Source organism: Streptomyces sp. NPDC127117 (assembly GCF_042677325.1).
In the GTDB taxonomy this organism is placed as follows: Bacteria; Actinomycetota; Actinomycetes; order Streptomycetales; family Streptomycetaceae; genus Streptomyces.
In genome coordinates this window covers 1-43,190 of the sequence record NZ_JBHXTM010000061.1, presented here as the reverse complement: position 1 = coordinate 43,190, position 43,190 = coordinate 1, and the positions used below count along the sequence as shown (strand labels likewise).

Here is a 43,190-nt window from a genome sequence, read left to right as displayed (position 1 = left end):
GGGTGTTGTTGATGTGTTGGGGGTTTTTTTTTGTGCTTGTTTTTTTGTTGGGTTTGCGGGGTGGGGGGGCGGGCCCCCGGGGGGGCCCCGGGGCCACACCGGTGGGGCCATTCGGCGCTGACCGTGGCGACGTGCGACGATGTGCGGCATGTCGCAGCAGCCCCCCGATCGGAGTACCGCCTCACCTCCCGCGCGTCCCGACGCGTCCATGTCGCTGCTGACCACTGTGATGGACCACAGCCTGGACGACGGATACGCCGAGGCGTCGGCGCGTCGCAAGGCCGACGGAAGCGCGGGCCTGCCCCGTACGCTCAAGTCCAAGCTCGGTTTCGCCGCATGTCTGGTGCTGGCCGCTCTCGTCGTCACGCTCGGGGCCGCGGAGGCACGTGTCTCGGCGCCGGTCCTCGCCAAGGAGCGCCAGGAGCTGATCGATCGCATCGACGACGAGACCGCGGCGGCCGACAGCCTTGAGGCGCAGGTGGACAAGCTCCGGGGCGACGTGGGCAGGCGCCAGCGCAAGGCGCTGGAGAAACACGGTGGGGACCAGGGGGAGCGGGTGGCACTGCTCGCCGGGGCGACCCCGGTCGAGGGGCCCGGCGTGAAGCTCGTCATCGACGACGCCAAGGACACCGACCAGGGCGGGGGCGGGCCGAGGGAGAGCAGCGGGTTCTCCGATACCGGACGCGTCCGCGACCGGGACCTCCAGCGCGTCGTCAACGGGCTGTGGCAGTCCGGCGCCGAGGCGATCGCGATCAATGGGCAGCGTCTTACGGCCCTGTCGGCGATCCGCGCGGCGGGCGACGCCATACTGGTCGACAACAGGCCGCTCGTCCCGCCGTACACGGTGTTGGCGGTGGGGAACGGGAAACAACTCGGCACCGCGTTCCAGGACAGTGCCGACGGCCAGTATCTTCAGGCGCTCAAGGACACCTTCGACATCCGGACGAGCTTGTCCGTGCAGCAGAAGCTGAGTCTTCCGGTCGCGCCGAGCCTGATCGTACGTACAGCAGAGCCTTATAAGGCCGCAGACACCGGCAGTGGTGCGGCAGACACAGGGAAGGGCACATCGTGATCGCCGTACTGGGCCTCGTCGTGGGAGTCGTGGTCGGACTGTTGGTCCGGCCCGAGGTGCCGGCGGTGGTCGAGCCCTATCTCCCGATCGCCGTCGTGGCCGCTCTCGACGCAGTCTTCGGTGGACTGCGCGCCATGCTCGACGGAATCTTTGTCGACAAGGTGTTCGTCGTGTCGTTCCTTTCGAACGTCGTGGTGGCCGCGCTGATCGTGTTCCTGGGCGACAAGCTGGGCGTGGGGGCGCAGCTGTCCACCGGTGTGGTGGTCGTGCTCGGGATCCGGATCTTCTCCAACGCCGCGGCCATCCGCCGGCACGTCTTCCGGGCCTGACGCCGATGAGCAACGAAGAACTTCCCGACGGGACAGAGCACGCCGGAGAACGGGCGGCAGGCTCCACCACGGAGCTCACCGGCCGTCAGCGGCTGGTCGCCGGACTCTGGCCGCCACGGGTGACGCGGGCTCAGCTCATCGTCGCGGTACTGCTGTTCGTACTCGGTCTCGGACTGGCCATCCAGGTGCGGTCCAACAGCGACAACAGCGCGCTGCGGGGCGCCCGCCAGGAGGACCTGGTGCGGATCCTCGACGAGCTGGACGACCGGACCCAGCGGCTGGAGGACGAGAAGCAACGGCTGGACGCTCAGCGCACGGAGCTGGAGAACAGCTCGGACCAGGCTGAGGAGGCGCGTAAGCAGACGGTGGAGAAGGAACGGCAACTCGGCGTTCTCGCGGGCACCGTGGCCGCCCACGGGCCCGGGATCACGCTCACTGTCAATGACCCCGGTGACGGGGTGAAGGCGGACATGCTGCTCGACGCGCTCCAGGAGCTGCGGGCGGCGGGCGCCGAGGCGATCGAGGTCAACGGGGTGCGTGTGGTGGCCAATACGTACTTCTCCGGTGATGGCGGCAACGTCAGGGTTGACGGCCGTAAGATCACCGCGCCGTACGTCTTCGAGGTGATCGGCAAGCCCCAGGATCTGGAGCCGGCGCTGAACATCCCCGGCGGCGTGGTGCAGACGTTGGAGAAGGAGCAGGCCACCGTGCAGGTCCAGCAGGCCGACGACATCGTCGTTGACGCCTTGCGACCGGCGAAGCAGCCTGACTACGCTCGGTCGTCGTCCCCGTGATGCGGCGCCGCGGAAGGGGCGGAGGAGACGGGCGCAAGGTTGCGGGGGGTCGCCGCATCGTATTGGTGGTGCGTGGTGGAAACTGTCGAGTGGATACGGACGTTGTGAGGATGTCCGGGTCGGCAGGTGTGTTCATTCAGGGTTCGTCCTGCCCCACGGGCGGGTCTATTTCGGTCAAGGGGAAGCGCCCGTGAAGTTGTTTGGGAAGTTGTTCGGCAAGAGCGCTCGCGACGAGGCCGCCCGCCATCGCGCGCCGCGCCATGGCCAGGCAGAGGAGCAGGGCACGGAGCGCCCGCTCTTCCGTGATCAGGTGTCGGGTACGGGCAGTGACAATTCGGGAGCATCCGGCGCGTCGTCTGTTGACCCTGCCGGTCCCGGCCGCATAGGTTTCGGAGAATCGTCGACCTCAAGTTCGGGTGGAGAGTTCGCCCCCAGGCAGGAGGGTTCGTCCATGCCGGTCTGTACGAGGTGCGGGCATCGCAATGCCGAGGCCAGTCGTTTCTGCTCCAACTGCGGCGCGCCGCTGAGGGGCGGGATTCCCGAGCGTGCCTCGGAGACGACCTCGACCATCTCCATCTCCGGCCTTGAGGCATACGAGGCGGAGGCCACCGGGCAGACGGCGGTGCCGTCCCTCTCGCCCGAGGCCCAGGCGGCTGTCGATGCCCTTCCGCTCGGCTCGGCGCTCCTGGTGGTGCGTCGTGGTCCGAATTCGGGCAGTCGCTTCCTGCTGGACAGCGAGCTGACCACGGCCGGCCGTCACCCGCAGAGCGACATCTTCCTCGACGACGTGACGGTGTCGCGGCGGCACGTGGAGTTCCGCAGGAGCCCCGACGGCAGCTTCACGGTCGGGGACGTGGGCAGCCTGAACGGCACCTACGTCAACCGTGAGCGCATCGACTCCGTCGCCCTGTCCAACGGCGACGAAGTGCAGATCGGCAAGTACCGGCTGGTCTTCTACGCGAGCCAGCGCGGAATCTGACCCGTCAGGGAAGGTCCATGCTGAGAACACCGACGGGCGGTGCCGTGGCCGGCACCGCCCCCGCCGACGACCGCCCGATGAGCATCGGCACGGTGCTCCTGCGGCTGCGGGAGGAGTTCCCCGAGGTCACGATCTCCAAGATTCGCTTCCTGGAGGCCGAAGGGCTCGTCGAGCCGCAGCGGACCCCTTCCGGCTATCGCAAGTTCCGCGGCGCCGATGTGGAGCGGCTGGCGCAGGTGCTGCGTATGCAGCGGGATCACTACCTCCCGCTGAAGGTCATCCGTGAGCATCTGGATGCCCTCGCCCGCGGTGAACAGGCCGCCCTGCCTTCCGGGGGCGGCCCGAGGGACCTCACCGACGGCGTCTGGGACGCGGAGCCCGGACGGGCCACCGCGGCCCGGATCGGCCGCGCCGAGCTGCTGGCGGCCGCCGAGGTCACCGAGAGCGACCTCGATGAGTGGGAGTCGTACGGCCTGGTGGTTCCGACCGCCGAGGGCGGTTACGACGCCGAGATGGTCACCGTGGCCAAGCTTGTGGCGGATCTGGGCAGGTTCGGTCTGGAGCCGCGTCACCTGCGTGCCATGCGAGCGGCTGCGGATCGCGAGGTCGGGCTCATCGAGCAGGTGGTCGCACCCTTGCGGCGGCACCGGAATCCGCAGACCAGGGCCCATGCGGAGGCCACGACGAAAGAGCTCGCGGAGCTGTCGGTGAGGCTTCATTCGGCCCTTGTCCAGAGCGCCCTGCACGTCCGGCTCCACTGATCGCGCCGGTGCCCGACTACCCAAACCTGCCGGGCACGTCCTAGGGTTGCTGTGTGAACGAGCTCGACGTTGTGGGTGTCCGGGTGGAAATGCCCTCCAACCAACCGATCGTGCTCCTGCGTGAAGTGGGAGGCGACCGGTACCTCCCCATTTGGATCGGTCCTGGTGAGGCGACCGCGATCGCCTTCGCCCAGCAGGGCATGGCTCCGGCCAGGCCGCTGACCCATGATCTCTTCAAGGATGTGCTCGAGGCCGTCGGCCAGGAGCTCACCGAGGTCCGCATCACGGATCTGCGCGAAGGGGTCTTCTACGCGGAGCTGGTCTTCGCCAGCGGGGTCGAGGTGAGCGCGCGGCCGTCCGACGCCATAGCGCTCGCATTGCGCACCGGAACGCCGATCTACGGCAGTGACGGGGTGCTCGACGACGCCGGCATCGCCATCCCGGACGAGCAGGAGGATGAGGTGGAGAAATTCCGAGAGTTTCTCGATCAGATCTCCCCGGAGGATTTCGGCACCAACAGTCAATGACCGTTCTTCGGGGTCGCCGCCAGCGCATCCGGCAAGCCTTTCCCGCTCAGGAGACACGGGAAACCACCCTCAGGGTGATTATCACTCGGCGTGCCGAGTGTGGCGATCGTTGACGCACCCCGAGTGACTGCCTACCTTCGAGATGGCAGGTCAAGGACGGAGGTCGGCGTGAGAAGCAGCGGCGACGGTACGGCAGCGGGTGGGCCGTATCCGCAGCAGGGGAGTACAGCCGACCACACCATCATGCAACCGGTTCAACCGGCGGCGGTGGCGGGGGACGAAGTGGCATCGGCCAACGACATCGGCTACCGCGGGCCGACCGCCTGCGCGGCTGCCGGGATCACCTACCGGCAGCTCGACTACTGGGCGCGTACGGGCCTTGTGGAGCCGAGTGTGCGTCCGGCGTACGGCTCCGGGACACAGCGGCTCTACAGCTTCCGGGACGTCGTCCTGCTGAAGATCGTGAAGCGTTTCCTGGACACCGGTGTGGCGCTCCAGAACATCCGCACCACGGTCCAGCATCTGCGGGCCCGCGGCTTCCAGGACCTTGAGCGGATGACGCTGATGAGCGACGGGGCGACGGTCTACGAGTGCTCCTCGCCCGACGAGGTCGTCAGCCTGCTCCAGGGCGGCCAGGGGGTCTTCGGCATCGCGGTGGGTGTGGTGTGGCAGGACGTCGACGTGGCCCTCTCGCAGCTGCACGGCGAGCGCGTCGACACCGGCGAGACCCTCATCGGGAACAACCCCACCGATGAGCTGGCGCGGCGGCGCAATCGCGCCGGCTGACGCGGCCGACGGTTCGGGCGCGGCGATTGTCAGTGCCGTAGGGCAGCATCGATTGATGTGAGAGCCGCGCCCACCATCCTGCATCTGGACATGGATGCCTTCTACGCCTCTGCGGAGCAGGCGGCGAAGCCCAGCCTGCGCGGCAAGCCGGTGGTGGTGGGCGGGCTCGGCCCGCGCGGAGTGGTCGCCACCGCTTCGTACGAGGCGCGTCGCTTCGGGGTGCACTCCGCGATGCCCACGGCGCAGGCGCGGCGGCTGGCGCCCAACGCGGCCTATCTGGTGCCGCGCTTCCAGCTGTACAGGACCGTGAGCGACCAGGTGATGGAGCTGCTGGCACGGCTCTCCCCGCTGGTGGAGCCCCTCAGCCTGGACGAGGCCTTCGTGGATCTGGAGGCCGGGGGGACGGCCGATGACACGGCTTCGGCGCTGGAGATCGGTGAGCAGCTGCGTACGGCCATCAAGGTGGTCACCGGGCTCACCGGATCGGTCGGGCTCGCCGGTTCCAAGATGCTGGCCAAGATCGCCTCGGAGGAGGCGAAGCCGAACGGCCTGCTGCTCATAGAGCCGGGCACGGAGCGGGAGCTGCTGGCGCCCATGTCGGTGCGGATCCTCCCCGGTGTCGGGCCGGCGACGGCGGATCATCTGCGCCGTGCCGGAATGACGACGGTCGACGACCTGGTCGAGGCGGGTGAGGACGAGCTGGTACGGCTGCTGGGGAAGGCGCACGGCGGTTCGCTGCACCGGATGGCGTTCGGGTACGACGACCGGCCGGTGGTCGCGGAGCGGGACGCCAAGTCGGTGTCGGTCGAGGACACCTTCGACGCCGACCTCCATGACCGGGTGCGGATCAGGACGGAGGTCGAGCGGCTGGCCGACCGGTGCGTACAGCGGCTGCGGGGCGCGGGGCGGTCCGGGCGCACCGTTGTGCTGAAGGTGCGTCGGTACGACTTCTCGACGCTCACGAGGTCCGAGACGCTCCGTGGGCCCACGGACGACCCCGCGGTGGTCCGTGAGGCCTCCGCACGGCTCCTGGAGGCCGTGGACACCACCGGGGGCGTCCGGCTCCTCGGAGTGGGCGTGACGGGGCTTGCCGACTACACGCAGGAGGACCTCTTCGCCCAGGCCGCCGGTGAGCGCACCGCGGCCGAGGAAGCAGCCAGGGAATCAGCCGAGGAGCCGGCAGCGGGGACGGCAGCGGCTGGGGACGCGGCGGCCGAGCCGCCGGGCGATCCCCGGGCGGAGGTCCCGGAGACCGCCGAGCAGCGCGCGGCCCGCCGCTGGCCCGCCGGACACGACGTACACCATGAGGCATACGGCCACGGCTGGGTGCAGGGCAGCGGCGTCGGACGGGTGACCGTGCGGTTCGAGGAGCCCTGGTCACCGCCCGGCCGGGTGCGTACGTTCCGGATCGACGACCCGGAACTCCGGCCCGCCGACCCGCTGCCCCTGGTACGCGACCCGGTGGACTACTCGTCCTGGCCGGCCAGCCTGCCGAAGTCCCTGTCCGGGCCGGTCTCCTCGGGCGCGAAGTCCAGACCGTAGTGCCGGTAGAGCTGGAGCTCCTGCTCCGGCGAGAGATGGCGGCCGACACCGAAGTCCGGCGCGTCCTTGATCAGGGCACGGTCGAAGGGGATGCGGAGCGTGTCCTCCACGAATTCGCTGGGTTCCAGCGGGACGAACGCGTCCCGGCTGAAGAGTCCGGTACGTACGGCCGCCCACTCGGGCACACCGGTCGCGTCGTCGAGATACACCTCGTCCACGGTTCCGATCTTGGTGCCCTTGCGGTCGAACGCCTTGCGGCCGATCAGGCTGCGCGGATCGATGTCGGTCTGCACGGTCCCTCCCACTGGTCGCGGCTACTCCACAAGCACTACAAAAAGCCAGATCCGGGTGGTTGGCCACTCGAGAAATCAGCCACGAACCCCGCTGGTAGGCTGGTCATGGCTGCTGACCCCGTGCGGGAGAGTCCTCCGGAGCTGATCCGAAGGCGCCGAAGGAGCAAATCCTCCCCGGAATCTCTCAGGCCCCCGTACCGCACGGACGAGGTCACTCTGGAAAGCAGGACGGGTTTCGTGCGGCCGAGTGCCGGTGCGAGTCCCTTCCTCACCGACGGTGAAAGCCGGTACGCCGCAAGGTGCGCCGGTGAAGCTCTCAGGTTGAGATGACAGAGGGGGAGGCCGTTCGGGCACCCGCGCCGTGGTGCCCCTCGCAGGTCGTGACAGACCAGGAGGCCTCCACCATGACCCCCCGTCGCACTCCGCTCTCCCAGCTGGAGCAGGGCATTCCGTTCGAGCAGCGCCACATCGGACCCGATGCCGAGGCGCAGTCGAAGATGCTCGCCCAGGTCGGTTACGGCTCACTGGACGAACTCACCGCGGCCGCGGTGCCCGATGTCATCAAGAGCACGGAGGCGCTCGGGCTGCCGACCGCGCGCACCGAGGCCGAGGTCCTCGCCGAGCTCCGCGAGCTCGCGGACCGCAACCAGGTGCTGGCCCCGATGATCGGGCTCGGCTATTACGGCACCTTCACCCCGCCGGTGATCCTGCGCAACGTCATGGAGAACCCTGCCTGGTACACGGCCTACACGCCGTACCAGCCGGAGATCTCGCAGGGCCGGCTGGAGGCGCTGCTCAACTTCCAGACGATGGTCGCCGAGCTGACCGGGCTGCCGACCTCCGGCGCCTCGCTGCTCGACGAGGGCACCGCGGCCGCCGAGGCGATGGCGCTCTCCCGGCGCGTCGGCAAGGTGAAGGACGGGGTCTTCCTGGTCGACGCCGACGCCCTGCCGCAGACGATCGCGGTCATCGAGACCCGCGCCGAGCCGACCGGTGTCGAGGTGGTCGTCGCCGACCTGTCCGAGGGCATCCCGGCGGGGATCGCCGAGCGCGGTGTCTTCGGCGTGCTGGTGCAGTACCCGGGCGCCTCCGGAGCCGTCCGGGACATCAAGCCCGTCATCGAGCGGGCCCACGAGCTGGGTGCGATCGTCACGGTCGCCGCCGACCTGCTCGCCCTGACCCTGCTCACCTCGCCCGGTGACCTGGGCGCGGACATCGCGGTCGGCACCACGCAGCGCTTCGGCGTGCCGATGGGCTTCGGCGGACCGCACGCCGGGTTCATGGCCGTACGCGAGAAGTTCGCCCGCAGCCTTCCCGGCCGCCTCGTCGGTGTCTCCGTCGACGCGGACGGCAACAAGGCCTACCGGCTGGCCCTGCAGACCCGCGAGCAGCACATCCGCCGCGAGAAGGCCACCAGCAACATCTGTACCGCCCAGGTGCTGCTCGCCGTCATGGCCGGAATGTACGCGGTGTACCACGGCCCGGACGGGCTGCGGACGATCGCCCGGCGCACCCACCGCTACGCGGCGATCCTGGCCGAGGGCCTGCGCGCCGCCGGGGTCGACGTCGTGACCGGCGCCTTCTTCGACACCGTCACCGTGCGCGTCCCGGGCAAGGCCGCCGAGACCGTCGCCGCCGCCCGCGAGCGCGGGGTCAACCTGCGGCTCGTCGACGCCGACCTGGTCTCCGTCGCCTGCGACGAGACCACCACCCGTACCCAGATCGCCGCCGTCTGGGCCGCCTTCGGTGCCGACGGAGACATAGAGGCGCTGGACGCCACCGTCGCCGACACGCTGCACGAGGGGCTGCTGCGCACTGACGAGATCCTGACCCACCCGGTCTTCCACCAGCACCGCTCCGAGACCGCGATGCTGCGCTACCTGCGCAAGCTCGCCGACCGCGACTACGCGCTGGACCGCGGCATGATCCCGCTCGGCTCCTGCACCATGAAGCTGAACGCGACCACGGAGATGGAGTCGATCACCTGGCCCGAGTTCGGCGCGCTGCACCCCTTCGCGCCGGCCGATCAGGCGCAGGGCTTCCTCACCCTCATCCGCGAGCTGGAGGAGCGCCTCGCCGAGGTCACCGGGTACGACGCGGTCTCCATCCAGCCGAACGCGGGCTCGCAGGGCGAATTCGCCGGTCTCCTGGCCGTACGCGCGTACCACCGGGCCAACGGTGACGAGCAGCGCACCGTCTGCCTCATCCCGTCCTCCGCGCACGGCACCAACGCGGCCAGCGCCGTCATGGCCGGCATGAAGGTCGTCGTGGTCAAGACCGCCGACGACGGCGAGGTGGACATCGAGGACCTCCGCGCCAAGATCGAGAAGCACCGCGACGAGCTCGCCGTGCTCATGATCACGTACCCGTCGACGCACGGAGTGTTCGAGGAGCACGTCGCCGACATCTGCGCCGAGGTGCACGACGCCGGCGGTCAGGTGTACGTCGACGGAGCCAACCTCAACGCGCTGGTGGGCCTCGCCAAGCCGGGCCGGTTCGGCGGCGACGTCTCGCACCTGAACCTGCACAAGACCTTCTGCATCCCGCACGGCGGCGGCGGCCCCGGCGTCGGCCCGGTCGGTGTGCGCGCGCACCTCGCGCCGTACCTGCCCAACCACCCGCTGCAGCCCGCAGCCGGCCCCGAGACCGGTGTCGGACCGATCTCGGCCGCTCCGTGGGGCTCGGCCGGCATTCTCCCGATCTCCTGGGCGTACGTACGTCTGATGGGTGGCGAGGGCCTCAAGCGCGCGACGCAGGTCGCCGTGCTCGCCGCCAACTACATCGCCAAGCGTCTGGAGCCGCACTACCCGATCCTGTACAACGGCCCGGCCGGTCTGGTCGCGCACGAGTGCATCGTGGACCTGCGGCCGATCTCCAAGGCCACCGGCGTCAGCGTCGACGACATCGCCAAGCGTCTGATCGACTACGGCTTCCACTCGCCGACCATGTCGTTCCCGGTCGCCGGGACGCTGATGATCGAGCCGACCGAGAGCGAGAACCTCGCTGAGCTCGACCGGTTCTGCGACACGATGATCGCCATTCGCGGCGAGGTCGAGAAGGTGGCCTCCGGCGAGTGGAGCGCGGACGACAACCCGCTGCACAACGCTCCGCACACCGCCGCGATGCTGGGCGGGGAGTGGAAGCACGAGTACAGCCGTGAGGTGGCGGTCTTCCCGGCCGGCGTCTCGGCCGCCGACAAGTACTGGCCGCCGGTGCGCCGGATCGACGGCGCCTTCGGTGACCGCAACCTCGTCTGCTCCTGCCCGCCGCTGGACGAGTACGTCGACTGAGCCATGAGTGCGGGGGAGTGACGCGGACATGCGTCGGGGCCGGTTCGGAGATTTCTCCGGGCCGGCCCCAGCTCGTACCGGCCGTGGTCAGGCGGCCTTCATCGCCCGGTCGGTTCTCACGGGCCGGTGCGGTGCGATGATCCGGCCGTCCGGGAGCAGCTCGCCGGTGTCCTCGAAGAGCAGGACCCCGTTGCACAGCAGGCTCCAGCCCTGTTCCGGGTGGTGGGCCGTCAGACGGGCGGCTTCCCGGTCGGCTGAGTCGGCGGTCGGGCATGGTGGCTGGTGCTGGCACATGGCTGGGTTCTTTCGCTGCGTTGTAGTGAATGTCCTGCGGCTGGATGAGGTGTTCATGGCCGCCCCCCGTATCGATCGGTCCGGTCCCAGTGTTGCCCCACGGGCGTCAATCCGCAGGGATTTCGCAGCAGCACTTGTCTTTACCCGGAGGACGCATCACCCGCGCGGACGGTTCACCGCAATTGCACTGTCACTTCGGGTGGTTCGGGGTGGCCGGACCGGGCTAGTCCGGACGGGCATCGAAGTGCGCCCCCCCCAGCACTGTGCCCCGCCACCAGGGACGGTGACGGGGCACGGCGTTCTCGTACGGAGTACAGCGATCTCGTACGGGGGTGTGGTTCTCAGGCCGGTGATCCGAGCAGGGGACCGGGGCCGGGGGTGATGCGCAGCGTCATCACACGGAGCAGATCGGCGACCCGGTGCGGACGATGCGCCGCGATGCCCGGTGGGGCGGGGGCCAGCGGAACCAGGAGATCGGCCGGGGCGAGCGCACCGCCGGCGGCGTCGGCCTCGGCGTCGGCGTGCAGCCACAGTGCGAGCATGTAGAGCTCCGGGATGGACAGCAGCCGTGGCTGATAGTGCGTGGTGACCGTCTCGGCCTGGCGCAGGGCGAGTTCGGTCGAGGCGATGTAGGGGCCCTCGAAGAAGTGCGAGAAGGCCCAGCCGTCCGGAGTGAGCATGGTGTCCGCCGCGGCGACGGGCTGCTCCGCGTTGCGGATCAGGAACCGCCACGCGGCGAGCCGGGTGGCGGGAGCGAGCCCGCCCGGCCCGATCCGGTCCAGTACATGGACGGGGAGCGGGAGTTCGGGGCTCAGCGGTCCCTCGGCGGATCGGAGAGCTGGGGTGCGGGCCTCGCGGACTGCGGTGGGTGAGCCGAGTGCCGCGAGAACGCTGCGGAGAGCGGGCGCGGGAGCCGGGGGAACATGCAGCGGCATAGTGGGTCGCCTCTCACTTCGGAGACACGGTGGTGCGTGGGCGGGTGCAGACGGCGCTGTCGGCATGCGGGGCCAGAGGAGGCCGGTGACTGGGCCGGTGCGTCAACTCTCTGCCTCGTCCGCGGAGTTTATACGACACGTGTTCACGCGGTGATTCCACTAGCCGTCGCAGCTATTGCCGACAAGGCGGTATCGAGACTTTATTATGCGGAGAATCTGCTGATTTTGCGTCAGCGGCGCAGCCGCCGCCTGGGATTTTTCCCCGGCCGCGGACGGCCGAAACGCGACGGTGTATTCACCATGTGCCCGGATGGGAAACCCGTGCTGCGTCATGCCCATGGAATGTGCCTCGGGCGGGCGCACTCAGATTACTGGGTCCGTGGCGTTCACGGGAGCGTTATGGATCACCCGGCCTGGGCATTATCGATCGTGACGCGAGCGGCCTGGGCCGCGGGCCGCGACTTGAGGGAGGGACGCTCCGATGGGGGAGAAGGTCGTGGCGGGCGCCTTTGACCTGTCCGATCGGCAGGGGTACCGGAGGAAGCTCCACCAGTGCCTGGAGGGGCTGGAGCGGCTGCTGGCGGAGCGGAGGTTCGACCGGCCGCGCAACCTCATGGGCGTGGAGATCGAGCTGAATCTCGCGGGCGCCGACGGCATGCCGAAGATGATGAATGGGGAGGTCCTCCCGCGCATCGCGAGCCGTGATTTCCAGATGGAACTCGGGATGTTCAATTTGGAAGTGAACATAGTTCCACACCGGCTGGACGGGCGAGTTTTCGACCAGTTGGCCGAAGAGCTCAGGACCGGGCTCGGATATGCCCACCGGAAGGCGGGCGAGGTGGCTGCCGGGATCATGATGATCGGTATTCTGCCCACCCTGCGCCGCGAGGACCTCGTCGCGGCGAACCTCTCGGACGCGGACCGCTACACCCTGCTCAACGATCAAATCGTGGCCGCCCGGGGCGAGGATTTCTCCCTCGATATCCAGGGCGTGGAGCGACTGGTGTCCACCTCCGCCTCGATCACTCCCGAGGCCGCCTGCACCTCGGTGCAGCTCCATCTTCAGGTGACACCGGCGCGGTTCGCCGCCGTGTGGAACGCGGCCCAGGCCGTCGCCGGGGTCCAGATCGCGCTGGGCGCCAACTCGCCGTTCCTGTTCGGCCGGGAGCTGTGGCGGGAGTCGCGGCCGCCGCTCTTCCAGCAGGCCACCGACACCCGCCCGCCCGAACTCCAGAACCAGGGAGTGCGGCCGAGGACCTGGTTCGGTGAGCGGTGGATCGGCTCGGCGTACGAGCTCTTCGAGGAGAACCTGCGCTACTTCCCGCCGCTGCTCCCGATCTGCGACGAGGAGGAGCCGCTGCGGGTTCTGGACGAGGGCGGTGTGCCGCGGCTGCAGGAACTGGTGCTCCACAACGGCACGGTCTACCGCTGGAACCGGCCCGTGTACGGGCTGGCCGACGGCGTACCCCATCTGCGGGTGGAGAACCGGGTCCTGCCCGCCGGACCCACGGTCACCGACCTGATCGCCAACGCGGCGCTGTACTACGGGCTCGTACGGGCGCTGGCGGAGGAGTCCCGTCCGGTGTGGACCCGGCTGCCGTTCGCCGCGGCGGCGGAGAACTTCGACACCGCGTGCCGACTGGGTATCGACGCGGAGCTGATCTGGCCACGCCCCGGCCGTGCGGGCGGGCTAACCCGGGTGCCCGCCGTCAAGCTCGTACGGGACGAGCTGCTGCCGCTGGCCGCGGCGGGACTCGATGCCTGGAACATCGAGCCCGCGGACCGCGACCGATACCTCGGGGTCATCGAGGAGCGCTGCAAGCGACGGGTGAACGGGGCGTCCTGGCAGGCCGACACCTACCACCGAGCACGCGAGGCCGGGCTCGACCGGCACGAGGCACTGGCCGCGACGACCCGGCGCTACGCCGAGCTGATGCACAGCGGGGAGCCGGTGCACAGCTGGCCGCTGGGAGCGCCTCCCAAGCCGTGAGGCCGGGGCGGGGGCGTCGCCCCGGGTCGGGGTTGGGCCAGGGGCCGAGTCGGGTTCGGGGTTGGGCCGGGGGCGTCGCCCCGGTTCGGGGTTCGGCCGGGGTCGGAGTCGGGTTCGGGGTTCGGCTCGGGACCCGGGCCCGGGCCCGGACCCGGGGGCGAGCCGTGTTCGGGCTTCGGACCGGCCGTGTCCGGGGGCTACTCCTGTACGGCGTGGCTGCTCTGGCCGGCCGTCATGATCGCCTGCAGGATCACCACCTGGATCTCGGCCGGGTCGATGACCTGGTAGCCACCGCCGCCGGTCACCTTCGCTATCTCGTTGACCTCCTCGCGGTCGGCCTCGGGACCGACCGCGATGGCGAGTATCGGCACCGGACGCTCCGGATCGGCGATCCGCTTCAGTTCCGCGATCAGGGCACTGCGGGAGATGGAGAGGCTGTCCTGGTTCGATCCGTCGGTGAGGATCACGACCGCGTTGAACTTGCCCTTCACATAGGTCGCCTGGGCGTCCTTGTAGGCGGCCAGCATGGTGTCGTAGAGACCGGTCGCGCCGCCCGGTACGGGCTTCAGAGCCGCGAAGGCCGCGGAGAGCTTCTCGCGGTGGGTGCCGCCGCCCTTCGCCGGATCGCCCAGCCGGGCGGCAGGCATCAGCTTGCGGTAGTCCTTGTCGCCGTCGAGCGTGGTGGCGAACTCCCAGAGCCCGATCTCGTCGTTCGGGGTGAACTGGTTGAGGGCCTGGATCAGGGACGCCTTGGTGACGTCCATCCGGGACTGATTGCGCCCCGGGACGATCGTGGCCATGGACCCCGAGGCGTCGACGACCGTGGTCAGCCGGGCGCTCTGCACCGTGATCGTCCACATGCCGAGGGTCTGCTGGAGCGCCTCGGCGGTCGGTGCGGCGGCGGCGGTGGCGTACGGCTGGGGCTTCTTGCCACCCGCCGCAGCGACCACCGACTCACCGGCCGTGCCGTCCACGTTCCTGAAGCCGTGCTTCTCCAGCGTGGCCTGCGAAGCGGGCTCGTCCAGCAGTGTCATGAACCGCAGTGCCGCGCGACTCTCGGGCGTGCTCATGCTGGTCTCGTCGACCAGTGTGTACGGGTAGTTGAGAAGCGGCGTGCCGTCCTCGGGATAGAACAGGTCGAGCTTTCCGTCGCCCGTCGACTCCGCGTTGTGGGCGAACGCGGCCTGTTCGGAGAGGAGCACTGCCTGGTTGTGCTCCGGGTTGCCCTGTTCGGCGCCCGAATCGCCCTGCGCCAGCGTCTCCAGCACCTGGGTGTCACCGTCCGACATGCGCTGCGCGAGCAGCTTGGCGGTCGCCGCGACCCTGGTGTCGCTGTCCCCGCCCTGCTTCTCGGAGGACGCGCCGATGCCGGCGAGCGCCAGCAGGCCGGTGGCGCTGCGCGCCGGGTCCGCCGAGCCGAGGCGCACCTTGTCCGACTCCATGGCCGCGGCCGTCAACTCCGCCCAGGAGTACTTCTTCTTCGGCCAGCCGAGGCTCTTGGCCGCGGACGGCACCATGGCCAGGGTCACGGGGGAGGACGCGATGGAGTCGCCCGGGGTGATCGGGACGCCGTCACCGGAGCCCTTGGCCCGGTCGAGCCAGAGGTCGGAATCGGGCAGCCAGACCTGGAAGTCCGGAGAACGGGTGCTGCTGGAGAGGGTTTCGGCGACCTTGTACGAGTCGCGGGAGACCACCTTCACGTACAGACAGCGACCGTCGGACCGCACCTCGTCCTTGCGCGCCTGGTCGGCGATGGCGCGAACGGCGGGGGCGATGTCCGGGGAGGTCATCACGGACAGACGTACGGCCGAGTCCTCGCAGCTCTTCGAGAACGACAGCAGGCCGCCCTGCACCGCTACGGCCGTTCCCGCCGCCACGGCGAGAACGAGCATGGTCGCGATCGCGACGGTACGCCGACGGCGCGGCGGCGATCCGTCCCCGCTTCCGTCTCCGGCGTAGTCGTCGGGCAAGCTGTGACGTCCCATGTCGGTGGTGCCCCTCCTTGAGGATGAACAAGGAAAAGGGGGACCACACCATCGGCAATGGTGGTTGTCCCCCGGCCTGTCGCGCATGATCTTCGTACCTGCATTCGAGACCCTAGCCGAGGGGGAGCAGGATGGGGCGTGAATGCACAACTCAAGGCAGGTGTACAGGTGGAGGCGGGGCTTATGGCTGATTCTTACCCCCAAGAGGCATTGTCGCGACGGATCCTGCGGTCCGAAACGGTCCTCGTGCTGGCTCTCTCGTTGGGTGCCAGCGGGGTGTCTGCCCTGATCAGTTTTGTCGGATCACTGACGAAACCAGGGGGATTGAAGGATCAGGCGGCGACGCTCAACAGCTCGTACGCCCCGGGGCGCCCATGGCTGGATCTCGCCTGGCAACTCTTCGGTATCACCACGGCCCTGGTGCCGGTCGCCCTGGTCGCGCATCTGCTGATCAGGGAAGGCACCGGCCTGCGGGCCATCGGCTTCGACCGCACCAGGCCGTGGCCGGACCTCGGCCGGGGCACATTGGTCGCGGCGGGCATCGGCAGCGCCGGCCTGGCCTTCTACCTGGTGGCGAGGGCCGCCGGATTCAATCTGACCGTGGTCCCGGAGTCACTGCCCGATGTGTGGTGGAAATACCCGGTGCTGATCCTGTCCGCGATCCAGAACTCCGTGGTGGAGGAAGTGATCGTTGTCGGTTATCTGCTGCGCAGACTGGGGCAGTTGGGGTGGACGCCGCTGGCGGCGCTCGCCGCCAGTTGGGTGCTGCGCGGCTCGTACCACCTGTACCAGGGGATCGGCGGATTCATCGGGAACATGGTGATGGGCGTCGTCTTTGTACTGCTGTACCGGCGTTGGGGACGGGTCGGGCCGCTGGTCGCGGCGCACGCGCTGCTGGATATCGGGGCGTTCGTCGGGTATGCGCTGCTGGCGGGGAAGGTGGACTGGCTGCCCACGCCGTGAGGGCCCCGGGCGCGGGGCAGGGGAGAGGGAGGGGAATATGGGGAGTGTTGGAGTGCTTCGTCCGCATGCCTCCCCCTCGCATCCTTGTCCGAGACGTCAGAGCGACGTGAGCAGTTCGCCGTCGATGACCGTCACGGCGTCGCCGGTCAGCAGCGTACGGTCGCCGCGCAGCGAGGTCCGTACCAGGCCGGAACGGGCGGAGGCCTGCAGTCCGGTCAGTTCGTCACGGCCGAGGCGGGCCGACCAGAAGGGCGCCAGCGCGGTGTGGGCGCTTCCGGTCACCGGGTCCTCGTCGATCCCGACGCGCGGGAAGAAGCCGCGCGAGACGAAGTCGTAGCCGCCGGCCGGGTCCTCCGCGGCCGCCGTGACGATGACGCCCCGCCGGGAGACGTCGGCCAGCCTGGCGATATCGGGGGTCAGCCCCCGTACGGTCGCCTCGTCGGACAGTTCGACGAGCAGATCGCCGATGTGCGGGCCGGTGTCCTGGACGGAGAGCGGCTCCGCGCCCAGCGCGGCGGCCAGCCCGGCCGGGGTGGCCTCGGGCGTCAGCGGGGACGTGGGGAAGTCGAGGGTGATCGCGCCGTCCGGGCGGGCGGTCGCGGTGAGGATCCCGCACCGGGCCGCGAAGCGCACGGTGCCGGTCGCCGTCCCGGTGGTGTGCAGGACGTGTGCGGTGGCGAGGGTGGCATGCCCGCACATGTCGACCTCGGTGGTCGGGGTGAACCAGCGAAGCGCCCAGTCGGCCTCGCCGCCCGGGGGCAGCGGGTGGGCGAAGGCGGTCTCGGAGAGGTTCACTTCCATGGCGATCCGCTGGAGGCGATCGTCGTCCGCGAAGGTGCCGGAATCCAGGATCAGGACTCCCGCCGGGTTGCCGGTGAAGGGGCGGTCGGTGAACGTGTCGACGATTCGAATCCTCATGACGCGACCATATGCAGGGCGCGGAGCCGTACGCCAAGGCCAATTCCGTGTCGTTGGACCTCTGCGCCGCTGGCCGGAACACCGGTCCGGAGTCGCGCGTCCCCGTCGACGTCCCGGACGATATCGGCGTACCCCGCATACGAGTCCGTGCGCGGTTCGGGGATGGCCGGCGGGTGCTGGTGAGGTGGTACGCGGGCGACCGCGCCGAGGTGCTTGCCCGAGCTCGCGGCACCTCACTACCGTGCCGATGTGGATCTCTTCTCACGCTCCTGGACGGCGTTGCGCGCGGCGGTCGCCGAACTGCCGGAGGAGGACTTCGCGCGACCGTCCGGCTGCGCCGGCTGGTTGGTGCGGGACCTGGTGTGTCATCTGGTCATCGATGCCCAGGACGTCCTGATCACCCTCGTGACGCCCGCCGAGGCGGAAGCGACCCGCGACGCACTGACCTACTGGAACGTCTCGGCAACGCCGCCGACCGGCGACGACCCGCTGGATGCGCTGATCGTCCGGCTGGCCGCCGCGTACGAGGAGCCCCGCCTGCTCAAGTTCCACCTCGACGACGTCGGCGCCGCCGCAGGCCGCGCTGCCGTACTCGCCGATCCGGGGCTCCGGGTCGGCACCCGTGATGTGATCCTCACCGCGGGCGACTACCTCGGCGCGTACGTCCTGGAGTGGACGCTGCACCACCTCGACCTCGTCGCCCACGTTCCGGGCGCGGCCGGACCGCCCGCGGAGGGGCTCGCCCGGTCGCGCGAGATGCTGGAGGGGATCGCCGGGGCGGAGTTCCCCGCGTCGTTCTCCGACACGGACGCGTTGCTGGTCGGGACGGGACGGCGTTCCCCGACCGACTCGGAGAACGCGGAACTGGGCGAGCGGACCGCGAAGTTCCCGCTCTTCCTCGGCTGATGGGCTCGACGGCCGAATCACATGTCCCCGGCCGGACCGAAACCTCCGGGCCTTGAACGCTCCGGCCGCCGCAGGGCGGCCGAGGGGCAGGTCGAGCGGTACGTCGATGGCATGGCGGCCCCTGGACCGGATCCGGGAAGCCCCCTGTCTCCAATGCGCTACCCGGCGGTGATCTGCGGGCCCGTCCGCAGCATGGGGGAGCGGCATGGGCACCGTACCGGGATTCGCTCCCGTCACCGAGCACGAGAAAACCCGAGCCGCGCTGCGTGCTGTGGTCCCGCGACTGGTTCGGCTGCTGCGCGGCGTACCCGATCCGAATGCGTCCCGCGGTGTGCCGCTGTGGACGGTGGGCGATGTCGGCGCGCATCTCGCGGCCGTGTATCTCGCGTACTGCTCCGTCGTCACCGCAGAGGAGTCGGTGGAGCATTCCGTGGAGTGGGATTCGGTCCTGCCGCAGAGGGACGCGACGTTCACCGAACGGATCGCGGCCATGAACGCCAAGTCCATCGAACTCCTCGGCGGCGACGTACACATCCGTGCCGGTGACGTCATCGCCGAGCGCGGCGAGATGTTCCTGCGGGCCACCGAGGGCCTCGACCCGGACACCCCCGTCCCCGCGCCCTGGTACGGGCAGGGGCGACGATCACGTTGGCGACGGTGACCGGTCCGATGCTCAGCGAGAGCCTGGTGCACGGCCTGGACATCGCGCGTGGCACCGAGCATTTGTGGCCGACAGGCCCGGACGAGGCGCGCCCGGTGCTCGGACAGTCGATGCCGACCATGATGGCGCCGGCTCCGGACACGGCCGAGGCGCAAGGCGTCAGCATCGCGTTCGACCTGAGGATCAAGGGCGGTCCGCGGCCGGCGGCCGTCGTCGAGGACGGGACGATGACGGTGACCCGCGATGCCCCGCCGCGCGCGTACGACTGCACGATCACGGCGGCGCCGACCACGTTCCTGCTGGTCTCGTTCCGGCGCACGCGATCTGGAAGGCGATCGCACGCGGCCACCCGCGGGTCGGCGGCCGTCGGCCGTGGCTCGCCATGCGGCTCGGCGGACTCGTCGCCAGTCCCTGACTTGATCGCCGGCCCCCGACCCGAGGATGAGTCCGCTCCGTGGGACTTCGTCGGCAAGATCGTCATGCCGTTGAGTACGGGTGCCGGCTCGGCCCGTGCGGTGGGCCGCGCCTGGATGATTCGGCGGACGGCCGGTGTGCCGCGGAACCCTGTCGCAGAACGGCGGATCTCCGCGGCAGCCATCTGCCCCGTCGACAGCCCATGAGGCGCGCTCGGCCACGCGTCGGACGTGACGTTCGCGGGCCGCGATGCCGGCTGCGCTCTCCGGATCGTCGGTGCCGTACCCCCATGCCTCCAGCGCGCCCAGGACGCGGTTCCGGATGTGGCGGTCAGTGCTGGTGGCCAGTAGACGGCGGGCGTGGCCGAGCAGTTGCCCGCGGTGCCGGGGGAGGGCGGGGTGCTCCGAGAGGGTTATGGCGGCGACCAGGGCCGCGTTGCGTACGCCCTCGTTGTCGTGGCCGAGGAGAGCGGCGGACGGCGGAGAACATCGCCGGGCGTAGGTCCCGGAACGCGCGCATCTCCCCGTACTCCTGGAGAAAGTCCGCGCCGCAATGGCGTTCTCCCATGGCGACGCACTCGTCGTCGGCGTCGTAGGCGGTGCTGCCGAGCCAGTCGAGCAGCTTCACGAGAGTCGGGTGACTCGGTGGCACGGTGGTGGCGTCGTGGCCGAAGTTGCCCGCGGAGATGGCCGGGTGGCCGAGGACGGAGGCGACGTAGAGCGCTACGGGGACGGTGGCTTCGTAGATGGTGTTCTGGTGGGTCACTTCCCTCAGCGCGTCCGAGGCGGCGGCTTCCCTGACGGCCGGGTCGGGGGCGAGGAGCCGCTCCAGGGCCGCCGGCAGGGACTCGCCCGTACCGCGCACGGTGGCGAGCGACGCCCAATCCGTTCCGTCCAGGACCATTTGATGGTGGGGCAGTCCGTCGGGGCGAGGATCGTCTGTCTGCCCGGGGCTTTCGGGCACAGGCGGAGGCCACAGCGGCGTCGAACGGGCATTGGGCGTGGTGTCATCCGTGGAGCAGGACGCGCTTTCGCGGGAGATCGAACCGGCCGCGGTCGAATATCTGACGCTTGATCATCTCCATGCGATTCGTGTGCCGGGCAGGCCGGAGAAAAGGGCGCCGGTGCCCTCTTCCGGGCGGCTAGTGCTCTGACCACGCAGGTTCGCCGGGTTGGGCGTCCGAGCGGTTGGATGAGCGGTGACGTCCGATCCGACCGCTGGAGGCGCGGTTGCCGAGCCCGTCCGTGTGCGCAGACTGACCGACCAGGAGGGGCAGAAGCTGCAGCAGATCGTGCGCCGGGGCAGCACCAATTCGGTGCGTTACCGGCACGCGATGATGTTGCTGGCCTCGGCTGGCGGGAACCGGGTGCCGGTGATCGCGAAGTTGGTGCAGGCCGACGAGGACACGGTCCGGGACGTGATCCACCGGTTCAACGAGATCGGTCTGGCCTGCTTGGACCCTCGGTGGGCGGGAGGCCGTCCCCGCCTGCTCAGTCCTGGCGACGAGGTCTTCGTCGTCCAGACGGCCACCACCCGACCGACCAAGCTCGGGCAGCCCTTCCCCCGCTGGTCCATCCGCAAACTCGCCGCCTACCTGCGCCGGGTACACGGCCGCGTGATCCGGATCGGCCGCGAGGCGTTACGATGCCTGCTCACCTGCCGCGGCGTCACCTTCCAGCGCACCAGGACCTGGAAGGAATCCCCCGATCCCGAGCGCGAGGCCAAGCTTGACCGGATCGAGCACGTGCTGGAGTACTTCCCGGACCGGGTGTTTGCGTTCGACGAGTTCGGCCCGCTCGGCATCCGCCCCGCCGCCGGAGCCGGCTGGGCCCGCGCCCGCCATCCCGAACGTCATCCCGCGACCTACCACCGCACCCACGGCGTCCGGTACTTCCACGGCTGCTACTCCGTCGGTGACGACACCCTGTGGGGCGTCAACCGCAGAAAGAAGGGTGCCGCGAACACCCTGGCCGCCCTGAAGTCGATCCGCGCGGCCCGCCCGGACGGCGCCCCGATCTACGTCATCCTGGACAACCTCTCCGCTCACAAGGGCGAGACCATCCGGCGCTGGGCGAAGAAGAACCGGGTCGAGCTGTGCTTCACCCCGACCTACGCCTCCTGGGCCAACCCGATCGAGGCCCACTTCGGACCATTGCGGCAGATCACCATCGCCAACTCCCACCACCGCAACCACACCGTCCAGACTCGCATCCTGCACGCCTACCTGCGGTGGCGCAACGCGAACACCCGCCACCCCGACGTCCTGGCCGCCCAACGACGCGAACGCGCTCGCGTCCGCAGCGAGAAAGGCATCCGCTGGGGTGGACGTCCCGCCGTCGTGTGACTGATCAGTCCGGCAAGGTCGGGTCGGTCAGTTGCACGGGCCAATCTCTTTCTGACCGTAGAGGGCAGCGGCCTCTCCCGTGATCAAGGCCCAGTAGCGGTCCCCGAACGACCAGTGCCACCACTCCGTGGGGTAGTTCACCAGCCCCACAGCCGTGAGCGCAGTGCCCAGCAGCTTCCGGTTGGCGCGGGCCTCCTCGCTGATGTTGGCGGCATGGGTGTAGCAGGCGCCCTCGCTCTCTTCCGGGTCCGCGTTCATGCGCGTGCCCAGGTCCAGTTCGTGCCCGTTGGCGTCGGCCAGAGTGAGGTCGACAGCTGCGCCAGCGCTGTGCGGAGCGATGTCGGGTGGTGACACATACCGGCTCGCTGCCGAGTGGACCTGCTCGGTGGACCAATCGAGGTGGGCGGCTCGCAGCTGTTCGGCGTACTCCTCGAAGTACTCCCGCTGAAGAGAAGGAGGCCGGTACCCCTCAACGAACAGCAGCCGCAAGCCCTGCGGAAGCAATGTCTGGGCCTTGACCAGCCGTTCCAGCACGCCTTCCCGCAGGTACGCGAAGGCGTCTGCCGGGTCCTGCTCGCGCGTGTCGACCAACAGCGAATGGCCTCGGCGGACGTCCATAAGACGTTCACCGCACTCAGCAACAGGTATGGCAGCGATCTTCGGGTCCGACATCAACACGATCTCAGTCATGACGCGATCATCCCGCATGACTCACCCCGGCGAACCTCCCCGGTCACAGCACTAGAAGACGCCGGCGCGCATGTGCTGCGTGAGGTTTTCGAGGATGTCGCGCAGCCACGCGCTGCGGACGGCCGGTAGCCGGGCGAGAGTGTGCCGGAACGTTTCCGGGTCGGCCCGGAATGCGTGACGGGGGCGCGGTATGGGCGGGTCGTCACGGAGGACGTCCCCCGGCATGACTCCCGAGGCGGGGACGGGTGGGTACGGCTCGGGGAACGCCAGCCACAGCCACACCCCGAACGGCAGCGGCACCAGATGCACGGAGGCGGCCGGGCCGGCCGGATCGGCTGGGGCTGCCCAGGTTTCCCCCGTCTGCGGATGGATCGGTACGAGGAGGATGTCGGCGTCCGCGCCGACAGCAGGGCGCTCCGGTCCGGCCAGAACGGCGCGTCGTGCGTGCGGGCCCGCGGGGAGCAGGGCGTCGAGGGCGCGTTGGAAGACCTCTCCGGTCAGGCCGTTCGGGACGGTCACCGGTCGGCCTTCCGAGGCCACCAGCAGATGGGCGAGTGCCTGGCCGGCCGCCGCTTCCCACTGCGGGCTCCATGACCACCAGTGGTTCGGCCCCAGCCGCGCCCCCCACCGGGCGATCGGCTCGAACGGGGGCGTGCTGCTCCCCTCCGCCATCAGCTCCTCCCACGAGAGCGGTACGGCGTCGGCGTCGGCGCCGTCGACGGGGCAGCGACGCACGGCGTTCGGGGCGAGCCACACCGCTTGCCAGAGCGAGCAGTCGTCGATCCTGCTCGCAACGGGCAGGCCGCATGCCTCGCAGGCCATGTTGGGGCCGTCCGCCGCGTCGAGGCCGCAGCAGTATCCGCCGCTTCGCTCCAGGATCAGCAGGGTGCCCCGGATGTCTCCGGGTGCGATGACGATCGCGCCGGGCGCGCTGTCGGACAGGGCATGGACCGGCGCGTAGATGCCGCGGGCCGCCGCCTCGTCCGGTTCGATGTCCGCCCACCGCCGCCACGGCGGCCCCCACGGCTCCGGGTCCACGGCGAATGTGCCCGACTCCATGAGTACCGGGAGCTGAGTCCCGTTCCCGTACTTCTGATGGGCGTGGACGGGAAGGGCGACCTCGGACAACCGGGTGGTCAGCCTGGCGCCGCACCCCGCGCAAGCGAATACGAACAAATGTCCTCCGTTGGGAAACAGAGGCATCGTCGCAGCTCGGCGGCTACCGGCCAACGTATTTACTGCCTGCCGCTTTACTGTTTGTTGCGGGGCCGGGGCGCCGCCACGACGCGGAGTATCAGCTCCAGCGCGAACGGATGCCGGTTGTTGAAGCGGATCGCATCTGTCCGATCACCTTCTCGGAGTTGATCCGGTTCGCCCGGGACGGGATCGATAGAGTGCCGCAATGCTGCATACGACGATGCCGCTCCATCTTGAGACCGCCAGGCTGACGATGCGTCCGTGGACGATGTCCGATGCCGACGACCATCGCGCGCTCGCTGCCGAGCGAGGCGATGGAATGTTGTCGATCGAGGCCAACCGGCGAGTGATCGAGGCCCAGCTCTCCTCGCCGGCGAGGACGGGGCTCGCTCTGTTGGTCATCAACCGTCGTGATGTGGGTGACTTCATCGGGTATTGCGGACTCACCGTCGGGCGGGTTTCCGTCGAAGAGCCCGAGATCGCCTACGAGTTGTTTCGGCGAGTGCACGGGCAGGGCTATGCGACCGAGGCGGCCTCCGCCGTGATCGACGCCGCGATCGCGACCGGTCGGCAGCGGCTCTGGGCGACCGTGCGTTCCTGGAATGCGCCGTCGTTCCGCGTACTCGAAAAGCTGGGTTTCGAGCGTGATCACGTCTCAACGGATGACCGTGGCGAACTGGTCTGGCTCACGCGCTCCTTGGAGTGAGTACGCGCTGCCGATGGCGGTGGAGGAGAAGACCGTTGTCCGGATCGGGACTCTGTGGCGTTCGCCGCTTCGACGCTGATCGCGCAGAGTCGATTCCCGGGTCGACAGCTCGCTTCGACCGGACGACCGGAGCCCTGTGGACGGATGCGCCGGTGCCCCGGGCGCGTTGGCTCCGGGAGCAACTGGCCCGGGTTCCTGTGTCGTTCGCTCCGCCGGGCGGTGTGAACGTGCTGGTCTCCCCGGGGTCCGGGTTGTGCTCAGCCGGCTGGGTCGGGGTGGTGGTTCCGAAGGCCTTGTTGCCGTGCAGCCTGGCACGCGACGGCGACGGCGACGGCAGGGGCGGGGGCCGTGGTGTGAGCGGATCGGTTGAATTCAGCGCAGCACGGGCTCAAGGTCCGGACTTTTCATGGTGTTGGCGCCGGAGATGCCCACTGGGATCGGCAGCCGTTGCGGTCGCCGACCGCATGGATCTTCGGTCCGAGCTTGCCGCGATCGGTCGGATCGGGGCGGTCGGCGGCCCCCAAGACCGCACGGTTCGGGGCGGTCGGCGCCCCCCAGGACCGCACGGATGCTGGCCGAGTCGATCGCGCAGCGCAACCGGTCCAGCTGTCCGTCTGCGCCACGCAGGCCGAGCACCACGCGGTGCAGCTCGGCCCGCCCCCGGGCGGGACCAGGCCGTGAAGCGCCGATGCACCGTCTGCCGGGAGGTGCCGAAGACCGGTGGGAACTGCCGCCAGGTGCACTCTGTCTCAGCAACGTGAATGACCGCCGCGGCTGCTGACCGATCGTCGGCACTCTGTCGACCCCGCCCCGGGGTTGCGCCGGAGGCGTGTTCGCAACGTTACTGAACGATCTCCCGCGGGACGGGTGTGGCCTGGTGGTAGTACATCTGCCACGTTGTGGCCGCCCCCTGCTTGCGCCAGAGCGAACTCCGCCGTGCCCGGTCTCCATCCAGCGTGGTCTCGTAGGTGAGGTGCACCAGCCCGGGTGCCAGCAGGACACCGGTGATCTTTGAGGGCTCGTAGCACGGACCGCGTTCTGTCGCTCCGTCCAGCTCGGGCAGCGCGGCAAGCATCTCGTCATAGGTCCACCGCCGCCCCGAAGCGCCGACCTCCACGAAGTCCGGGTCCAGTAGCTGCAGGGCAAGCGAGCGTGACTTGCGCACGCTGGGGTCCATGAGGCGCAGCTCGCCTGCGATCGCTTCGCGTACCTCATCCATCTCTCGGCTCATGCAGGCATTTTGGCCCGGGTGGCCAGGCCCATCGCAACCGAAATTCCAGGCGCAGAGCGCAGCCCGGCTTCCGGGCCGGCTGGCCGCCACTCATCGGGACGACCCCTTAGCGACCGTCGAGCCAGCGGCGTGCCGCCAGGCTCAGGGGCGGCTCGTCCGGCTCGTCCATCGTTCCCTCCGCCACCGCCTCGGCCCATCGTCGTAGGACCCGCGAACGGTGCGGCGCTGTCAGTACGGAGGTGCTGATGTCGTGCTCCCACGTCGTCGCGAAGCACAGGACGTTCCCGTCGAGCGAGAGCATGCGGAACTCGGGGCGGCAGGGTGCGCTGCCGAGCGGGCCGGCGGCGCCCTCGCCCATGATGTCCCACTCGCTCTGCAACTCGACGCAGAACCACTGGGAGGGGCCGTTCTCCTCGGGCCGGAGCGCGAGCAGGAACCGGCGGTCGGTCTCGGAGAAGAGCCCTCCCTCGACCGAGAGCCGGTACCAGTCGGCGTTGGCTTTTTCGAGCAGCTGCGGTTCGAGAACGTCGAGCATGGCCTCGACACGCCCTTCCTCCGGAGGGCAGCTCGCCGCCTGGCCGGTGACGATGGGCGGAATGAGTCCGTCGGGCTCGGTCCACCCCTCCACGATTCGCAGGCCCGCCGCGGTGAGAGACTTCATGATCTCTATCATGCCGTCCCCGCGGACCTGCGAACATGTGGTCCGCCTCGGTCATGGGCAACGGGGGCGACGCCCTCTCCGCCCGTCTCTCCGGCTTCCAGGCCCGCTGCTGCCTCATGACTCGGACGGGTGTGCTGAAAGAACCCGGCATGACGTACCGATTCACTGCCCGAGCCCGTCGGAACCGAGATCGCTTGACGGTTGCTTCTCGCACTCGGCCCTGACTCACTGGACGCTGTCAGCACGTCCGGTTCCGGGAAGTCCGCGCCCGGTCACCGGTCCGCCCGGCCCCGCACCGACGAGCCCACGTCCGGTGGTGCGGGCGAGAGCCTGGCCGGCTCACGCCGTCGTTTCAGTTCGATGACGAGGCGGGACCGGCTGGGTGAGGGGCCGTACGTTGTATCGGCATGAGACCACGAATCGCCGTGATCGGCAGCGGCCCCGCCGGCCTTGCCTTCGCCCGCGTCCTGCACCGTCATGGCCACCCCGTCACCGTCCTCGAACGCGATCCCGCCCGCGACGCCCGTCCCGCGGGCGGCACGCTGGACCTGCACGAGGGGCTGGGCCAACTGGCGCTGGAGAAGGCGGGGGTGCTGGCGGATTTCCAGGCGCTGTCCCGTCCCGAGGGGCAGGCCATGCGCATCCTGGACACGGACGGGACCGTCCTCCGCGACTGGCAACCTCGTCCCGGTGACCGGGCCAATCCCGAGATCGACCGCGGGCAACTCCGTGACCTGTTGCTCGGGCCTCTGGACGTTCAGTGGGGGCGGCGCGTGACGGAGGTGGTGCCGGAGAGCCGGGATGGCGTGCTGGTCCGTTCCGCGGACGGGCGACAGGAGACGTTCGACCTCGTGATCGGCGCGGACGGTGCCTGGTCCCGGGTCCGCCCGGCGGTCTCGCCCGTGACGCCGCAGTACACCGGCGTCACCTTGGTCGAGACCTCTCTGGACGACGTCGACACCCGCCACCCCGACCTCGCCCGGCTGGTCGGTGACGGTTCCGTGTGTGTGTACGGCGTGAACCGCTCGCTCGTCGCGCAGCGCAACAGCGGTGGCCACGTCAAGGTGTACGCCCAGTTCCGCGTGCCGCTCGACTGGCACCCGGGCCCGGACGCGGACCGGCACATGGGCGTGGACCAGCGCGAGGGCCTGGGCCTGGACGACGTCGAGGCCGCGCGAGCAAGCCTGCTCGCACTGTTCGACGGCTGGGCCGCTCCCGTCCTCGACCTCCTGCGCCATGGCACGGTTTTTGTCCACCGCCCCCTTTACACCCTTCCGGTGTCCCACACCTGGGCCCACGTCCCCGGGGTGACGCTACTGGGCGACGCCGCCCACCTGATGCCCCCGTTGGGGGCGGGCGCGAACCTCGCGATGCTGGAAGGCGCCGAACTCGCCGAGTCCATCGCCGCCGCCCCCGGCTCCGGAGATCTGGACGAGGCCGTCCGCGCCTTCGAGGAACAGATGTGGGCACGGGCCGGCAGCTGGGCGAACATCACGGTGGCTGGTCTGGAACGCCTCGTGAGCCCGGACCCCTCCCAAGCCCTCGCTCTCTTCGACGAGGTGCAGCCCTCCTCCTGACTGGCGAGCGCGGGAGACATCACTCCGTCGGCCTCGGCGCACCGCTCGCGCCCGGAGCTTCCCGACGTCGCTGCCGCCCGTCCCGACTTCGCCGGCACAGGTCAGTCACGGTGTTCTGCGACAGTGAACCTTGACTGATTGCCGCTGAAGTCTGACCGCCTGGAGGCGCTCTACCGGCGGGCCGCCGAGATCAGTCCGCCGGGCCGCTCCTCGCGCTGCGCAGGGGTGCCGATCGGGCGGCCGTAGGCGGCCGCGCGCTCGCGCAGGGTGTGGCTGTCTGCCTCCCAGCCGTGCCCGGCCAGCCAGCCCACCGGGTCGTCGGGCATCTCCGAGACCCACATGGACGCCGCCGATCCCGGCTCGGCTTCCGCGCCGAAGCGCTCGATCACGCCGCGCGAGCCCAATGTCAGACCCATCCGACTGCCTGCCGCCGACTGCGCGCTGATCCGGGCCAGCAGCAGCTCCACCGCGTCCTGGGGCAGATAGATCAGTAGTCCTTCGGCGATCCACGCGGTCGGCAGCGCCGGGTCGTGCCCTGCGGCGGCCAGCGCGCCTGGCCAGTCCTCACGCAGATCCACCGCGACGGTGATCCGCTCGCAGCGTGCGACGGCCCGCTCCTGGCGCAGCACCGAAGCCTTGAAGTCCAGTGGCGCGGCGGTGTCGACCTCGAACAGCCGGGTGCCCTCGGGCCAGTCCATCCGGAAGGCCCGGCTGTCCATGCCTGCGCCGAGCAGCACGACCTGCCGGACCCCGGACGCGGAGGCCCGTTGCAACAGGTCGTCGAGGAACTTCGTCCTGATGACGATGGAGAGCGACACGGCCAGCCGGCGGCGACGCGCGGTCTCGTCGTCGGGCAGCGGCGGCGAGGAGGGCCACAGGCCGCCCGCGGTGGCGAAGGCCTGTGCCAGCGGGTCGCGGAACAGCGCGTTCTCCCGCTCGGTCTCCAGCGCCCGCACCCGGGCCACCCCCACCGCCGTGGCCCACACTCCCGACGGCTGCACCCGCTCCCGCTCATCAGCCACCGCGCCAGCCTAGGTGATCGATTCCAAGAGGGAGCGATGAGTGGAGCCAGTGATCTGGGCTCCGCGGGTGTTCGTCAGCAGCCTGCCGTGCTCGATGTCGATGCCCGCGTAGAGGAACGTCGCGGGGGTCCGCTCGGAGAAGAAATCGAGAGTGTCGGCGACTTCGGCGCCGTGCTGGGTGGTGAGCGAGATGTTGTGGAGTTCGTCGAACAGGATCGGGCCGGTGCGGGCGTCGGTGCAGAGACCGACGACGGACTCGATGAGGTCGGTGATGTTCATGCGGGCCCTCACCGGCAGCCCGGGGAAGCGGGCGAACCCGGCCGCGATCATGCGGGGTGCCGCGGCGGGCGGGCGGGACGGTGATGTGGATGACCGGCTTGCGGTCGGTGGCGGTGGGGTGGCGGGCCCGGTCCAGCAGCTCGTGAGAAACCGCGCCCCGGGCCGACTTCACCACAAGGCGCTGGCGCACGGGATTGCCAGACGATCGGTTCCGATATATCGTTGACGCATCGCGACAGATCAACGATAGAAGGAGTAGAGCGATGCGTTCACATGGACACGAGCAAGAGTTCGGGCATGGACACGGCCCCGGGCACTGCGGGCCCGGTCATCCGGGACGTGGTGACTTCGAGGGGCGGCGGGCGGCCTTCGGGCAGTTCGGGCCGCCGTTCGGAGGTGGGCCCTTCGGGGGCGGGCGTGGCCGGGGTGGCGGTCGGGGGAGGGCGCGGCGTGGTGACGTACGCGCTTCGATCCTGGCGCTGCTGAAGGATCGGCCGATGCACGGGTACGAGATGATCCAGGAGATCGGCGAGCGCAGTGGCGGGGCCTGGCGGCCCAGTCCGGGTTCGGTCTACCCGACCCTTCAGCTGCTGGAGGACGAGGGGCTGATCGTCAGCGCGAGCGAGGGCGGCAAGAAGCTGTTCACGCTCACCGACGCCGGCCGCACCGAGGCGGAGTCGGGGCCCGAGGCGCCCTGGGAGGAAGCCGGGCGCGGTGTCGACTGGGAGAGCGTAAACGAGATCCGGCAGGCCGGATTCGGTCTGATGGAGGCGTTCGGGCAGGTCTGGAAGACCGGCTCGGCCGATCAGCGGCAGAAGGCTCTCACCGTCATCAACGACGCCCGTAAGAAGCTGTATCTGATCCTTGCCGACGAGCACTGAACCCCGTGAGGTGCGGTGCCCGTGGGGGTGGTGACAAGGGCCTCGCGGCCGAGCCGCGAGGCCCTTCCCGTCCGCCGGGTGTGTCAGGCGGCGATGAGCCCGCCCAGCTTGCGCAGTGACTCGACGAGCGCGGCCGTCGCCGAGTCCTTGAGCTTTCCGGCCATCAGGGAGACCGCGGCGCCGGTGAACTCCCCGTCGATGCGGAGCGTCGTCGCGTCCCCGTCGGGGGTCAGTGAGTAGCGCATGGCCAGGTTGACGCCCATCGGGCCCTTGCCCTTGGTGGTCAGCAGGCGTGCGGTCTCCAGCTCTGCCACCGTCCAGGTCACCTCGGCCGGGAAGCCCATGAGCTTCATGTTCTCCTCGTACGTGGCGGCGAGTTCGAGTGTCGCCGGACCGCCCTTGGGGAAGCTGGTGTGGGTGGCGTTCCACTGACCGTACGCGGTGAAGTCCGTCAGCTGGGCCCACACCTTCTCGGCCGGTGCTTCGATGCGCGCCTCTGCACTGACTTCGGCCATGCGACCACCCCTTCTCGGCGGGTTACGGTGTCGCGGAACGTAGCCGCAGCGGCCGGAACATTCAATACTGATGAACCGTCAGATCTATCTGGCCGGTTCCTTCCGCTCCCGTGCGCCAGATCAGGGCGGCGTCGAACCGGTCGAGAGCACGGGGGTGCGGACCGTCGTCGTGGCAGTGGAACGCGGCCCAGAAGAGGTCCGCGCGCAGCGCGTCGGCCGGGGCGTGGACCCGGTACACGTACTCCCGCCCGTCGAGTGCCGGCAGGGCGACCAACCAGGACACGTCCGTGGGCTCCCTTCCGGCTGTCGCGTGGGGTATGGCCTGTGGGACGTACGGAGACGGCTTCCGGTTGCCGGGGGAGCGCGTGGCAAGGCGGCGCGCGCCCTTTTCTCCGATCGGATCCAGAAATGGCGAGATCTCATCCGCAAGGAGGAGAATCCGTTCGAGTGTGCCCAACTTGCGTGGGATGCCTGGATGGGCCCCTCCGGGGATGTATTCGCGCCGCAGGGCTGATGGGGTGAGAGGTGTGCAGAACCGGACGCCGCGGATTCCCCAACAGCCCGTACCGAACCGCGCCGAGCTCGACGCCAGACTCACCGTGGAGCTGGCCGCCGTGGTGACGGGCGCCCGCAGGCGTGCGCTGCGCGACGGTGACCGGCAGATCGACACTGCGCATCTGCTGCACTCCCTCATCGAATCGGACCCCGCGGTGCGGGCTGCCTTCGAGGGCGGACCCCAGCTCGCCAGGGTGCTCGGCTACCTCGTCCAGCGCAGTATCGGATACGGGCTCCGCTGGCAGGGCTCGGTCGAGGATTCCGGCGCCGTTCCGGTTCTCCAGGACCCGGGTTCCGTCATGCGGGACATCGGGGTGGAGGGCTGGTCGCCCTCGGCTGCTTCGGCGATGGCCGGGGCGCTCGAACGGGCGGAGTCACGCGGCGAAGTACGGGCCGGCGGGCTCGATCTGCTCGCGGCCCTGGCCACCGACCACGAGTGCCGGGCCGTCGAGGTACTGGTACGGGGCGGGGTCGACGCGGACCGGCTCGCCGCCCGGGTCGCGGATGCTGCCGGGCAGGGCGTGCCGGAGTGCGGAGGCTGACCCTCCGGGCCAGGGAGTTCGGTGGCGGCGGCCGGTGTGGAGCCGTGTATTCAGAGGTGGGCATGTCAGGGGTCACCGGGGTGACGCTCCTGACCGCAGCTGTCATGATGGGCCGATGCACGCGTCTCAGGGGAGAAGCGCCGGCCTGGGACCAGCCCTGGCATCGGCGTTCGCATTCGGTGGTTCAGGGGTGGCGGCCAAGCCGCTGATCGAGGCGGGGCTCGATCCGCTCCATGTGGTGTGGCTGCGCGTGGCGGGTGCGGCCCTGGTCATGCTGCCGGTGGCCTGGCGCCACCGGGACCTGGTGCGCAGCCGGCCGGTCCTGCTGCTCGGCTTCGGGCTGCTCGCCGTCGCGGGTGTGCAGGCCTTCTACTTCGCCGCGATCTCCCGGATCCCCGTCGGGGTCGCGCTTCTCGTCGAGTATCTGGCGCCCGCACTCGTACTCGGCTGGGTCCGGTTCGTCCAGCACAGGCCGGTCACCCGGCGGGCCGCAGTCGGTGTGGTGCTCGCTGTGGGCGGACTGGCGTGCGTGGTCGAGGTCTGGTCGGGGCTGAGCTTCGACGTGGTCGGACTGCTGCTGGCGCTCGGTGCCGCCTGTTGCCAGGTCGGCTACTTCGTTCTCTCGGACCAGGGGAGTGCGGACGGAGCGGAGGGCGTCGAACCGCCGCATCCGGTCGGTGTGATCGCCTACGGGCTGCTGATCGGCGCGGCCATCCTCACCGTGGTCGCGCAGCCCTGGGGCATGGACTGGTCGCTGCTGGGCGGCACGGCGGGCATGGACGGCACGGATGTTCCGGCCTGGCTGCTGCTCGTCTGGATCGTGCTGCTCGCGACCGTGATCGCGTACATCACCGGGGTGATCTCGGTGCGGCTGCTCTCTCCCGCGGTGGCGGGCGTCGTCGCCTGCCTTGAGGCGGTCATCGCCACGGTGCTCGCCTGGGTGATGCTCGGCGAGCACCTGTCGGCGCCCCAGCTCATCGGTGGTGCCATGGTGCTGACCGGCGCCTTCATCGCTCAGTCCTCGACGCCGCGGACACCCTCGGGGCCCGTCGCGTCGGGATCGGGCGCGGGGGCTGCCGAAGGGCCGGGCGGTGGCCGGGCCGCCGCCGAGGGGGAACTGTCCGCCGGTCGTGCCGCGATGTGATGTGGCGTGGGCCTTCGCCTGTGCGGCATGTGCTGATCGGTGTGTGCCGGCTCCTGGTTGTGGCCTTTTTCGAGCGGGGCTCTTCGGGTGGGAGGCGCTCGGCTGCGTGGTGGCCGAAGGCGGGTGCGTTGCCGTCGCTACGCGGCCGGCTTCCGGCGGAAGGCCGTGAAGTCGGTGTCCGGCCGGTGGCCGATGATCCTTCCGTCCTCGATCCCGTCGACCGCGGTCGCGGTGCAGGACGCGTAGCGACCGGCCGGGCCCCTTGATTCGTCAAGGAGGTGCGGTGCGGGGATGGCCTCCGGCCGGCAGGCACCGCAGCCCCTCACTCCGGGCGGGGAGGCATGTGCGCGTGAGCCGAGCCGCGTCATGCCGGCTCTGCCGCGCGCCGTCGGTGCCGACACCGTGCGAGAGGCCGAGCTCCCGCTCGCCCGGTACACGCCCCGATACACCTGTCCGAGGCGTTGGAGCCTGCGATGCGGATGAGCGAACTCGCCGCCGCCCGCGACATCTCCCTCAGCGGCATGGCCCGCTTCGTCACCCGCCCGGAGAAGCGCGGCTGGGTCGGGCGCACCAAGTGCGCCCAGGACGGGCGGGGGTGGAACGCCGCCCTGACCGGCGCCGGCCTCGCCCGTCTCGAAAGGCCCGGCCGGCGTTTCCGGTCGGTGTGCGGCGGCACTTCTTCGACCACTTCGACGGCCGGAACCTCGCCGGGCTCACCGGCGCGCTCCGGCACGTCTCGACCTCACAGGTCGGCCCCGCCGGATTCCGGGCCGGGCCGGCCCGCGCTGTCCCGCCGGCCGTGGTGCGTCACAGCTCGGTGATGTAGCCCGGCACCCCGATGGCGGGGTCGAGGTCGTCCGAGGGAAGCGGCGCCGCGTAGCCGTGGGCGAGCGGGACGACGCCTGCCCAGTGGGGGAGCGTGAGGTCGCGGGGTTCGTCGTTGGGGCCGCCCGTACGGATCTTGGCGGACACCTCCCGCAGGTCCAGCCGGATCACCGCGGTCGCGGCCAGCTCCTTCTCGTCGGCGGGCCGGGAATCGGCGGAACGGCCCGGCACCACGTGGTCGACGATGGCGTCGAGGGCGGTCCGCCGCTCCTCGGGGTCGGTGACCGTGTGCGCGACGCCATGGACCACCACGGAGCGGTAGTTGATCGAGTGGTGGAAGGCGGAACGGGCCAGCACCAGCCCGTCGACATGCGTCACCGTGAGGCACACGGGCAGACCGGGATCGGTGCGACCCGCCTCGCGCAGCGGCCGGGAGCCCGTCGAGCCGTGCACGTAGAGCCGGTCGCCGATCCGGCCGAAGAGCGTCGGCAGCACGACAGGTGCGCCGTCACGGACGAAGCCGAGGTGGCAGAGGTACGCCTCGTCCAGTATCGAGTGGACCACCTCCCGGTCGTAGGACGCCCGTTCGCGGGAACGGGTCGGGACGGTGCGCCCGGTCGGCTCGTAGCCGGCTGCGGTGTCCGGGGGTGTGGGCTGCGGCGATGAGGTGTCCGACATTGCATACTCCATTGCACTAGTGCATAATCCAGTTTGTGCTAGGAGAGTATCGGATTGTCGGGCGGCGCGCATCGGAGATTGCCGCCAGCGTGGAGCGCGGGGTGGGCTCGGGTGAGCTCGAACCGGGCCAAGTGCTGCCTCCGATGCGGGAGTTGGCGGATCAGCTGGGGGTGAATCCGAATACGGTCGCGGCTGCCTACCGCACGCTCCGCGAGCGCGGGGTGATCGAGACGGCCGGGCGCCGGGGCAGCAGAGTGCGGCCGCGCCCCGCGAGCACGGCGCGTGGTTCGCTCCGGGTCGAGGCGCCGGCGGGCGTGCGGGATCTGGGCGCGGGCAACCCCGACCCGGTGCTCCTGCCCGCCCTCGGGGACGTCTTCGCGGCGGTCGCCGCGGAGTACGAGCGGCAGCCCGGGATGTACGGACAGGCGCCGGTGGACCCGGAGTTCGCCGCGCTCGCCCGCGCCGCACTGGACGCCGACGGGGTGCCGGCCGGGCCCGTGGTCGCGACCTCCGGATCGCTGGACGCGATCGAGCGGATCCTCGTCGCGCACCTCAGACCCGGTGACGCGGTGGCCGTCGAGGACCCCGGCTGGGGCAGCATGCTGGATCTCGTACCGGCGCTGGGGCTGCGCCCGGTGCCCGTCGCGGTCGACGACGAGGGGCCGGTGCCCGATGCCGTCGAGAAGGCGCTGAACGCCGGTGCCCGCGCGCTCGTGGTCACCGACCGCGCGCAGAATCCGACCGGCGCGGCGATCGGTGCCGGACGCGCCTTCGAACTGCGCGGAGTCCTCGACGGACACCGCGGTGTCCTCCTGATCGAGGACGACCACGGACACGGCATCGTCGATCTGCCGCTCCATCCGCTGGCGGGCGCCACCGACCGCTGGGCCTTCGTCCGTTCCGTCGCCAAGGCGTACGGGCCGGACCTGCGGGTCGCCCTGCTGACCGGTGATCCGGTCACGGTCGACCGGGTGGCGGGGCGGCAGCGGCTGGGCCCCGGCTGGGTCAGCAGGCTCCTGCAACGGGCCATGGTGCACCTGTGGACCTCGGGCGCCGTGGATCCGGGAGAGGTGGCGAGGGCGTACGCGAAGCGGCGGGACGGCCTCGTGCGGGCGCTGGCGGAGCGGGGCGTGGCGGCCCACGGACGCAGCGGGATGAATGTGTGGGTGCCGGTCGGGGACGAGACCGGCGCCGTGGCGAGGTTGCTGCACGCCGGCTGGGCCGTGGCGCCCGGGGCGCGGTTCCGGATGGCCGCGCCCCAGGGAATCCGGCTGACCGTCTCGTCGCTCGCCGAGGACGAGATCGAGCCGCTGGCGGATGCGGTGGCGGCAGCGGCGGGGCCGGTGAAGCCGCTGACGTACGGGTGATCGTCGGGTCTCGGCCCCGGCGTTTCTCGGTCCGGTCTCGCCCCCCGTACCTGTCCCGGCCCCGGCTCAGTCGCTGGTTGCCCCGCTGCCCGTCGCCCGGACGCCCTTGGCCCTGCTCTGGGTGAGGGCGGCGCCCGCCAGGACCACGAGGGCCCCCACCGGGGTGTTCCAGCTCAGCTGCTCGCCGAGCACGGCCACTCCGGCGGCGGTGGCGATGACCGGGATGAAGTACGTGACCATCTGCGCGGTCGTCGGCCCGACCTCCGCCACCAGGCCGTACTGCAACAGGACCGCGAGGCCGGTGCCGAGCGCCCCGAGGGCGACCACGGCCAGGGTCGGGAGCAGCGGGAAGCCATCGGGGGCCGAGGTGAACAGCGGGGTCACCAGGGCGATCTGCGCCGTGCCCAGGAACAGCTGGCTGCCGGTGAGCGCCAGCGTCGACGAACCGCTGCCCGCCAGCGTCCTGCGGACGTAGATCCAGCCGATCGGATAGCTGAGGGAGGCGAGCAGGGCCATCGCCGTGCCGCCGAAGTCCAGCCCGGAGAACCCCTGCCAGGCGCCGAGCACGGTCAGTACGCCGAGAAAGCCGAGCCCGAGTCCGGCGACCCGGCGACGGGTCGGCCGGTCCTCAAAGAGCGCTACGAGCGACAGCGCCATGCCCCACAGGGGCGACGTCGCGTTGCAGATGCCGGCCAGCGTCGAGGGAATCGTCAGCTCGGCGTAGGCGAAGAGCGAGAACGGAAGCGCGTTCAGGAAGAACGCGGCGACGGCCAGGTGCCCCCAGGTGCGGACGCCACGGGGCAGCCGCTCACGGCGTACCACCATCGCGACTGCCAGCACCGCCGTACCCGACAGCAGACGGCCCAGGGTGACCTGGAACGGGACGTACCCCTCGGTGCCGACCTTGATCAGGAGGAAGCTGAAGCCCCAGATGAGTGAGAGCGCCCCGAACCGGATCCGCCAGTCCGGCGCGCGGCGGGCGGCGGCCCCCGGAGCCGCGACCGCCGGGGTGTCCGTGGTGGAGCCCTCGCTCGCCGGCAGGGCACCCGAGGCGGGTGCGACGGGAGAGATGGCCTTCGGTGTGGCAGTGGCGCTCATGAGGTCAACGATGACGAAGCGGATCGCGTAGAACAAGCGAGACTCTGTGTGAAGGTCTGCGTAGCATTGCTTACATGTTGAATCTGGAGCGCCTGCGCACCCTGGACGCACTGGCCCGGCACGGCTCCGTGCGCAGCGCCGCCGAGGGGCTGCACGTGACCACCTCGGCGGTCTCCCAGCAGATGGCGAAGCTGGAGCGGGAAGTGGGGCAGCAGCTCCTGGCCAAGAACGGGCGCGGGGTCCGGCTCACCGACGCCGGCCGGCTGCTCGCCGACCACGCGGCCCGGATCCTGTCCCAGGTCGAGCTGGCCCAGTCCGACATCGAGGCCCAGCGCGGTGAGGCGGTGGGCGAGATCCGGCTCTCCGCCTTTCCGACCGCCGCGCGCGGGCTCTTCCCCGCGGTGCTCCTCGCGCTGCGCGGGGACCACCCCGAACTGCGCGTACGTACCCGGGAACTGGAGCCCGAGGACGGAATCCGTGCGGTGATCAGGGGCGACATCGACCTCGCGGTGGTGCTGGACTGGAGCAACAAGCGGCTGCCCGTGCCCGCAGGCCTTGCCAAGGCCGAACTCCTGGACGACGCACCGGACATCGCGATGCCGGCCGGCCACCGGCTCGCCGACCGGGACGAGGTGGACCTGGAGGACTTCGCGGACGACGACTGGGTGTCCTGGCCCGAGGGCGAGTTCTGCTACGACTGGCTCATGTTCACCCTCCGCTCGAAGGGCATCGAACCGCGCATCGCGCATCTGGCGGGCGAGCACCACACCCAACTCGCCCTGATCGCTGCGGGGATGGGGGTCTGTGTGGCGCCGCGGCTGGGTCGCGGACCGGTACCGGACGGGGTGCGGCTCGTGCCCGTACGGCAGAGGATGCGGCGTCACGTCCACGCCGTCTGGCGTACCGACGCGGACCGGCGCCCTTCGATCAGGGCGGCGGTGACGGCTCTGCGCACGGCAGGGCGGGAGCTGGCCGCACCGTAGGCAAGGATTCTCAGGTGATGGGCGGGGCCGCGAGTTTCCGGAAGTCCCAGGAGGCGATGGCCTGCGGTGTCAGCCGCAGCCAGGCGTGCCGGCCGTCGTGCGGCATGGTGTCCATCCCGAAGTATTTCGCCGCGAACAGACTTTCCGGTACGGCGAGTTCGGGGCAGGAATCGCCGGTGCGCGGTGCCTCGCCGACGGGGACGGCCTCGCCGGATAGTTCGATGCCGCGCAGATCCGCGTACTCCACCCCGTCGTCCACCACCACCGCGATCCTCGGGTCGTGGCGCAGCTGGGACCAGCGCAGGCTGCGGGTGATCGAGTACAGCCAGAGCGACGTGCCGTCCCAGGTGAACCAGAGGGCGCCGACATGCGGGTGGCCGTCCTCGGCCACAGTGGCCACGCGGCAGGTGCGCTGTTCGGTGAGATAGGTGTCGCGTTCGGCGTCCGTCATCATGATCCGACGGCCCCGTCGCTGTATGGCGGCCATGAGGGCGCCTCCTCCCATTGTCTGACTGTGTGTCAGAGATCATGGGGCCTCTTCCCTCATCACGCAATGGCGGTTAACCTCGCGCGCCCGGTCCGCCGCAGAAAGGGTCAGCCGTGCCGTCGAAGAATCAGCTCGTCGAGCAGCTCGATCCGGCCACCACCGTGCTTCTGACGGTCGAATGCCAGCAGGGGGTCGTGGGCCCGGGGAGCGCGCTGCCCGAACTGGCCGACGCGGCCCGGTCCTCCGGTGCCCTGCACCGGGTCGCCCGGCTGGTCGCGGCCGCGCACGAGGCCGGGGTCCAGGTGCTGCACGCGGTGGCCGAACGCCGCCCCGACGGGCGGGGAGCCAACAGCAACGCCCGGCTCTTCCGGGCCGCCGGCCGGCTGCCCGTGCAGCAGCACTGCGGCACCACGGCGGTACGGATCGCCGCGCCGATCGAAGTGGCCGACGAGGACCTCGTCGTACGCAGGCTGCACGGCCTCTCGCCCATCGCCGGCACCGATGTGGACGCGCTGCTGCGCAACCTCGGCTGCCGGACCCTCGTCGTCACCGGGGTCTCGGCCAATGTGGCCATCCCCAACGCCGTGTTCGACGCGGTGAATCTGGGCTACACGGCCGTGGTGCCCTCCGATGCCATCGCGGGAGTGCCGGCCGACTACACCCCCGCGATGATCCGCAACACGCTCGCCCTCGTCGCCACCGTCACCACCACCGACGAGGTGCTGGGCTGCTGGCTGAGCCGCACCTCGCGCGGTGCGCGTTCCTGACGGAGGGGCCCCGTCCGCACCGGCTTCCGCCTTCGCCGGGGACGGTCGACCCGTCGCGGCGCGTTCGGCCGCGGTCAGGATCGCCTCGACGGCGGTGTCGTGGACCGCCTTCTGGCTCACCCGGGCCAGCTCGTCGGCGTGTGCGCGGGTGGTGGGGTGGTCGCCCTCCGGGAGCCGGGCGTAGACCCGGGTCCAGGCGGTGTCGTCCTTGGCCCGGCCCCCGGCGTCGAGCGAGCTGAGCGAGACGGCGTGGGCGCAGAGCCCGAGGGACGTGTCGATGAAGGGCCGGTAGAGGAGCACGGCCCGGTCCGGCGTCAGGCCCGGCCAGTCGGTGTGTCTCAACGCGCAGTTCCCGGTGTTCCCGGTCCGGGCGTGGATGCTCGTCAACGCCGGACTGACCACGCTCGTCGACATCATCGGCCTGACCCTGACCGACCGGCTCAACAAGCTCCTGACCGGCCTGGCCGTGTTCCTCGTACTGCTCCTCGTCGCCCACTGCCTGGTCCACCCCGGGCAGCAGCCGCCGAAGTCGTACACCGAGCCGCTCTGGAACGCCGACAGCAGCCCGGCCGCGATACCGGCGGCCGCCGCCATCGCCGCGTACTCCCACCTCGGCTTCACCGCCGTCAACGCATGCGTGATCATCTACTTCGCACGCAACCGCGGCACCGGTGGCGTCAAGGTGCTCGGCCACGTCGTCGCACCGGCACTCGGTGCCTGCGTGACGATCTGTCCGCTGACGCAGCTCAGTGCGACGGCCATCCTCATCGGAGGGTGCTGGCTCGTCCTCGGATTCGTCCATCTCCTCCGGCTCACCCGGGGGTTCCGGCGGCCGACCCCCGAACTGAGCATGAGCGACGGTCCGGCGGAGACGGCCGGGGACAGGCCGGAGCGGGTGGTGGAGACCTGACACCACCGGGGCGGTGCGATCAGGGTTCGAGCGTGATCGCACCGCCCGAGACCGTGATCGTCCTGGCGGGCAGCGGCTCGGTGGCGGGGCCGTGTTTCACGGCGCCCGTCGCCGCGTCGAACTTGCTGCCGTGACAGGGACAGTCGATGGTGCCGCCGGAGACGCGCGACACCACGCATCCCTGATGGGTGCACTTCGACGAGAACGCCTTGAACTCGCCGGCCTTCGGCTGTGTCACCACCACACCCCGGTCGGCGAAGACCTTGCCGCCGCCCTCGGGGATGTCGGCCGTCCGGGTCAGCGCGGCGCCGCTGCCGTCCGTTCCGCTGGCGGCCGGCTCGACCACATCCGAACCGTCCGAGTCCTTCTCGTTGCCGCAGGCGGTGAGTACGGCAGCCACCGAGGCGGCCCCGACCGCAGCGACAACGGCCCGCCGCCCCGGGCGGGCCTCGTGGTTCTGCGCTGTGCTCATACTGGCTTCCCTTCCATGTGTTCAAGGCTTCGGTGTTCACGACTTCGGTGTACGACCGGGGGTACGCGCGGCGGGGCCCCCGTGTTCAACGCCCAGGGACTTCTTGAGGAAGTCCCGCTCCAGCAGCAACAGGTTGCCGGCCGTCGACCGCGCGACCCGGTGACCGGCCCCGGACAGCGGCAGCACCGTGTGCGGCCGGCCCGCGGCCAGCAGCGCGGCGGAGAACCGCAGCATGTGGGCGACGGCCACGTTGTCATCGGCAAGTCCGTGCACCAGCATGAGCGGGCGGGTCAGCCCGGCCGCCTCCGAGAGCAGCGAGTTGCGCTCGTAGTTGTCCGGCAGTACATCCGGGTGGCCCAGGAAGCGCTCCTCCCAATGGGTGTCGTAGAGCCGCCGGTCGGCCGGCGCGGCACCGGCCACCGCGGCGTGGAAGACCTCCGGGTGCCGCAGCACGGCGGCAGCGGCGAGATACCCGCTGAAGGACCAGCCGCGCACGGCGACCCGGGAGGTGTCCAGCGCGGAACACCGCGCGGCAGCCGCGTGCAGCGCGTCGATCTGGTCGTCGAGGACGGCCGTCAGCCGGTCGCCGTGCACCGACTTCTCCCAGGCCTCACCACGTCCCGGAGTGCCCCGGCCGTCCGTGACCAGCACCGCGAAACCCTGCTCGGCGAACCACTGGGCGACCGCGACCCACCAGGAGCGCACCTTGAGGACGACCTGCATGCCGTGGCCGGCGTACGGGTTGAGCAGCACGGGCAGCGGACCGTCGCCCGGCCGGTGCCACGACGGCAGATACAGCAGGCTGCGCAGCTCCCGCTTCCCGAGGCTCAGCGCCGCGGGCCTCGGGACGACGAGCGGAGTCTCGGCGAGTACCGCGATCCGGCCCACCGGGGCTCCGTCCCGCAGCACGGTGACCGTCTGCCCCTCGGGGGTCCTGCTGTCCAGCACCACGGTGGGGCCGCCGACCGCGGCCGTGTGCACGCCGGGGGCCTCGCTGAGGCGCACGGGAACGGCGGTGCTCCCAACGGGTTCCGTCGCCGCGTACGACCAGACATGAACCTCGGTCGGCTCCTCGCTCGCGGTGAAGTACACCCGCTCGCCGCTGGATCCGACCACCTCGCGGACCTCCAGCCCCACGGGCGTCTCCAGGCCGTCGACCGCCAGCCCCTGGGTGTCGCCGCCCGGCCGCGCGGGAACGACGAGCGCGCCGGACGGGAGCCGCAACGGCGTCCCGGGCCGCAGCGCGACCCACGCCCGGTCGTGGGCACGGCTCAGGACGCTCGCCCCGCCCGTTGCGGGATCGACCGCGAGCACATACGCCGAACGCTGGTCACGCGTCTGTACGCAGACCAGTGGCCCGTGCCCGTCCCACGCCGCCGACACCACGTACTCGAACGACCGGTCCGTCCACACGCCCCCGGGATGGTCCACGTCCGCCTCGCGCGGCAGCCGGACCGCGAGCCGCTCCCCGGACACCCGCACCAGGTGCAGCGACACTTCCGCATTCGCCGTGCCCGCCGCCGGATACGCCATCTCGCGCGGCGGCCGCTCCGGATGGGCCGGATCGCTGATGTACCGGCGCCGCACCATCGAGGTGTCCACCCGCCCCACCAGCAGCGCATCGCTCCCCGGCGACCACCAGTGGCCGCGGGGGCGGCCGATCGACTCGGCCGACACATGGTCGGACAGCCCGTACGTCACCCGGTCGCCGTCCGGGGCGGCGAGCACCCGGTCGTCCGCCCCTTCCGCGGTGACGACCCGCAGCGCGCCGCCGGACACGTACGCGATCAGCGTGCCGTCCGGCGAGGGGCGGGGATCGACCACCGGACCGGCAGTCCGGATCCGGCGCGGAGGGCTCCCGTCCGTCCGCACCACCCAGAGCCCGCCGTCGAGCGCGAAGGCGGCGAGCCGCACCTGTGCGTCGGTCGCGTACGACACCACACCCGACGAGGTCTCGCCCGCCCGTTCGCGGCGGACCATTTCCTCCGGCGGCACCTGGCCGCCCGCCGCATCGCCGCACCCGGCCCCGAGCGGATCGGCGAGCAACCGCTCCGCACCGTCCTCGTACAGCCAGAGCCGGCTGACCGGATCCGTACCGGAGGCGGACCGCAGGAAGAGCACCCGTGCACCGTCCGGAGAGACGGTGAAGCCGCGGGGCACCCCGAGCGAGAACCGGTGGGTCCGCCCGAACTGCTCCGGGAACCGGTGGGTGTCGGTCGTCGTGTCATCGGTCGTGGCATCGCTGGTCGGAATCATGGCGACACCATGACAGGTGGTTGTTCCGGTGGCGGAGGAAGGGGCGGGGGACTGTCAGAGGCGTCTGCCACGCTGAGCGGTATGACACTGAGCAGTTTCAGCGACCTTGAGCAGGCCGTTCGCAGGAGTTGGGGCGCGGACACCACGACACCGGCACACCGGGCGCAGTGGACGCCGGACAATCCGGCGCGCGATCAGTGCGGGGTGACCGCGCTCGTGGTGCACGACCTCCTGGGCGGCGACCTGATCCGCGGCGAGGTCCATGTGGACGGCGAGCGGATGGACTACCACTGGTGGAACCGGCTGGGCCTGGGCGTCGAAGTCGATCTCACCCGCGAGCAGTTCCGCCCCGAGGAGATCGTCGTCGGCGGGGAGGTGATCGTACGGCCGCCCGAGATCGTGCGGCTGCGTGAGGAGTACGAGCTGCTGCGCGGCAGGGTTCTGGCGGAGCTGAGCCGGTAGCGGCCGGCGCACTGATCCGGTCCGGCGCCCGTGGACCGCCACGGGGGCCGGTGCGGATCCCTGGCCCGGGGCTCAGAGGGAGGGGGGGACGTGCGGGCGGAG

General features: G+C 70.5%; 45 protein-coding genes, 1 pseudogene and 1 riboswitch. Of the genes and pseudogenes, 26 read left to right on the top strand and 20 right to left on the bottom strand.

Going from position 1 to position 43,190, the window contains the following annotated elements:
• Positions 1-148: 148 nt before the first annotated feature.
• The 8 genes from ACFVH0_RS34660 to ACFVH0_RS34625 all read left to right on the top strand — a co-directional run bounded on the left by ACFVH0_RS34660 (position 149) and on the right by ACFVH0_RS34625 (position 6,790).
• Positions 149-1,072, top strand: a complete 924-nt coding sequence (locus ACFVH0_RS34660; protein WP_385826793.1) for a DUF881 domain-containing protein — start codon at positions 149-151, stop codon at positions 1,070-1,072.
• Entirely contained in the window at positions 1,069-1,401 is a 333-nt protein-coding gene (locus ACFVH0_RS34655) for a small basic family protein (protein WP_003970459.1), read from the top strand. Before ACFVH0_RS34660 ends, ACFVH0_RS34655 begins: the two co-directional genes overlap by 4 nt.
• Positions 1,402-1,406: 5 nt before the next feature.
• Positions 1,407-2,195, top strand: a complete 789-nt coding sequence (locus ACFVH0_RS34650) for a DUF881 domain-containing protein (RefSeq protein WP_385826791.1) — start codon at positions 1,407-1,409, stop codon at positions 2,193-2,195.
• A 190-nt stretch (positions 2,196-2,385) separates the two neighbouring features.
• Entirely contained in the window at positions 2,386-3,174 is a 789-nt protein-coding gene (locus tag ACFVH0_RS34645; protein ID WP_385826789.1) for an FHA domain-containing protein, read from the top strand.
• Between the two features lie 17 nt (positions 3,175-3,191).
• A complete protein-coding gene (locus ACFVH0_RS34640; RefSeq protein ID WP_385826787.1) occupies positions 3,192-3,935 on the top strand; it encodes a MerR family transcriptional regulator in 744 nt (247 codons plus the stop codon).
• Positions 3,936-3,988: 53 nt separating this feature from the next.
• Positions 3,989-4,462: a bifunctional nuclease family protein gene (locus ACFVH0_RS34635; protein WP_006123076.1), complete on the top strand. Its 474-nt coding sequence runs from the start codon at positions 3,989-3,991 to the stop codon at positions 4,460-4,462.
• 168 nt (positions 4,463-4,630) lie between these two features.
• Entirely contained in the window at positions 4,631-5,248 is a 618-nt protein-coding gene (locus ACFVH0_RS34630; RefSeq protein ID WP_385826785.1) for a MerR family transcriptional regulator, read from the top strand.
• 57 nt (positions 5,249-5,305) lie between these two features.
• Positions 5,306-6,790 (top strand): DNA polymerase IV, encoded by a 1,485-nt coding sequence (locus ACFVH0_RS34625; RefSeq protein WP_385826783.1) that lies wholly within the window; start codon positions 5,306-5,308, stop codon positions 6,788-6,790.
• Here ACFVH0_RS34625 and ACFVH0_RS34620 read toward each other — a convergent pair.
• A complete protein-coding gene (locus ACFVH0_RS34620; RefSeq protein WP_385826781.1) occupies positions 6,715-7,083 on the bottom strand; it encodes a PRC-barrel domain-containing protein in 369 nt (122 codons plus the stop codon). The two genes, ACFVH0_RS34625 and ACFVH0_RS34620, sit on opposite strands and share 76 nt — an antisense overlap.
• Positions 7,084-7,196: 113 nt before the next feature.
• A riboswitch (glycine riboswitch) is annotated at positions 7,197-7,293 on the top strand.
• 194 nt (positions 7,294-7,487) lie between these two features.
• Between ACFVH0_RS34620 and gcvP the strand changes: the two genes are divergently transcribed.
• Positions 7,488-10,373 (top strand): aminomethyl-transferring glycine dehydrogenase, encoded by a 2,886-nt coding sequence (gcvP, locus tag ACFVH0_RS34615; RefSeq protein WP_385826779.1) that lies wholly within the window; start codon positions 7,488-7,490, stop codon positions 10,371-10,373.
• Between the two features lie 87 nt (positions 10,374-10,460).
• On the opposite strand, the gene ACFVH0_RS34610 is transcribed toward gcvP, so the two are convergent.
• Both ACFVH0_RS34610 and ACFVH0_RS34605 read right to left on the bottom strand, forming a co-directional pair.
• Entirely contained in the window at positions 10,461-10,667 is a 207-nt protein-coding gene (locus ACFVH0_RS34610; RefSeq protein WP_385826776.1) for a DUF5999 family protein, read from the bottom strand.
• 341 nt (positions 10,668-11,008) lie between these two features.
• Positions 11,009-11,602 carry a hypothetical protein gene (locus ACFVH0_RS34605; protein WP_385826774.1) on the bottom strand — a complete coding sequence of 198 codons (594 nt, stop codon included), beginning with the start codon at positions 11,600-11,602 and terminating at the stop codon, positions 11,009-11,011.
• Between the two features lie 481 nt (positions 11,603-12,083).
• Here ACFVH0_RS34605 and ACFVH0_RS34600 point away from each other — a divergent pair, with 481 nt between their 5' ends.
• Positions 12,084-13,592, top strand: a complete 1,509-nt coding sequence (locus ACFVH0_RS34600; RefSeq protein WP_385826772.1) for a glutamate-cysteine ligase family protein — start codon at positions 12,084-12,086, stop codon at positions 13,590-13,592.
• A 197-nt stretch (positions 13,593-13,789) separates the two neighbouring features.
• On the opposite strand, the gene ACFVH0_RS34595 is transcribed toward ACFVH0_RS34600, so the two are convergent.
• Positions 13,790-15,577, bottom strand: coding sequence for a substrate-binding and VWA domain-containing protein (locus ACFVH0_RS34595; RefSeq protein WP_385826770.1), 1,788 nt, complete (start codon positions 15,575-15,577; stop codon positions 13,790-13,792).
• Between the two features lie 183 nt (positions 15,578-15,760).
• Here ACFVH0_RS34595 and ACFVH0_RS34590 point away from each other — a divergent pair, with 183 nt between their 5' ends.
• A complete protein-coding gene (locus tag ACFVH0_RS34590) occupies positions 15,761-16,540 on the top strand; it encodes a CPBP family intramembrane glutamic endopeptidase (protein ID WP_385826799.1) in 780 nt (259 codons plus the stop codon).
• Positions 16,541-16,636: 96 nt separating this feature from the next.
• On the opposite strand, the gene ACFVH0_RS34585 is transcribed toward ACFVH0_RS34590, so the two are convergent.
• Positions 16,637-17,458, bottom strand: a complete 822-nt coding sequence (locus tag ACFVH0_RS34585) for a PhzF family phenazine biosynthesis protein (protein WP_385826768.1) — start codon at positions 17,456-17,458, stop codon at positions 16,637-16,639.
• 249 nt (positions 17,459-17,707) lie between these two features.
• Between ACFVH0_RS34585 and ACFVH0_RS34580 the strand changes: the two genes are divergently transcribed.
• The 3 genes from ACFVH0_RS34580 (at position 17,708) to ACFVH0_RS34570 (ending at position 19,645) form a co-directional block, all read left to right on the top strand.
• Positions 17,708-18,364, top strand: coding sequence for a maleylpyruvate isomerase N-terminal domain-containing protein (locus ACFVH0_RS34580; RefSeq protein ID WP_385826766.1), 657 nt, complete (start codon positions 17,708-17,710; stop codon positions 18,362-18,364).
• Between the two features lie 205 nt (positions 18,365-18,569).
• Positions 18,570-19,025 (top strand): hypothetical protein, encoded by a 456-nt coding sequence (locus ACFVH0_RS34575; RefSeq protein WP_385826764.1) that lies wholly within the window; start codon positions 18,570-18,572, stop codon positions 19,023-19,025.
• A gap of 8 nt (positions 19,026-19,033) precedes the next feature.
• On the top strand, positions 19,034-19,645 hold the full coding sequence (locus ACFVH0_RS34570; protein WP_385826763.1) for a hypothetical protein: 612 nt from the start codon (positions 19,034-19,036) through the stop codon (positions 19,643-19,645).
• Positions 19,646-19,769: 124 nt separating this feature from the next.
• Here ACFVH0_RS34570 and ACFVH0_RS34565 read toward each other — a convergent pair whose 3' ends face one another.
• Positions 19,770-20,342 carry a hypothetical protein gene (locus ACFVH0_RS34565; RefSeq protein WP_385826761.1) on the bottom strand — a complete coding sequence of 191 codons (573 nt, stop codon included), beginning with the start codon at positions 20,340-20,342 and terminating at the stop codon, positions 19,770-19,772.
• Between the two features lie 109 nt (positions 20,343-20,451).
• Here ACFVH0_RS34565 and ACFVH0_RS34560 point away from each other — a divergent pair, with 109 nt between their 5' ends.
• Both ACFVH0_RS34560 and ACFVH0_RS34555 read left to right on the top strand, forming a co-directional pair.
• Complete coding sequence (locus ACFVH0_RS34560) at positions 20,452-20,592, top strand: hypothetical protein (RefSeq protein WP_385826759.1); 141 nt, start codon at positions 20,452-20,454, stop codon at positions 20,590-20,592.
• Between the two features lie 180 nt (positions 20,593-20,772).
• Complete coding sequence (locus ACFVH0_RS34555; protein WP_385826797.1) at positions 20,773-21,783, top strand: IS630 family transposase; 1,011 nt, start codon at positions 20,773-20,775, stop codon at positions 21,781-21,783.
• A 27-nt stretch (positions 21,784-21,810) separates the two neighbouring features.
• Here ACFVH0_RS34555 and ACFVH0_RS34550 read toward each other — a convergent pair whose 3' ends face one another.
• The gene (locus tag ACFVH0_RS34550) at positions 21,811-22,473 is read right to left on the bottom strand and encodes a M15 family metallopeptidase (RefSeq protein WP_385826757.1); all 663 of its coding nucleotides are present in this window, start codon (positions 22,471-22,473) and stop codon (positions 21,811-21,813) included.
• Positions 22,474-22,524: 51 nt separating this feature from the next.
• A complete protein-coding gene (locus tag ACFVH0_RS34545) occupies positions 22,525-23,649 on the bottom strand; it encodes a hypothetical protein (protein ID WP_385826755.1) in 1,125 nt (374 codons plus the stop codon).
• A gap of 226 nt (positions 23,650-23,875) precedes the next feature.
• Here ACFVH0_RS34545 and ACFVH0_RS34540 point away from each other — a divergent pair, with 226 nt between their 5' ends.
• On the top strand, positions 23,876-24,376 hold the full coding sequence (locus tag ACFVH0_RS34540; protein WP_385826753.1) for a GNAT family N-acetyltransferase: 501 nt from the start codon (positions 23,876-23,878) through the stop codon (positions 24,374-24,376).
• A 388-nt stretch (positions 24,377-24,764) separates the two neighbouring features.
• Here ACFVH0_RS34540 and ACFVH0_RS34535 read toward each other — a convergent pair.
• The 3 genes and pseudogenes from ACFVH0_RS34535 to ACFVH0_RS34525 all read right to left on the bottom strand — a co-directional run.
• Positions 24,765-25,175: pseudogene (locus tag ACFVH0_RS34535) on the bottom strand (transposase); the annotation flags it as partial.
• 42 nt (positions 25,176-25,217) lie between these two features.
• Entirely contained in the window at positions 25,218-25,607 is a 390-nt protein-coding gene (locus ACFVH0_RS34530; protein WP_385826751.1) for a DUF4440 domain-containing protein, read from the bottom strand.
• Between the two features lie 106 nt (positions 25,608-25,713).
• Positions 25,714-26,268: a hypothetical protein gene (locus tag ACFVH0_RS34525; protein ID WP_385826749.1), complete on the bottom strand. Its 555-nt coding sequence runs from the start codon at positions 26,266-26,268 to the stop codon at positions 25,714-25,716.
• 407 nt (positions 26,269-26,675) lie between these two features.
• Here ACFVH0_RS34525 and ACFVH0_RS34520 point away from each other — a divergent pair, with 407 nt between their 5' ends.
• Positions 26,676-27,845, top strand: coding sequence for an FAD-dependent oxidoreductase (locus tag ACFVH0_RS34520; RefSeq protein ID WP_385826747.1), 1,170 nt, complete (start codon positions 26,676-26,678; stop codon positions 27,843-27,845).
• A gap of 170 nt (positions 27,846-28,015) precedes the next feature.
• On the opposite strand, the gene ACFVH0_RS34515 is transcribed toward ACFVH0_RS34520, so the two are convergent.
• On the bottom strand, positions 28,016-28,831 hold the full coding sequence (locus tag ACFVH0_RS34515) for a class I SAM-dependent methyltransferase (RefSeq protein WP_385826795.1): 816 nt from the start codon (positions 28,829-28,831) through the stop codon (positions 28,016-28,018).
• Between the two features lie 45 nt (positions 28,832-28,876).
• Positions 28,877-29,146 carry a hypothetical protein gene (locus tag ACFVH0_RS34510; RefSeq protein ID WP_385826745.1) on the bottom strand — a complete coding sequence of 90 codons (270 nt, stop codon included), beginning with the start codon at positions 29,144-29,146 and terminating at the stop codon, positions 28,877-28,879.
• 263 nt (positions 29,147-29,409) lie between these two features.
• Between ACFVH0_RS34510 and ACFVH0_RS34505 the strand changes: the two genes are divergently transcribed.
• Entirely contained in the window at positions 29,410-30,027 is a 618-nt protein-coding gene (locus ACFVH0_RS34505) for a PadR family transcriptional regulator (protein WP_385826743.1), read from the top strand.
• A gap of 83 nt (positions 30,028-30,110) precedes the next feature.
• Here the strand turns inward: ACFVH0_RS34505 and ACFVH0_RS34500 are convergent, their stop codons facing one another.
• A complete protein-coding gene (locus ACFVH0_RS34500; RefSeq protein WP_385826741.1) occupies positions 30,111-30,542 on the bottom strand; it encodes an SRPBCC family protein in 432 nt (143 codons plus the stop codon).
• A 61-nt stretch (positions 30,543-30,603) separates the two neighbouring features.
• On the bottom strand, positions 30,604-30,825 hold the full coding sequence (locus tag ACFVH0_RS34495) for a hypothetical protein (protein WP_385826739.1): 222 nt from the start codon (positions 30,823-30,825) through the stop codon (positions 30,604-30,606).
• Between the two features lie 244 nt (positions 30,826-31,069).
• Between ACFVH0_RS34495 and ACFVH0_RS34490 the strand changes: the two genes are divergently transcribed.
• Both ACFVH0_RS34490 and ACFVH0_RS34485 read left to right on the top strand, forming a co-directional pair.
• Positions 31,070-31,639: a Clp protease N-terminal domain-containing protein gene (locus ACFVH0_RS34490; protein WP_385826737.1), complete on the top strand. Its 570-nt coding sequence runs from the start codon at positions 31,070-31,072 to the stop codon at positions 31,637-31,639.
• A gap of 115 nt (positions 31,640-31,754) precedes the next feature.
• Entirely contained in the window at positions 31,755-32,783 is a 1,029-nt protein-coding gene (locus ACFVH0_RS34485) for a DMT family transporter (RefSeq protein WP_385826735.1), read from the top strand.
• A gap of 807 nt (positions 32,784-33,590) precedes the next feature.
• Here ACFVH0_RS34485 and ACFVH0_RS34480 read toward each other — a convergent pair.
• Positions 33,591-34,286, bottom strand: coding sequence for a pyridoxamine 5'-phosphate oxidase family protein (locus ACFVH0_RS34480; RefSeq protein WP_385826733.1), 696 nt, complete (start codon positions 34,284-34,286; stop codon positions 33,591-33,593).
• Positions 34,287-34,321: 35 nt separating this feature from the next.
• Here ACFVH0_RS34480 and ACFVH0_RS34475 point away from each other — a divergent pair, with 35 nt between their 5' ends.
• A complete protein-coding gene (locus ACFVH0_RS34475) occupies positions 34,322-35,653 on the top strand; it encodes an aminotransferase class I/II-fold pyridoxal phosphate-dependent enzyme (RefSeq protein WP_385826731.1) in 1,332 nt (443 codons plus the stop codon).
• A 66-nt stretch (positions 35,654-35,719) separates the two neighbouring features.
• Here ACFVH0_RS34475 and ACFVH0_RS34470 read toward each other — a convergent pair whose 3' ends face one another.
• Positions 35,720-36,751 (bottom strand): DMT family transporter, encoded by a 1,032-nt coding sequence (locus ACFVH0_RS34470; protein WP_385826729.1) that lies wholly within the window; start codon positions 36,749-36,751, stop codon positions 35,720-35,722.
• 74 nt (positions 36,752-36,825) lie between these two features.
• On the opposite strand from ACFVH0_RS34470, the gene ACFVH0_RS34465 reads away from it, so the two are divergent.
• Positions 36,826-37,734 carry a LysR family transcriptional regulator gene (locus ACFVH0_RS34465; protein WP_385826727.1) on the top strand — a complete coding sequence of 303 codons (909 nt, stop codon included), beginning with the start codon at positions 36,826-36,828 and terminating at the stop codon, positions 37,732-37,734.
• A 10-nt stretch (positions 37,735-37,744) separates the two neighbouring features.
• On the opposite strand, the gene ACFVH0_RS34460 is transcribed toward ACFVH0_RS34465, so the two are convergent.
• Entirely contained in the window at positions 37,745-38,221 is a 477-nt protein-coding gene (locus ACFVH0_RS34460; RefSeq protein WP_385826726.1) for a pyridoxamine 5'-phosphate oxidase family protein, read from the bottom strand.
• 113 nt (positions 38,222-38,334) lie between these two features.
• Between ACFVH0_RS34460 and ACFVH0_RS34455 the strand changes: the two genes are divergently transcribed.
• Together ACFVH0_RS34455 and ACFVH0_RS34450 are read left to right on the top strand one after the other, a co-directional pair.
• Positions 38,335-38,988, top strand: a complete 654-nt coding sequence (locus tag ACFVH0_RS34455; protein WP_385826724.1) for a cysteine hydrolase — start codon at positions 38,335-38,337, stop codon at positions 38,986-38,988.
• Positions 38,989-39,319: 331 nt separating this feature from the next.
• Positions 39,320-39,898 carry a hypothetical protein gene (locus ACFVH0_RS34450; protein ID WP_385826722.1) on the top strand — a complete coding sequence of 193 codons (579 nt, stop codon included), beginning with the start codon at positions 39,320-39,322 and terminating at the stop codon, positions 39,896-39,898.
• 19 nt (positions 39,899-39,917) lie between these two features.
• On the opposite strand, the gene ACFVH0_RS34445 is transcribed toward ACFVH0_RS34450, so the two are convergent.
• Positions 39,918-40,370: a Rieske (2Fe-2S) protein gene (locus tag ACFVH0_RS34445; protein WP_385826720.1), complete on the bottom strand. Its 453-nt coding sequence runs from the start codon at positions 40,368-40,370 to the stop codon at positions 39,918-39,920.
• 36 nt (positions 40,371-40,406) lie between these two features.
• Positions 40,407-42,626 carry a prolyl oligopeptidase family serine peptidase gene (locus ACFVH0_RS34440; protein WP_385826718.1) on the bottom strand — a complete coding sequence of 740 codons (2,220 nt, stop codon included), beginning with the start codon at positions 42,624-42,626 and terminating at the stop codon, positions 40,407-40,409.
• 81 nt (positions 42,627-42,707) lie between these two features.
• Between ACFVH0_RS34440 and ACFVH0_RS34435 the strand changes: the two genes are divergently transcribed.
• Positions 42,708-43,088: a hypothetical protein gene (locus ACFVH0_RS34435; protein WP_385826716.1), complete on the top strand. Its 381-nt coding sequence runs from the start codon at positions 42,708-42,710 to the stop codon at positions 43,086-43,088.
• Positions 43,089-43,190 lie beyond the last annotated feature (102 nt).

What these genes read in the sequence shown, in the direction of transcription:
- ACFVH0_RS34525 (WP_385826749.1), bottom strand. Translation starts at nt 26,268, where the DNA reads ATGAAGTCTCTCACCGCGGCGGGCCTGCGAATCGTGGAGGGGTGGACC.
- ACFVH0_RS34600 (WP_385826772.1), top strand. Translation starts at nt 12,084, where the DNA reads ATGGGGGAGAAGGTCGTGGCGGGCGCCTTTGACCTGTCCGATCGGCAG.
- ACFVH0_RS34550 (WP_385826757.1), bottom strand. Translation starts at nt 22,473, where the DNA reads ATGACTGAGATCGTGTTGATGTCGGACCCGAAGATCGCTGCCATACCT.
- ACFVH0_RS34565 (WP_385826761.1), bottom strand. Translation starts at nt 20,342, where the DNA reads ATGGTCCTGGACGGAACGGATTGGGCGTCGCTCGCCACCGTGCGCGGT.
- ACFVH0_RS34540 (WP_385826753.1), top strand. Translation starts at nt 23,876, where the DNA reads ATGCTGCATACGACGATGCCGCTCCATCTTGAGACCGCCAGGCTGACG.
- ACFVH0_RS34650 (WP_385826791.1), top strand. Translation starts at nt 1,407, where the DNA reads ATGAGCAACGAAGAACTTCCCGACGGGACAGAGCACGCCGGAGAACGG.
- ACFVH0_RS34585 (WP_385826768.1), bottom strand. Translation starts at nt 17,458, where the DNA reads ATGAGGATTCGAATCGTCGACACGTTCACCGACCGCCCCTTCACCGGC.
- gcvP (WP_385826779.1), top strand. Translation starts at nt 7,488, where the DNA reads ATGACCCCCCGTCGCACTCCGCTCTCCCAGCTGGAGCAGGGCATTCCG.
- ACFVH0_RS34555 (WP_385826797.1), top strand. Translation starts at nt 20,773, where the DNA reads ATGATGTTGCTGGCCTCGGCTGGCGGGAACCGGGTGCCGGTGATCGCG.
- ACFVH0_RS34595 (WP_385826770.1), bottom strand. Translation starts at nt 15,577, where the DNA reads ATGGGACGTCACAGCTTGCCCGACGACTACGCCGGAGACGGAAGCGGG.
- ACFVH0_RS34465 (WP_385826727.1), top strand. Translation starts at nt 36,826, where the DNA reads ATGTTGAATCTGGAGCGCCTGCGCACCCTGGACGCACTGGCCCGGCAC.
- ACFVH0_RS34610 (WP_385826776.1), bottom strand. Translation starts at nt 10,667, where the DNA reads ATGTGCCAGCACCAGCCACCATGCCCGACCGCCGACTCAGCCGACCGG.
- ACFVH0_RS34510 (WP_385826745.1), bottom strand. Translation starts at nt 29,146, where the DNA reads ATGAACATCACCGACCTCATCGAGTCCGTCGTCGGTCTCTGCACCGAC.
- ACFVH0_RS34500 (WP_385826741.1), bottom strand. Translation starts at nt 30,542, where the DNA reads ATGGCCGAAGTCAGTGCAGAGGCGCGCATCGAAGCACCGGCCGAGAAG.
- ACFVH0_RS34505 (WP_385826743.1), top strand. Translation starts at nt 29,410, where the DNA reads ATGCGTTCACATGGACACGAGCAAGAGTTCGGGCATGGACACGGCCCC.
- ACFVH0_RS34470 (WP_385826729.1), bottom strand. Translation starts at nt 36,751, where the DNA reads ATGAGCGCCACTGCCACACCGAAGGCCATCTCTCCCGTCGCACCCGCC.
- ACFVH0_RS34570 (WP_385826763.1), top strand. Translation starts at nt 19,034, where the DNA reads ATGCTCAGCGAGAGCCTGGTGCACGGCCTGGACATCGCGCGTGGCACC.
- ACFVH0_RS34575 (WP_385826764.1), top strand. Translation starts at nt 18,570, where the DNA reads ATGGGCACCGTACCGGGATTCGCTCCCGTCACCGAGCACGAGAAAACC.
- ACFVH0_RS34460 (WP_385826726.1), bottom strand. Translation starts at nt 38,221, where the DNA reads ATGGCCGCCATACAGCGACGGGGCCGTCGGATCATGATGACGGACGCC.
- ACFVH0_RS34590 (WP_385826799.1), top strand. Translation starts at nt 15,761, where the DNA reads ATGGCTGATTCTTACCCCCAAGAGGCATTGTCGCGACGGATCCTGCGG.
- ACFVH0_RS34530 (WP_385826751.1), bottom strand. Translation starts at nt 25,607, where the DNA reads ATGAGCCGAGAGATGGATGAGGTACGCGAAGCGATCGCAGGCGAGCTG.
- ACFVH0_RS34440 (WP_385826718.1), bottom strand. Translation starts at nt 42,626, where the DNA reads ATGATTCCGACCAGCGATGCCACGACCGATGACACGACGACCGACACC.
- ACFVH0_RS34485 (WP_385826735.1), top strand. Translation starts at nt 31,755, where the DNA reads ATGCACGCGTCTCAGGGGAGAAGCGCCGGCCTGGGACCAGCCCTGGCA.
- ACFVH0_RS34640 (WP_385826787.1), top strand. Translation starts at nt 3,192, where the DNA reads ATGCTGAGAACACCGACGGGCGGTGCCGTGGCCGGCACCGCCCCCGCC.
- ACFVH0_RS34445 (WP_385826720.1), bottom strand. Translation starts at nt 40,370, where the DNA reads ATGAGCACAGCGCAGAACCACGAGGCCCGCCCGGGGCGGCGGGCCGTT.
- ACFVH0_RS34435 (WP_385826716.1), top strand. Translation starts at nt 42,708, where the DNA reads ATGACACTGAGCAGTTTCAGCGACCTTGAGCAGGCCGTTCGCAGGAGT.
- ACFVH0_RS34605 (WP_385826774.1), bottom strand. Translation starts at nt 11,602, where the DNA reads ATGCCGCTGCATGTTCCCCCGGCTCCCGCGCCCGCTCTCCGCAGCGTT.
- ACFVH0_RS34520 (WP_385826747.1), top strand. Translation starts at nt 26,676, where the DNA reads ATGAGACCACGAATCGCCGTGATCGGCAGCGGCCCCGCCGGCCTTGCC.
- ACFVH0_RS34480 (WP_385826733.1), bottom strand. Translation starts at nt 34,286, where the DNA reads ATGTCGGACACCTCATCGCCGCAGCCCACACCCCCGGACACCGCAGCC.
- ACFVH0_RS34660 (WP_385826793.1), top strand. Translation starts at nt 149, where the DNA reads ATGTCGCAGCAGCCCCCCGATCGGAGTACCGCCTCACCTCCCGCGCGT.